This is a genomic window from Anaerospora sp. (assembly GCF_032013335.1).
In the GTDB taxonomy this organism is placed as follows: Bacteria; Bacillota; Negativicutes; order Sporomusales; family DSM-15969; genus Anaerospora.
In genome coordinates, this window is record NZ_DALZUO010000028.1 from 1 (window position 1) to 57,671 (window position 57,671).

53 protein-coding genes (1 of these 53 running past the window's edge) are annotated in these 57,671 nt (G+C 43.5%); 12 read left to right on the plus strand and 41 right to left on the minus strand.

The features are described 5' to 3' along the window. Positions 1–187, plus strand: a 187-nt coding sequence (locus RTR76_RS17435; protein WP_312523148.1) for a hypothetical protein, incomplete at its 5' end; no start/stop codon positions are given. Positions 188–191: 4 nt separating this feature from the next. On the opposite strand, the gene recQ is transcribed toward RTR76_RS17435, so the two are convergent. Continuing rightward, a complete protein-coding gene (gene recQ / locus RTR76_RS17440) occupies positions 192–1,961 on the minus strand; it encodes a DNA helicase RecQ (RefSeq protein ID WP_312523150.1) in 1,770 nt (589 codons plus the stop codon). A gap of 320 nt (positions 1,962–2,281) precedes the next feature. Between recQ and RTR76_RS17445 the strand changes: the two genes are divergently transcribed. The 4 genes from RTR76_RS17445 to RTR76_RS17460 are packed head-to-tail and all read left to right on the plus strand — an operon-like array spanning position 2,282 to position 5,174. Beyond that, complete coding sequence (locus RTR76_RS17445) at positions 2,282–3,007, plus strand: amino acid ABC transporter ATP-binding protein (protein ID WP_312523151.1); 726 nt, start codon at positions 2,282–2,284, stop codon at positions 3,005–3,007. 33 nt (positions 3,008–3,040) lie between these two features. After that, positions 3,041–3,856 carry a transporter substrate-binding domain-containing protein gene (locus RTR76_RS17450; RefSeq protein WP_312338211.1) on the plus strand — a complete coding sequence of 272 codons (816 nt, stop codon included), beginning with the start codon at positions 3,041–3,043 and terminating at the stop codon, positions 3,854–3,856. After that, on the plus strand, positions 3,856–4,527 hold the full coding sequence (locus RTR76_RS17455; RefSeq protein WP_312523152.1) for an amino acid ABC transporter permease: 672 nt from the start codon (positions 3,856–3,858) through the stop codon (positions 4,525–4,527). The genes RTR76_RS17450 and RTR76_RS17455 overlap by 1 nt, the downstream gene beginning before the upstream one ends. Then, positions 4,524–5,174: an amino acid ABC transporter permease gene (locus RTR76_RS17460; protein WP_312523154.1), complete on the plus strand. Its 651-nt coding sequence runs from the start codon at positions 4,524–4,526 to the stop codon at positions 5,172–5,174. The genes RTR76_RS17455 and RTR76_RS17460 overlap by 4 nt, the downstream gene beginning before the upstream one ends. Before the next feature lie 49 nt (positions 5,175–5,223). On the opposite strand, the gene RTR76_RS17465 is transcribed toward RTR76_RS17460, so the two are convergent. The 6 genes from RTR76_RS17465 to citD form a co-directional block, all read right to left on the minus strand. Next, entirely contained in the window at positions 5,224–5,976 is a 753-nt protein-coding gene (locus RTR76_RS17465) for an amino acid ABC transporter ATP-binding protein (RefSeq protein ID WP_312523156.1), read from the minus strand. Positions 5,977–5,991: 15 nt separating this feature from the next. Continuing rightward, positions 5,992–6,645, minus strand: coding sequence for an amino acid ABC transporter permease (locus RTR76_RS17470; RefSeq protein WP_312523158.1), 654 nt, complete (start codon positions 6,643–6,645; stop codon positions 5,992–5,994). Positions 6,646–6,685: 40 nt separating this feature from the next. Beyond that, on the minus strand, positions 6,686–7,450 hold the full coding sequence (locus RTR76_RS17475; protein ID WP_312523161.1) for an amino acid ABC transporter substrate-binding protein: 765 nt from the start codon (positions 7,448–7,450) through the stop codon (positions 6,686–6,688). Between the two features lie 303 nt (positions 7,451–7,753). Next, entirely contained in the window at positions 7,754–9,301 is a 1,548-nt protein-coding gene (citF, locus tag RTR76_RS17480; protein ID WP_312523165.1) for a citrate lyase subunit alpha, read from the minus strand. After that, on the minus strand, positions 9,298–10,209 hold the full coding sequence (locus RTR76_RS17485; protein ID WP_312523177.1) for an aldolase/citrate lyase family protein: 912 nt from the start codon (positions 10,207–10,209) through the stop codon (positions 9,298–9,300). Before RTR76_RS17485 ends, citF begins: the two co-directional genes overlap by 4 nt. A 1-nt stretch (position 10,210) precedes the next feature. Then, complete coding sequence (gene citD, locus RTR76_RS17490) at positions 10,211–10,495, minus strand: citrate lyase acyl carrier protein (RefSeq protein ID WP_312523184.1); 285 nt, start codon at positions 10,493–10,495, stop codon at positions 10,211–10,213. 251 nt (positions 10,496–10,746) lie between these two features. On the opposite strand from citD, the gene RTR76_RS17495 reads away from it, so the two are divergent. Continuing rightward, positions 10,747–11,616 (plus strand): LysR family transcriptional regulator, encoded by an 870-nt coding sequence (locus RTR76_RS17495; RefSeq protein WP_312523188.1) that lies wholly within the window; start codon positions 10,747–10,749, stop codon positions 11,614–11,616. A 44-nt stretch (positions 11,617–11,660) separates the two neighbouring features. Here the strand turns inward: RTR76_RS17495 and RTR76_RS17500 are convergent, their stop codons facing one another. Then, positions 11,661–12,128: a hypothetical protein gene (locus RTR76_RS17500; RefSeq protein ID WP_312523189.1), complete on the minus strand. Its 468-nt coding sequence runs from the start codon at positions 12,126–12,128 to the stop codon at positions 11,661–11,663. 195 nt (positions 12,129–12,323) lie between these two features. Between RTR76_RS17500 and RTR76_RS17505 the strand changes: the two genes are divergently transcribed. After that, positions 12,324–13,202, plus strand: coding sequence for a LysR family transcriptional regulator (locus tag RTR76_RS17505; protein WP_312523190.1), 879 nt, complete (start codon positions 12,324–12,326; stop codon positions 13,200–13,202). Between the two features lie 89 nt (positions 13,203–13,291). Here the strand turns inward: RTR76_RS17505 and RTR76_RS17510 are convergent, their stop codons facing one another. The 11 genes from RTR76_RS17510 to RTR76_RS17560 all read right to left on the minus strand — a co-directional run bounded on the left by RTR76_RS17510 (position 13,292) and on the right by RTR76_RS17560 (position 29,945). Beyond that, on the minus strand, positions 13,292–14,164 hold the full coding sequence (locus tag RTR76_RS17510; protein WP_312523192.1) for an HD-GYP domain-containing protein: 873 nt from the start codon (positions 14,162–14,164) through the stop codon (positions 13,292–13,294). 13 nt (positions 14,165–14,177) lie between these two features. Further along, on the minus strand, positions 14,178–15,173 hold the full coding sequence (locus RTR76_RS17515) for an HDOD domain-containing protein (RefSeq protein WP_312523194.1): 996 nt from the start codon (positions 15,171–15,173) through the stop codon (positions 14,178–14,180). Positions 15,174–15,413: 240 nt separating this feature from the next. Beyond that, the gene (locus RTR76_RS17520) at positions 15,414–16,403 is read right to left on the minus strand and encodes a sensor domain-containing diguanylate cyclase (RefSeq protein WP_312523196.1); all 990 of its coding nucleotides are present in this window, start codon (positions 16,401–16,403) and stop codon (positions 15,414–15,416) included. A gap of 207 nt (positions 16,404–16,610) precedes the next feature. Next, a complete protein-coding gene (locus RTR76_RS17525; RefSeq protein WP_312523198.1) occupies positions 16,611–19,409 on the minus strand; it encodes a PAS domain S-box protein in 2,799 nt (932 codons plus the stop codon). Then, positions 19,406–22,225: a PAS domain S-box protein gene (locus RTR76_RS17530; protein WP_312523200.1), complete on the minus strand. Its 2,820-nt coding sequence runs from the start codon at positions 22,223–22,225 to the stop codon at positions 19,406–19,408. Before RTR76_RS17530 ends, RTR76_RS17525 begins: the two co-directional genes overlap by 4 nt. Positions 22,226–22,399: 174 nt before the next feature. Then, the gene (locus tag RTR76_RS17535; protein ID WP_312523202.1) at positions 22,400–23,530 is read right to left on the minus strand and encodes a sensor histidine kinase; all 1,131 of its coding nucleotides are present in this window, start codon (positions 23,528–23,530) and stop codon (positions 22,400–22,402) included. Positions 23,531–23,612: 82 nt separating this feature from the next. Further along, positions 23,613–24,677: a magnesium/cobalt transporter CorA gene (corA, locus tag RTR76_RS17540; RefSeq protein WP_312523204.1), complete on the minus strand. Its 1,065-nt coding sequence runs from the start codon at positions 24,675–24,677 to the stop codon at positions 23,613–23,615. A gap of 127 nt (positions 24,678–24,804) precedes the next feature. Continuing rightward, the gene (gene gnd / locus RTR76_RS17545; RefSeq protein ID WP_312523206.1) at positions 24,805–26,214 is read right to left on the minus strand and encodes a decarboxylating NADP(+)-dependent phosphogluconate dehydrogenase; all 1,410 of its coding nucleotides are present in this window, start codon (positions 26,212–26,214) and stop codon (positions 24,805–24,807) included. A 154-nt stretch (positions 26,215–26,368) separates the two neighbouring features. Further along, positions 26,369–27,541 carry a type III PLP-dependent enzyme gene (locus RTR76_RS17550; RefSeq protein ID WP_312523208.1) on the minus strand — a complete coding sequence of 391 codons (1,173 nt, stop codon included), beginning with the start codon at positions 27,539–27,541 and terminating at the stop codon, positions 26,369–26,371. A gap of 108 nt (positions 27,542–27,649) precedes the next feature. Next, entirely contained in the window at positions 27,650–28,774 is a 1,125-nt protein-coding gene (locus RTR76_RS17555; RefSeq protein ID WP_312523210.1) for an HD-GYP domain-containing protein, read from the minus strand. A 178-nt stretch (positions 28,775–28,952) separates the two neighbouring features. After that, complete coding sequence (locus tag RTR76_RS17560) at positions 28,953–29,945, minus strand: metal ABC transporter substrate-binding protein (protein ID WP_312523211.1); 993 nt, start codon at positions 29,943–29,945, stop codon at positions 28,953–28,955. Positions 29,946–30,117: 172 nt separating this feature from the next. Between RTR76_RS17560 and RTR76_RS17565 the strand changes: the two genes are divergently transcribed. Both RTR76_RS17565 and RTR76_RS17570 read left to right on the plus strand, forming a co-directional pair. Further along, positions 30,118–30,303 carry a hypothetical protein gene (locus RTR76_RS17565; protein ID WP_312523213.1) on the plus strand — a complete coding sequence of 62 codons (186 nt, stop codon included), beginning with the start codon at positions 30,118–30,120 and terminating at the stop codon, positions 30,301–30,303. 2 nt (positions 30,304–30,305) lie between these two features. Then, complete coding sequence (locus RTR76_RS17570; protein WP_312523215.1) at positions 30,306–30,473, plus strand: hypothetical protein; 168 nt, start codon at positions 30,306–30,308, stop codon at positions 30,471–30,473. A gap of 56 nt (positions 30,474–30,529) precedes the next feature. On the opposite strand, the gene queC is transcribed toward RTR76_RS17570, so the two are convergent. The 12 genes from queC to RTR76_RS17630 all read right to left on the minus strand — a co-directional run bounded on the left by queC (position 30,530) and on the right by RTR76_RS17630 (position 45,161). Continuing rightward, positions 30,530–31,186, minus strand: coding sequence for a 7-cyano-7-deazaguanine synthase QueC (queC, locus tag RTR76_RS17575; RefSeq protein ID WP_312523217.1), 657 nt, complete (start codon positions 31,184–31,186; stop codon positions 30,530–30,532). A 97-nt stretch (positions 31,187–31,283) separates the two neighbouring features. Then, positions 31,284–31,577, minus strand: coding sequence for a hypothetical protein (locus RTR76_RS17580; RefSeq protein WP_312523219.1), 294 nt, complete (start codon positions 31,575–31,577; stop codon positions 31,284–31,286). 55 nt (positions 31,578–31,632) lie between these two features. Then, entirely contained in the window at positions 31,633–31,842 is a 210-nt protein-coding gene (locus RTR76_RS17585) for a hypothetical protein (RefSeq protein ID WP_312523220.1), read from the minus strand. A 157-nt stretch (positions 31,843–31,999) separates the two neighbouring features. Further along, entirely contained in the window at positions 32,000–32,662 is a 663-nt protein-coding gene (locus tag RTR76_RS17590) for an MgtC/SapB family protein (RefSeq protein WP_312523222.1), read from the minus strand. Between the two features lie 272 nt (positions 32,663–32,934). Next, a complete protein-coding gene (locus RTR76_RS17595; RefSeq protein ID WP_312523225.1) occupies positions 32,935–34,281 on the minus strand; it encodes an MFS transporter in 1,347 nt (448 codons plus the stop codon). 206 nt (positions 34,282–34,487) lie between these two features. After that, positions 34,488–35,150 carry a response regulator transcription factor gene (locus RTR76_RS17600; protein WP_312523226.1) on the minus strand — a complete coding sequence of 221 codons (663 nt, stop codon included), beginning with the start codon at positions 35,148–35,150 and terminating at the stop codon, positions 34,488–34,490. A gap of 4 nt (positions 35,151–35,154) precedes the next feature. Further along, entirely contained in the window at positions 35,155–36,582 is a 1,428-nt protein-coding gene (locus RTR76_RS17605; RefSeq protein WP_312523229.1) for an ATP-binding protein, read from the minus strand. Then, a complete protein-coding gene (phnD, locus tag RTR76_RS17610) occupies positions 36,579–37,505 on the minus strand; it encodes a phosphate/phosphite/phosphonate ABC transporter substrate-binding protein (RefSeq protein ID WP_312523232.1) in 927 nt (308 codons plus the stop codon). Before phnD ends, RTR76_RS17605 begins: the two co-directional genes overlap by 4 nt. Positions 37,506–37,633: 128 nt before the next feature. After that, the gene (locus RTR76_RS17615; RefSeq protein WP_312523234.1) at positions 37,634–40,240 is read right to left on the minus strand and encodes an EAL domain-containing protein; all 2,607 of its coding nucleotides are present in this window, start codon (positions 40,238–40,240) and stop codon (positions 37,634–37,636) included. A gap of 197 nt (positions 40,241–40,437) precedes the next feature. Beyond that, positions 40,438–42,126 carry a methyl-accepting chemotaxis protein gene (locus RTR76_RS17620; protein ID WP_312523236.1) on the minus strand — a complete coding sequence of 563 codons (1,689 nt, stop codon included), beginning with the start codon at positions 42,124–42,126 and terminating at the stop codon, positions 40,438–40,440. 576 nt (positions 42,127–42,702) lie between these two features. Beyond that, positions 42,703–43,980 carry a serine--tRNA ligase gene (gene serS / locus RTR76_RS17625; RefSeq protein WP_312523237.1) on the minus strand — a complete coding sequence of 426 codons (1,278 nt, stop codon included), beginning with the start codon at positions 43,978–43,980 and terminating at the stop codon, positions 42,703–42,705. Between the two features lie 197 nt (positions 43,981–44,177). Next, a complete protein-coding gene (locus tag RTR76_RS17630; RefSeq protein WP_312523238.1) occupies positions 44,178–45,161 on the minus strand; it encodes an HD domain-containing phosphohydrolase in 984 nt (327 codons plus the stop codon). A 389-nt stretch (positions 45,162–45,550) separates the two neighbouring features. Here RTR76_RS17630 and RTR76_RS17635 point away from each other — a divergent pair, with 389 nt between their 5' ends. After that, a complete protein-coding gene (locus RTR76_RS17635) occupies positions 45,551–46,609 on the plus strand; it encodes a hypothetical protein (protein WP_312523240.1) in 1,059 nt (352 codons plus the stop codon). Here RTR76_RS17635 and RTR76_RS17640 read toward each other — a convergent pair. Then, a complete protein-coding gene (locus RTR76_RS17640) occupies positions 46,566–47,447 on the minus strand; it encodes an NAD(P)/FAD-dependent oxidoreductase (protein WP_312523242.1) in 882 nt (293 codons plus the stop codon). The genes RTR76_RS17635 and RTR76_RS17640 overlap by 44 nt on opposite strands. 34 nt (positions 47,448–47,481) lie before the next feature. Between RTR76_RS17640 and RTR76_RS17645 the strand changes: the two genes are divergently transcribed. Then, positions 47,482–47,781, plus strand: coding sequence for a hypothetical protein (locus RTR76_RS17645; protein WP_312523244.1), 300 nt, complete (start codon positions 47,482–47,484; stop codon positions 47,779–47,781). A 122-nt stretch (positions 47,782–47,903) separates the two neighbouring features. On the opposite strand, the gene serC is transcribed toward RTR76_RS17645, so the two are convergent. Beyond that, positions 47,904–48,998 carry a 3-phosphoserine/phosphohydroxythreonine transaminase gene (gene serC / locus RTR76_RS17650; protein WP_312523246.1) on the minus strand — a complete coding sequence of 365 codons (1,095 nt, stop codon included), beginning with the start codon at positions 48,996–48,998 and terminating at the stop codon, positions 47,904–47,906. Positions 48,999–49,469: 471 nt separating this feature from the next. Between serC and RTR76_RS17655 the strand changes: the two genes are divergently transcribed. Beyond that, the gene (locus tag RTR76_RS17655) at positions 49,470–50,177 is read left to right on the plus strand and encodes an SIMPL domain-containing protein (protein ID WP_312523250.1); all 708 of its coding nucleotides are present in this window, start codon (positions 49,470–49,472) and stop codon (positions 50,175–50,177) included. 48 nt (positions 50,178–50,225) lie between these two features. On the opposite strand, the gene RTR76_RS17660 is transcribed toward RTR76_RS17655, so the two are convergent. The 8 genes from RTR76_RS17660 to RTR76_RS17695 all read right to left on the minus strand — a co-directional run. Beyond that, positions 50,226–50,948, minus strand: a complete 723-nt coding sequence (locus tag RTR76_RS17660) for a demethylmenaquinone methyltransferase (protein ID WP_312523252.1) — start codon at positions 50,946–50,948, stop codon at positions 50,226–50,228. A 152-nt stretch (positions 50,949–51,100) separates the two neighbouring features. Beyond that, the gene (ilvC, locus tag RTR76_RS17665; RefSeq protein WP_312523254.1) at positions 51,101–52,093 is read right to left on the minus strand and encodes a ketol-acid reductoisomerase; all 993 of its coding nucleotides are present in this window, start codon (positions 52,091–52,093) and stop codon (positions 51,101–51,103) included. A 35-nt stretch (positions 52,094–52,128) separates the two neighbouring features. Continuing rightward, the gene (locus RTR76_RS17670) at positions 52,129–53,388 is read right to left on the minus strand and encodes an ATP-binding protein (protein WP_312523256.1); all 1,260 of its coding nucleotides are present in this window, start codon (positions 53,386–53,388) and stop codon (positions 52,129–52,131) included. Between the two features lie 159 nt (positions 53,389–53,547). After that, entirely contained in the window at positions 53,548–54,306 is a 759-nt protein-coding gene (gene kduD, locus RTR76_RS17675) for a 2-dehydro-3-deoxy-D-gluconate 5-dehydrogenase KduD (RefSeq protein ID WP_396145421.1), read from the minus strand. Positions 54,307–54,369: 63 nt separating this feature from the next. Continuing rightward, entirely contained in the window at positions 54,370–55,197 is an 828-nt protein-coding gene (gene kduI, locus RTR76_RS17680) for a 5-dehydro-4-deoxy-D-glucuronate isomerase (RefSeq protein ID WP_312523258.1), read from the minus strand. A gap of 100 nt (positions 55,198–55,297) precedes the next feature. Beyond that, positions 55,298–56,071 carry an IclR family transcriptional regulator gene (locus tag RTR76_RS17685; protein ID WP_312523259.1) on the minus strand — a complete coding sequence of 258 codons (774 nt, stop codon included), beginning with the start codon at positions 56,069–56,071 and terminating at the stop codon, positions 55,298–55,300. Positions 56,072–56,283: 212 nt separating this feature from the next. Continuing rightward, the gene (locus tag RTR76_RS17690; RefSeq protein ID WP_312523261.1) at positions 56,284–57,291 is read right to left on the minus strand and encodes a LacI family DNA-binding transcriptional regulator; all 1,008 of its coding nucleotides are present in this window, start codon (positions 57,289–57,291) and stop codon (positions 56,284–56,286) included. A gap of 14 nt (positions 57,292–57,305) precedes the next feature. Continuing rightward, positions 57,306–57,671: the 3' end of a fumarylacetoacetate hydrolase family protein gene (locus tag RTR76_RS17695; protein ID WP_312523262.1), read on the minus strand. It continues 387 nt past the right edge of the window; the window shows 366 of its 753 coding nt (coding positions 388–753); its start codon lies beyond the right edge, outside the window; it ends in the stop codon at positions 57,306–57,308.

The window sequence follows — 57,671 nt, forward strand, 5'->3', positions numbered from 1 at the left end:
CCGCAGCTCATTGTTCGCGATTCCTGTAGTTTTACGGGTAAATATTAGAAAAGACCTGGCTTGCACCAAGTCCTTTAGGACACAGGTGGAAGCCTATGTCGTTCTTATGCACGCCAATCAGAAAGTCAACCTTTCTGATAAGATTAAAAGCGCGGAGTTCCATCTCATTATGGAACTCCGCGCTTGACCTTTTATCCAATTTGATGCTGACGAATAACTGCCAAAAACTCAGCACCGTATTTTTTAAGCTTTACTTCCCCAATGCCCTTGATAAGCCGCAGCTGCGGCTCGTCAACAGGACACTGCTCGCTCAGTTCTTTAAGCGTACTATCTGCGAACACTACATAAGGAGGCACATTATCCCGCTCGGCAATCTGGCGCCTTAATTGCCGCAGCAGCTCAAACAGATTGTTGTCTGCCTGCCGCTGTTTCTGAACAACAACTTTTTGCCAGACTTTAGACTGATTCTTAAGAACGGCAATAGCAGGAGGAGCTAATTTTACTACCGGGTATTCACTTTCTGTCAGAGTAAGATAATCGGTGGCAACCAGGCGTTGAATGAGTGTTTTAATGTCCTGCAATGTCCTTTCGGCAAACAAGCCATAGGTAGGCAGCTGGTCAAAGCCAAACTGAAGCACTTTTTTATTTTTAGAGCCCTTTAATACCTCAGCTACAAGCGCAATGCCAAAGCGCTCCCGCATTCGATAAATACAGGAAAACACCTTCTGAGCATCTATCGTAATATCCACACGTTCACTGTCATCATTACAATTGCCACAGTTTCCGCAATCCTCATCCGTCACCCGTTCGCCAAAATAACGCAGAATATAATATCTGAGACATTCAGGAGTATGACAGTAGTCTACCATTTCCTGCAGTTTACCCAGTTCATGCTGCTTACGCTGCGGTGCTTCCACCGATTTATCAATCAGGAACTTCTGCAGCATAACGTCCTGGGCACCATACAGTAAAATACACTCTCCCGGCAATCCATCCCGGCCGCTGCGGCCTGCTTCCTGGTAATAGGATTCCATGTTGCGGGGCATGTTGTAATGCAGGACGTACCGCACATTGGACTTATCGATTCCCATGCCAAAAGCATTGGTAGCAACCATTACCTGCACATCATCATAAATGAATTTTTCCTGCTCATTCTTACGTTCCGTATCGCTCAAACCGGCATGATATCTTCCTGCTGCAAAGCCCTTTTTACGGAGCACTTCATAAATACTGTCCACTTCACGGCGGGTAGCGGCATAAATGATACCGGTTTGCTTACTATTAGACTTGACATAATTAATTACAAAATCCTGTTTGTTTTCACCTCGAAGTACACTAAAGGACAAATTTTCCCGGTCAAAACCGGTAACATGCACATCAGGCTGCTCCAGAGACAGTAATTGACAAATATCGGCCTTTACTTCCGGCGTAGCCGTAGCTGTAAAGGCACCGATGACAGGTCTGACAGGCAGCCCGGCAATAAACGTGCTTACCGAACGGTAACTGGGCCTGAAATCATGTCCCCATTGGGATACACAATGCGCTTCATCTACTGCGACCATACTGATGGGCAGTTCCTGAAGAGCCGATTGAAAGAATTCCGTTTCAAGCCGTTCCGGCGCAACATAAACAAGTTTATACCGGCCTGCCCTCATATTATATAACCGGCGGTTGACTTCCGACAGGGACAGCGAGCTATTTATAAAAGTCGCCGCAATCTCCTGATTATTAAGACCATCAACCTGGTCCTTCATCAGCGAGATAAGCGGTGATATGACAACAGTAACCCCTGGCAGCAACAAGGCCGGCAGCTGGAAACACAGGGACTTACCTGCTCCGGTTGGCATTATCGCTACCGTATCTCTCTGATCAAGCAAGCTGGCAATAACGTTAGCCTGACCTGGCCGAAACTGATCATAACCATAAAATTGCCTTAATAATTGTAATGCTTTCTCCATCATACGCTTGCTCTGCCTACTTTCTCTTCTTACCTACTTATACTTCCTTTAGTATTCGGTTTTAGTTAGGCCAAATCCTGCCGCAAAATGTCCACAGACACTGACTTTCTCATTTGACAAAATACGGTATTTTTACATAATCGGTGTACAATTTAACTTTTTTTCGTTTTTTGTTACATTTAGTCCTTGCCAAAAGCATTATTTTTCTTTACAATGTACATACAAGTTAAAATTCTTTAAATGAGCAATGCCGCTCAAATACACTGTCCAGGACAGTGCGTTTGAGCGGCATTGTGCTATTTATACGGAAAGGAGATGATCTATTGATTCATCTGGAAGGCGTAAACAAGCATTTTGGTCAACTGCATGTATTAAAGGATATTGATCTAACAGTAAAATCAGGTGAAAAATTAGTCATCATCGGTCCCAGCGGCTCCGGCAAAAGCACAATGATTCGCTGCATGAATTTACTGGAACGTCCCACCAGCGGCAAAGTTATTGTCGATGGCACAGACATTATGGCTCCCAATGCAGCTGTTAACGACATTCGTCAGTCTGCAGCCATGGTTTTCCAGCAATTCAACCTTTACCCTCACAAAACTGTGTTGGAAAACCTGACACTCGCCCCCGTATTGGTTAAAGGAGTTGCTAAAAAGACAGCGGAAGAAACAGGTATGGCCTTTTTAGAGCGGGTTGGTTTAAAAGAAAAAGCCAATGCCTATCCATCGCAGCTATCCGGCGGTCAGCAGCAGCGTGTCGCTATCGCCCGCGCGCTAAATATGCACCCGAAAATCATGCTGTTTGATGAACCGACCTCGGCGCTTGACCCTGAGATGATTAACGAAGTACTGGATGTCATGGTTGATCTGGCTAATGAAGGCATCACAATGGTGGTAGTTACGCATGAAATGGGCTTTGCCCGCCGTGTAGCCGATCGCGTTATTTTTATGGATGGCGGCCAAATCATCGAGCAAGGTACACCTGAACATTTCTTTGTAAACGCAGAGCATGAGCGAACTAAGTTGTTTTTGAGCCGTATATTGCATTAACAATAAAGGACCTACAAAAGAGGAGGAAATTTCATGAAAAAGACTGGTTTATTGGCACTTATTGTGATAATGGCATTTACCTTGATCGTCGCAGGGTGCGGTGGTACCACACAAAAAGCAGAAGCTCCCAAGGATGCAGCAGCGGCCGATATAAAGGCCATTAAGGATCGGGGCGTACTAAAGGCAGGCGTAAAAGTAGACGTTCCCAAATTCGGTTACAAAGATCCGCAAAGCGGCAAGGTAGAAGGCTTTGAGATTGATCTGACTAAAGCAATTGCAAAAAAAATTCTTGGCGATGAAACAAAAATCGACGTACAGGGTGTAACAGCTAAAACCCGTGGTCCTTTGCTGGATAATGGTGAAGTCGATATGGTAATTGCTACTTTCACCATTACAGAGGAACGCAAACAAACCTATAACTTCTCTGACCCCTATTTCATTGACGGTGTAGGTCTTCTTGTTAAGAAAGCTTCCGGCATCAGCAACCTGAAAGGATTAGATGGCAAGAAAATTGGCGTAGCGCAAAGCGCAACAAGTAAAAAGGCTGTTCAAGAAGAAGCCGATAAAGTTGGCGCAAAAGTTACTTTTCTTGAATTCGGTACCTATCCCGAAATTAAAGCTGCTCTTGATTCAGGCCGCGTAGATGCCTTCAGTGTTGATACTGCCATTCTCTTCGGCTATTTGGATGACTCCACGACCATCCTGTCCGAACGCTTCAGCCCTCAGCAATACGGAGTTGCAACCAAAAAGTCCAATACCGCTTTAGCGAAGCTGGTAAATGACACACTCAGCGATATGAAGAAATCCGGCGAACTTGACAAACTGATTCAGAAGTGGGGTCTTAAATAGTGTCCGGTCCTTTTGCCGGCTTTAAGTGGCTGGCGTTAGCCCAAGACTGGTCGGTATTCGCTGAGGGATTTCTCACCACTATTATTGTATCAATCCTCGGGCTGGCCTTAGCGCTGGCCCTGGGGGTTATATTCGGAGTCATCGGTTCCTCGCCCTCGAAAATATGCCAACTGGTTAACCGGTGCTATGTCGAATTTATTCAAAACACTCCGTTGGTTATTCAAGTCTTCTTCTTATATCACGGCTTACCTCATTTAGGCATTATGTTACCGGTTTTTTCGGTTGGTGTTTTAGGAGTGGGCTTCTACCACGGCGCCTACATTGCCGAGATTATCAGGGCAGGCATACAAGCAGTCCCCAGAGGACAGATGGATGCCGCTCAATCACAGGGCTTTACTTTTTGGAGCTCTATGCGGTACGTTATTGTGCCACAAGCCAAACGGGTTGTATTTCCGCCTATGACCAACCAGGCAGTAAGTCTCATCAAAAATACTTCTGTTATGGCCATGGTTGCCGGTGGGGATCTGATGTATCACGCTGATTCATGGGCAAGCACCAATTTGCATTATGGTCCGGCATATGTTGTTACCGGACTGCTGTACCTTGCCATATGTTATCCGCTGGCAGCTTATGCTAGGCGTTTGGAGCGCCGCATGGAGGTGTCGCTATGATCCAGGAACTCTTGAAGCCGGAGCTAGCCTTGTTTTTGTTTGATGGCTTATTGGTAACGTTAGAAATTGCCTTCTTTTCCATCATTCTAAGCATTTTCTTCGGTACTATACTGGGCGTAGCCCGGTTTTCCAATCACGCTGTATTCAGTAAAGCAGCAGCGCTGTATATTGAAGTAGTCCGGAATATACCAACCCTGTTATTTATACTGGCTGCACGCTTTATGACCAACCTTCAGCCTTCTAACGCCGGGATACTGGCAATGACGGTATTCACCTCTGCTATAGTCGCGGAAATTGTCCGCGGAGGCTTGAATTCGGTTAATAAGGGACAATGGGAAGCCGCTCGCTCTCAAGGACTAACCTATATACAAACACTGCTTTACGTTATCTTGCCTCAGGCTTTTCGCAATATGATTCCGCCCTTAATGTCCCAAACAACAACTGTTATAAAAGATACGTCTTTTGTCTGGGCTGTCGGTATTGAAGAACTTACCGGCAAAGGGATGATTATTATGGGTAAATATGGCACTACCGCACAGGTATTTGCTATATTCGGTACCATTGCCGCCACTTATTTTATTATTAATTATGTATTATCTGTTTTTGCCCGCGCACAACAGCGCCGCTTAGCTGCAAGAAGTTATTAAACAGAAAAACGGTATTCCCAGGTTCAGCCTGAGAATACCGTTTCTTTTTTTATAGAGCACTATTTAAGAATGCCTGTGTTCTCGGATGCTGGGGAGAGTTAAATAACAATTGGGGCGTTCCTTCCTCAACAATCTCACCTTTATCCATAAAGATAACACGATGTGCCACTTCGCGGGCAAAAGCCATCTCATGGGTAACTACTACCATCGTCATATGTTCCTCAGCCAATTGCCGCATGGCTTTTAATACTTCGCCCGTTAGTTCGGGATCAAGCGCTGAAGTCGGTTCATCAAACAGCATGATATCCGGTTTCATTGCCAATGCCCGCGCGATGGCTACCCGTTGCTTCTGCCCCCCCGACAGGCGAGAAGGATAAGCATCCTTCTTTTCCAGCAGGCCTACTTTATTAAGTAATAATTCTGCTTCCGGAATGATAGCTTCACGGCTTATCCCTTGCACCACTTGGGGCGCTTCAATTACATTCTCCAGTACAGTAAGATGGGGAAACAAGTTAAAGTGTTGAAATACCATGCCCATTTTACGGCATATGCGTCGCGCTTCAGTTTCAGCTGCATATCGGCTTTTACCACCTGGAACATCAGCTGCCAGTATTTCTTCCCCGACCTTAATACTCCCCCGGTCAATTACCTCAAGACGGCTTAAGCAGCGGAGCAGCGTGCTTTTTCCTGAACCGGAAGGGCCAATTACAGCAACAACTTCCCCTTTTTCTACGGCTAGAGACACATTGCTTAATACTGTCAGTTGAGCAAAATTCTTATATATATTCTCCATCTGTATCATAGTCGTTATATTCTCCTATTCATCATACACGGCATAACGCTTCTCGAGTTTTTGAAATATCCAGGTAAGGACAAACGTCATTGCCAGATAGAAAACAGCGGCTACCAGGAAAGGGGCCGTATCAAAGTCGCGCTGTACAATAGACCGGGTAGTACGCAGCAAATCATTCATTGCCAAAACATAAATAAGTGACGTATCTTTTACGAGCGTAATTGTTTCGTTGCTGATCGGCGGCAATACCCGCTTAATTACCTGGGGCAAAATAATGCGCTTCATCGTTTGAACATAGGACATACCAAGTACCTTGGCGCCTTCATACTGGCCCCGTTCAATTGATTGAATGCCTGCCCGGAATATTTCAGCGAAATAAGCAGCGTAATTTAAGGTGAAAGCGACTAACGCTGCCGGAAAATCCGGCAGCTTAATACCGATGTAGGGAATAAAAGGCAAACCATAATACACAAACAACAACTGCAGCATGAGCGGCGTGCCGCGCATAAGCCATATATAGATACCTACAATACTTCTTATTGCCTTGATTGGCGAAATGCGGGCCAAGGCCAGTAATAAGCCTAGCGGCAGAGAAAGTGCTATTGTAATAAAGAACATTTGCAGGGTGACTGCTGTGCCCTCCAGCATCGGTCCGATAATTGAAAGTATATAATCCATCGTTCTCTCCCTAAAAACACGCCCTAACTGAGGTCAGGTTTTATTTTACGATATCGGCATCAAACCACTTCTTGGAAATACCTGCCGAAGTCCCATCTTTCTTCATTTCATCCAATGCCTTCTGCAATTTAGTCTGCAGGTCTTTATCTTCTTTTCTGAGGCCTACGCCATATTCTTCCGAACCAAAGTGATCGGCCAGTATTGCATATTCACCAGCCTTCTTACTTATATAGTAGCGACCAACAATTTCATCAACAACTACTGCATCTAACCGTCCTGTTTTTAAGTCCATCAGAGCAGCTACGTTATCAGGGAATTTTTTAAATTCTTTAAATGACTGTAATACGGCAGCATTCTTTTCCACTGCTTCTACGCTGCTGCTGCCATCCTGAGCTCCAACAATTTTACCGGCAAGATCAGCTTTGTCTTTAATAGAGGAACCAGCTGCCACAATAATGATCTGGCGATTTTCCATATAGGGATTACTGAATAAAATATTCTGTTTCCGTTTTTCGGTAATAGTCAGTCCGTTCCAGAGCATATCAATCCGTTTGCTGCTCAACTCAGCCTCTTTACTATTCCAGTCAATCGGCTTAAATTCAACTTCCATACCAAGCCTTTTTGCCGCTTCTTTCGCCATGTCCACATCAAAACCGACTATCGTATTTTTATCGTCGCGAAAGCCCATTGGCGGAAAATTATCATCCAGTCCAACAACAAGTTTCTTTTTATCCGGGCCCCCGCAACCTGCCAGTAAAGTCATTGCTAACAGACCAATCAATATAAACGACATAACTTTTCTCATGTCTTTATCACTCCTACCACAAAAATATAATCTCATTGTCTATTTTACTTTAATATGTTAAAGCAGAGAACCTTTAAAACGGCAGATTATTAAAAAGCAGGCTTCATTTGGATTGGTTTTCGCTTATTTGCACGCCTATTCGCAGTATTTTAGTTTTCGTTAATAGGAATGAGACTGCAACTCAAAAAAGCTGTCTTAAATAGTTTTTAAAGCTATTAGAGACAGCCCTTCAGCATTGCAGGAGGCTTCAGTTCGATATTGTGTTATCATCGTTTTCAGCATTATGAAGATCTAAAGAGATAATTATAGCAATGGTCGTTTTATTACATCCAGTACTGATCCATCACGATATTCTACCACTGCAACAATTTCATCGCTTATTTTTAGCGGTGCCGGTTTACCGCCAAGCTCATAAGCCATATTACGAAGCTGCTCGATTGTCATAAGCGGCAATCCCGATCCTTTTAGATTCTCAATTAAATCAGCACGTTTCGGATTAACCGCAACACCGCGATCTGTAACAATCACGTCTACCGTCTCGCCTGGTGTTGAAATAGTTTGTACGGCATCAGTGACCATTGGCAACCGCCCTCTGAGCAAAGGAGCAACGATAATCGTACATTTAGCTCCCGCTGAAGCATCCGGATGACCGCCAAGAGCCCCCATCATAATGCCGTTGGAATCGGTCATTACATTTACGTTGAAGTTTACGTCTACTTCAGTAGCACCAAGAACTACATAGTCCAGTTTATTGACCATTGGCCCCTTATTCCACGGATTAGCATAAAAGGTGCAATCATATTCCTGATGCCTAGGGTTATCACGAATGGATTGGATTGTGCGGGTATCAAAGCTCTGCACATCAAATAGCGTTCGAATTAATCCTTCATCCAGTAAGTCGCAGAACGGTCCAACTATCCCCCCGATAGCAAAGCTTGCTGCTACCTTATCACGGATCATAACATCTCTCAGATATTTACCGGTAGCCACAGAAGCTGCCCCTGCGCCCAATTGCATACCAAACCCTTCTTTGAAATATCCGCCACGCTCAATTACTTTCGCAGCCAATTTTGCGATTTGCAGATCACGCGGGTTGGATGTCAAACGCAGCGCACCAGTCGAAATACCTTTAGGATCACCAATGCAATCAACTTTAACAATAAAATCAACCTGATGCTGAGGAATACTTACCGGGCAAATCGGATGATCCACTAGATTATCCGTAATAGCAACAACTGTATCAGCCATGCGTGCGTCCACCATTGCATATCCCATGGAGCCGCAGGCAGCAGGTCCGTCAACACCGTTGATATTTCCGTAGGTATCGCAAGCCGGAGCCGCAATAAAGGCAACATCAATCTTCAGTTCACCGCTTTCAATAGCTCGAACCCTGCCGCCATGAGTACGCAGAATTGTCGGTGTACCGATTTTATTTGTTGTAAGGAACTGTCCCAGTTTGTTTCTAAGGCCACTCGTTTGCGCACCAACCAGTACTCCCTGCTGGAAGTAGGGTATGAGCGCATCATTTGTGTCCAGGAAGGAGCTGGGCGCCAGCGTCAGTCCTTTAATCCCTTTTTGGGCAATTGCTTTAATAACGGCATTCATCACATAGTCGCCGTTGCGCAAGGCATGATGGAAGGAAATCGTCATACCATCCCTAAGTCCTGATGCTTCGATCGCTTCCTCAATTGACTGCAGCAGTTTGTTCGTGCCTGGATAAATTGCTTTCAATTTGGGGCCAGCTTTGCGTGCATCCGCTGACGGCTGAGTTGCAAATGGACCCGCATAGGGTACTATGTTTTTATAACCTTGAATACTAGTCGGGATTTCCCTGCCTGCTGCATTAATCATATATTTTCCTCCTTCTGGTAGACACCGGCGGCACTGGCAATCGCCAATACGCGCTCTGCTCGAATAACCATAGGCATATCAATCATTTTTCCATCTAGCGCGATTACACCGGAATTATTGGCCAGTGCTTCCTTAAAGACATTAAGAACTCGATGTGCATAATCAATTTCTTTATCAGAGGGAGTGAAAACCTGGTGAATAAGATCAATTTGGCGAGGATTTACACAGGATTTACCATCAAAACCCAATTCCTTAACTAACGCAACTTCATTGATTAGTGTTTCTTCATCACGCATATCGGAGAATACCGAGTCTATAGCCTGAATTCCTGCCTCTCTGGCAGCAAATACGATCATACTGCGCGCCACATAAAGCTCTCTGCCGCCTGTTATGGTATTGCCCCTGGTCTTTTCTGTCTTCAGCGATGCGGCGAAATCTTCACCGCCAATAGCAATAGCGATCATCCTGGGGCTTGCTGAAGCAATCTCATAGGCGTTACGCAAACCTTTCGGACTTTCAATTGAAACCATAATTTTTATGCTTCCCGGCTCAAACCCGCACTCTTCTTCCGCTTTTGTAATAATTTTATCTATATCGCGAATTTCATCGCCGCTTTCTCCTTTAGGCAGCCGAATATAATCCGGTTTAGCAGGCAATAAATACGCTAAGTCTCTATAGCCCCAAGGAGTACTGATATGGTTGATCCGCACCCCTATTTCACAGGGAAATCTGAGAGATTTCAGCGCATGATAGACAAGCTGACGGGCGCTGTCCTTCTCTGCAACCGATACAGAGTCTTCCACATCGAATATAACGCTGTCAGCTCCATAAATAGCTGCATTTTGTATTAGTCCGGGATTGTTTCCGGCTGCATACATAACTGTTCTGCGAAGCCTTTCCTTATTCATATTAAAATCCCCTCTCACCCAGGGCTCGCTGAATAGCCGTCTTTACCCGAGCCTCTATTGTATAATCAAGAGCACCTTTTTCGTTTGCGTGTATGATTGCGTCTTGTATCCCCTGGGAAGTTGCTGTTTTCACAATCAGATTCTTGATATGTTCACCATACTGCTGAAGAGTAGGGCTGACTAGCTCCACCTGTATTCCCGTCCCAGCCTCTGCCGGAGCAAGCATGATGAGAATATCTGATGATTCAACTGTGCCTGCCTGAGCAGCTGTGAGTAATTTGGCCATGAATAATCCCCCTTTGCACAAATACGATTTTGTTAATCATGGACACCTAAATTAAGCATCCGCTTTGTCCCTGGCATCATTATAACTAACAACTCTATCTGTGAAAAATTCAGATTTACAATAGCAATCGATCAGAAATTTGTATGGATCTCAAGAAATTAGCTGATAACAGGAAATAATAACCTAATCTCGAATCCCTTTTATAGTCGGCATGTAATCATTTCATATGGACACAAAGTGAGGAATATATAGTGGATGAACGAGACTGGCTTATTTTTCATATTCTCTATGAAAAAAAGAATATAACAAAAACCGGACAAGCTTTATTTATTTCTCAGCCTGCTCTTACAGCCCGCCTGCGCCAGATCGAGGAAAACTTAGGCACGAAGCTAATCTACCGCTCCGGGAAGGGTATTCATTTTACTCCCCAGGGTGAATATCTCGCCAAATGCTCTAAAGAAATGCTAAGCCGAATGAGAGAAATTAAAGATCATCTTATGAATATGCATGAAGAAGTCCAGGGAACGCTGCGAATCGCAGCTTCTCATTACATGACAAAATACAAATTGCCTCGCCTTTTAAAGCTCTTTAAAATGGATTACCCTCACATTGAATTCAAAGTAACTACCACTTGGAGCAAAGAGGTATTAAATTTAGTTAATCATCAAGATGCCCATATCGGGTTCATACGCGGCGATTATCCCTGGCCAAATGAAAAAAAACTACTTTTTGATGAACCTATGTGTATTGCCTCAACAGATCCGGTCCAAATTGCTGATCTTCCCCGCCTGCCCATGATTAGTTACCGTTCAGATGAATTTGCCCAACTATTAATCGATAATTGGTGGAGAGAGAATTTTACTGTGCCTCCTCTAATAAGTATGGAGGTTGACCGGGTTGACACCTGCAAGGATATGGTCCTTAACGGCCATGGCTTTGCAATTATGCCCAGCCTGATATTAAATAAGGCTGATGATCTCCACAAAATGATTATTACCAATAAAAATAATGCCCCTATTCTTCGTAATACCTGGCTAATTTATCAAAAAGAATTATTGGACATCAATGCAGTTTGTGCTTTTGTTCACTTCTTGGAACACATCGATTTTCATACACTGTAACTAATTTAAAACCACGCAATAAGCACCTCTGCTTATTGCGTGGTTTATTTTGCTGCAACCACCCTGTATTTATTTATCGGACGCCCCACTTCTCCATGTTGATTCCCTTTGCGTAGTATGCCATTTAGCACTAAGAATTCCAGATATCGGCGAGCTGTGACTCTTGATATTCCGCTTAAAGAAGCAAATTCACTGGAACTGAAGTCACGTTCCGGAGGAATTTCTCTAATTGTATTTCGTACCTTCATTAGTGTGGTTTCATTTACACCTTTTTGCGTCCCCTGTTGGAGTAAAAAGGCCCCAGGATTATGCTTATGCCCCGGGCGTAAGCATAAATCTATTTCATCAAATGCCACGTATCCTTTACTTTCAAGAACTTTAACAATAGGAAGCAGCTCTGTATTCGTTACATTCATCAGTTGAGCCAATTCACTTAAAGCCATTACTTTGGGTTCTAATAAAAAAATCTCCAAACACTCAATCACTTTTCTCATCGCACAAAGCTTATTCATACGGTTCTCTCCATTCTGGTTTTATGAAAACATTTAGGAGTAGACTGCTGGGAAACACTTCTCCGTTGTTTGACACTAGGCCAATATTCTTCTAAAATTATTTTATAGCAAATTGTCAAATATAAAAAATAATGGCTTTGAATGTTCAGCCATAAAGAAATAGAATAACACTAAAAAGGCAGGCCGATTGTTTATATGGAAACGCAGGACTGGCTCATTTTAAAAACCCTATTCCAAACCAAAAATATTACAAAAGCGGCTCAGACTCTATTCCTTTCTCAACCTGCGATTACCCATCGTTTGCGGCATATGGAAGAAGAATTTGGGGTTACCATCGTCCAACGAGCTAGTAAAGGCATCCACTTTACACCGCAGGGAGAGCATTTAGCAAAAGCTGCCGATACTATGCTGATACAGTTTCGCCAATTAAAAGATGAACTATTAAATATGGAACACGAGGTTACAGGCACACTTCGCCTGGGATCAGCGCACGTTTTTACAAAACATCGGCTTCCCGGTCTATTAAAGACATTTAAAAATGAGTATCCCAATGTTGAATTTAAAGTAACCACATCAAGAAGCAAAGATATTTTCGGCTTACTTTATAAACAGGATATTCAAGTTGGTTTTATTCGTGGTGCCTCCAGTTGGAATGATGAAAAGCATTTGCTATTCGAGGAGGCAATCTGTATTGCTTCTAAAGAGCCATTTGCTATTCAGGATCTTCCTCATCTGCCTCGTATTGACTATCAAACTGATCCTGCTATCCAGGCATTGATTGATAACTGGTGGCGCGAAACATTTCCATTACCGCCATTAATCAGTATGGATGTTGATCGGGTTGATATCTGTAAGGAAATGATTGTCAACGGTCTTGGTTATGCCTTCCTCCCTGATATCCTCGTCGATGACGACGACAACTTGCACAGATATATAATAACTAATAAGTCCGGCAAACCGATTCTTCGTCAAACCTGGATGATTTATCAAAAAGCGGCTTTAGAAACGAATGTTGTCCATGCTTTTGTCAATTGTGTAAAAGCAATTGATTTTAAAACATTTTTTATCAAATAATTAGCTATCCTATTAGCCTTGATATATAACAAGTCCGCCTCACTGCTCAGGTGAAGCGGACTTTCTTTAGATTCAGCTTGAGTGTTGACTCAAGTACAGTATACCTCTACAATATGAAGTTTTTGGTTTTTGGCCAAATCAATACATTCGCCTTGCGAAGTCTTAATAAGAGGTTTGGTTCCTCTTGGAAAATCAATATGAATAATAATTGCCTCCGTACCATTACTCAACCTTACCGAGTTACCAATTAATGATTCATTAAGCTTATCTAAGAATGTGGTGCAGATTAAAGGATCAAGCTTACCAAACATTTCTTTAAACAGCTCCTCAATCACACCAAAGGGAGTTGCTGCATTCCGGTAAACGCGATTAGAAGTCATAGCATCATAGATATCTGCAACAGCAATAATTTGCGCATGATAGCTAACCTGGCTGCCTTCCCGGGCATACGGATAGCCACTTCCGTCCAGTCGCTCATGGTGCTGAAGAATCCATAGTTTAACTAATTGAGAAATTTCTTCATATGTTTGGAACAGCTGGTAGCCCAGCAAAGGATGTTTTTTCATTTCACTCATTTCAGAAATGCTAAGATCACCTGGCTTGTTTAGGATTGACAATGGAATCTGTGTCTTACCGATGTCATGCAATAGTCCAGCCAGGATTAATTCCCGCAAAATATCGTCTGTAAGACCAAGCCATTTCCCGGTCAACCCTGCTACAATCGCTACATTAATCGAGTGGCGAAAGGTATAGTCCTCTTTATTGATAACGATTTTTTTTATTTGGTTTAATACACCTATCGTACAAATTAATTCTTCAACCCCGCCGACTAAGCTCTCCACCGCTTGCAATGGCACTTGCCCGGAATATCTCGTTTTTTGAAAAACACTCTGGAGTACGATGACCAGATCCCGATGCTTCTCTTGAAATTGTCTTGAACTTAATAAGGATTTACCCGCCACCGGACTCACCGCCTTATCCTGCATCACCATTTGAATTGATCATTACAACAATCTCTTCCGCCCACTGCAGTGATTGCAAATAGACGCTAGGTACTTCCATTTCATTAATATTGCATTTTGCTGCATAATAGGAAAATTGACTCCACCTTCCCTTTTCATACGAGATAACAAGGTAGAGTATTGCACCGAGATTATTGTCTTTCCCCAATACAACACTCTTCTCTTCTGATGATACCGGCAAATTTGCAATAAAATTTTCTATCGGAAGATTTACCATACATTCTATTAGGTAGAACAGCCCCATAAAGAAAATCTCTGAACTTAGGCTTTGAAGGCCCATTTGGAGGGCCATTATCTCGCCAAATCGTGCCCTCGCTATTGCCAAGATCAATATTTCCTCGGAAATAGGTCTGCTAATTTCCCAAATAATCAAGATTGATAGCCATTTTTCGACCTCTTTTTTCCCGAGGAGTATTAATGCATGCCTAACTGAATCAATTGGGGTACGAAAATCAAAAGTCTTGCCATTAACATATTTTAACAACTGCTTAGAAAAAGCGGCGTTGCTCTTAATCGTTTCTTCCATCCTTCTATAAGTAAACCCGGGTAGGTTTATTTCCTGCAGCATCTCGAGATATGCCCTTTTGGCTGTTGAACTATCTGCTGAAATAATCTTTGGTTTACTAAAAAAGCTGCCTTCAAAATAAGTATATCCCCAAGCAGCGGCCTGTTCAAAATCGGCTCTTGTTTCAACTCTTTCCGCCATGAGCCGAATGCGCCGACTGCCTATCTCCTTTGCAATCCATTGCTGCCTGTCGGTTGGAATTGCTAAAAAATCTACTTTAACAATATCTACTATTGCGATCAATTCCGGCAGCTTGCTGAAAAATTCACCTTCAGTCAGGGCAATTGTATATCCCTGACGCTTTAAGTTTTTGCATACTTCTACGATCTCACAGCTTGGCTCAACTATCCCTGCAACTTCAATAATTACCGCTTGCCTAGGCAAATATGTAATAAAATCTTCCCGTTGCAGCAGGCTGCAGGAAAATGCAACAAAGATTTGCTTCGTTCCGGCCATAATGCGGATTGCAGTTTCTTCGGCCTCTGTAGCATCATAAGCCACCCTGGGTTCTGATCGAAAGAGTAGTTTATAAGCAACAACCTTCTCATTTCTGTTAAAAACAGGCTGCCTTGCTGCGAAAGCTTTCATCAGTTACACCACACATATACAAATACTATTTTACAACTACAACTTGGAAGATCTATTTGTTTTTTTACAGTTGTACAATTCATCATCTGCCAGTTTGATAAGCTCATCTACATGCCTGCTGTGCTCTAACGTGCCAGTAGCCATGCCGAAACTGACAGTGCAATGAATTTCCCGATCCCTGTCCATAAATTTCCATGAAGAAATATCTTTTTGAATTGTACGGGCTGCCAAGGACAACTCTTCTCTGGAACGATCAGGCAGAATAATAAGAAATTCATCCCCGCCAAAGCGGATTACTTTATCCCCCGGGTAAATAAGACTATTTATGATATAACCAACTTCAATTAACACTAAATCGCCAGCCTGGTGCCCATAGCAATCGTTAATTTGCTTAAACTCATCAATATCTAACAGCAGCAAACCGATATTCTGTTTACCAATGCGTTTCAAATAGACATCAAACAGATAGTGGCGGTTATAGGTGCCTGTTAGATAATCACGATAAGCACGGTAACTTAATTTATATAGTAACTTTTTGAGTTGAATTTTCTTTTCTTGCTGACGTGTTATATCTGCCACATACGTCAAAATATAGCGTCTTTTATTAATAAAAATGATTTTGGAAATTACTTTTACGGCAAATAAATTGCCCTTCTTATGGATGTGCATTGCCTTCGAATAATAGTCCTGGGGGTACGTCCTCATCACTTTGGTAAAATACGTTGTAACCATATCTTCATCTGCTGCAAAAAATGAGGTAATAGGCATCCCTAGTAATTGATCTTGCGTATAACCATACATTTTTTCACATGCAGCATTTACGTAAACGACTCTTTTCGTATTTACGTCAACCACAATGAGTGCATGATGTGTGTTAAAAAGTATTTCATAGAAAAAAGCCTCTGATTCCTTTAAAAGGAGCGGCGTTGTTAAAACCTTGGTTTTATTGACAATCTTAGTAAAAATAGGTCTTCTCTCCTTTTCTGCTATTTGCTTGTCCATAATACCGCTTACTTTTAATAACAAATTATAACAATATCTCCTATCCTTAACCATTATCCAAATGGATAAAGCTATCCAACCAAATAAGGTCCCTAGTTATCCATATGGATATACACGTTCTGGAAAGCCTTGCTGCTACAGCCTTTTGCAGCCGCCGTTGCCGCAGTCTCATTCCAAGAAAAAAACAAAAAGGACTTGGCTTTTTAGCCAAGTCCCTATTTACCGTATAGATTACCATTTCCGCGCTGCGAGCATTTTTTTAATTTGAAATGCCGCTCCAAGCCTCATTCTGTCATCAAAGGATTCCAAAGAAACCAGCAATATTTTTTCGATACGCTGCCTGCGGGAAGAGATCGTTTTCTGATGAATAAACATTTGTTCGGATAAGTCTTTTAAACTACTGCCTGATAAGATTTTCTCCAAAGTATCAACAAGTTCTGTATTATTATTCAAATCATATTCAATAAGCGGGCCCAGCGTCTTGTCTACAAAAGCAACTGCCTCTTTCGTCTCAGCAAAACTATCAAAAACCTCGTAAATGCCGCAGTCGCGATAGTACTGGATAGAACTAGAACCATTTTTTTGTCTGCCAATACGCGCTGCAGAACAAGCATGACGAAATTGTCTGGAGAAATGGGCCAGGCAATGGCTAGGTTCGGCAACACCAATAGTGAAGTTCACTCCTGGATGAGCAGCTTCCAGAGTTTGCAAGCAAACCTCAGCTGCCTCTGCTTCACTTTGCGGGCTTTCAGAGTGATGCCGCAAATTATATACGATGCCGACTCCGTCAACTGCATTCCATGCCACAAATCCGTCCTGCCAGTTAAGCATATCCGTAATCTCATCTTTCATCCGTTCTTGCTTATCCGATTCTGCAACAAGGTTGTAATCAGTATGAATAAGACAAAACCAGAGTGAAAACTCTTGTGGCAGATTGACGCGCACTTGTCTGGCCTGAGCATATATTTCTTGCTCAGTGGATAATACTTTTTCGACAACGGCAGTAAAAAATTGATTACGTCTTTTCCGCTCATACGAATAGGCAAGCAATCTTTCCGTTCGCTTCCGGGATGTAATATCACGGCTGATCCCAATAAGACCTAATAATTGGCCATCTTCTCCATGGGCAATCCGAATAGATGACTCCAACCACATCCTTCTTCCGCCTTTATCGTATATTTCTTCTTCTAGCAACACTGGTAACTGATCCTCTTTTCCCTGGTAGTAAGCCTCAATGACCTCGTCAATAGCAGCTTGCAGGCTTGGAGTAATCTGTTCATCAAAAGGCCTTTTTAAATACTCAGCCAATGTAAATCCGGTGAGCCTTTTCAGTGACGGACTGACATACAATAACTGTTTATCAAAATCGACCAGCCAAATGATCCCCTCAATATTTTCTGCCAGCAAGCGGTACTTCTGCTCTCCGTTCCTGAGTATCTCCTCTGCTATCAGCCTGCGGGAAATATCCCGGTAGATGATATACACACCTACTTGGGTAGTTTGGGTAATAAACGGATACGCCGTCAGAGAAACAGGAATAAGGGAACCGTTTTTATGCCGCCTCACAACATCCTCATGATCACGCTTTTTCCGTCCTAAACGCTCAAAAAGATGTTCAGCAGCCGGTTCTTCGCTAGTGATGCCCAGTAATTGGCTGACCGGGCAGCCCTTTGCCTCCTCAAGAGAATACCCAAACAAACCCTCAAAAGCCGGATTACAACTGATAATCCTATACTGCAAATCCAACATAACAATTGCATCTGGTGAATTGTCAAAAAGCTGCTCTAGACAAGCATTCTGAATAGATAGTTCATTTGTACGGGCTTGTATCATACTCTCCAGGTTCCGGTTAAATTCTTTTAGCTCCTCTGAATATTCGCGCAGCTGGCGGTGTACCCTCACATTGCGTAAAATCAGAATCGCCGCTAATCCGCTGACTTCGCTGAGTTGACCAATCCACCCCAGCATTGTAGGCATAAAAATCAAGCGAAGCGCACTCAAGTTATCTAGAAGCGCTACAGCCAGGTAAACAGTCATACCCGCCGCATAAAGCTGAGCCTCTCGGTTAAAGCGCAGCTGATTGCGGCAAAAATAGAGTACGATTATAAAAAAAACCGCTACATAAAAGATATTGCTTGCAAAAATTGAGTAAGCCCATCCGGGATTAAGCAATGCTGCCGCTATCTGAACACAAGTAATGACGCTGGTAACTCCAAGCAGCCAGAGTGCTGCAATGCGGTATTCATCATCGACTATATGCACAAAAAACTGCAGCCAAAATACTTTCCAGCATAAATTGGAAACCAAAAGCCAATTATTCCAAAACTCCGGATTAGGGTAAAACAAAAATGAGCTGAAGGTAGTACCCACAACAGTAGCGGCTGCTCCCAGAGCATTGCCGGCAAAAGCCAGATAGACTTTCTCTCTGAGATAACAAAAATAAACCAGGATAGCCAGCAGACCCGCTGCCAGCATTAAAAAAAGCGCACTGACTTTCAGTAAATCCATTATGATCTTGTGTTTGAATAACCCCTGCATAGTACCATATTCAGCAATACCTGCAATACCGATACCCGTAGACGTTGAAGAAACATGAATATAGACCCGGTTGCCTGCAGCTTGATCCGGCAAGGTAATAATATGCCACGGCAGCCAGTTAAGTTTTTCTTTCTGCTGTACCGCCAGCGTACCATATTGATATACTGCTTCGCCTTCTATGAAAACGGTAAAGCTTTGCGTAATATTCTTTAGAAATAATACCGGATTATGTGCAGGCTCCTGTGGCAATAGGATACGGAGCCATAATTCAGTTCTCCCATTCCGCCCTTCCGGACTTTCAAGGAATGGCAGCGCATTCCACTGCCCTTCTTTTCCAGACAGCTGCTGCTTATCAGTTTCCCAAGAATACTGCCAGCCTTCTTTCAAAAAACGATGATCCATCTGTTCTTCAAGTCCATAATAGCAAAACGCCAAAAGACCCACTACAAAAGACAAATAAATAATAATAGGCACCACATATTTTTTTCTCATATTTCATTTCCTCTGCGTGCCTGCAGCATTTTATCAATTTGTAAAGCAGCTCCCACCATCATCCGGTCCTCAGCGGAATCCAGCGAAATATTCAACACCTTCTCAATTCTTTGTTTGCGTGAAGCAAGTGTCTTATAATGAACAGACAGGCTTTCCGCCATCTCTTTTAAGTTGCTGCCTGATAAAAGTCTCTCCAGCGTATATACCAATTCAGTATGATTGACCCGATCATACTCAAGCAGGGGATTAAGTGTTCGCGACACAAATAGTTCAGCTTCTTCCAAACCGGAAAAATAATCAAAAATTTCATAGATCCCACAATCATCATAGCGCTGAACAGCACTACCGGCAAATCGCTGACTGCCAATTCTGGCTGCAGTGCGGGCATGCTGCAGCCGGCAGGGGAATGCTTGAATTTCATCTGCATACTCAGCAATACCAATAACAAAACGTTTCGACTCAAATGCAGCCACTAACAATTGCAAACAAGCTTCAATACTCTGTAATGCTGACTCTTGTCCTATAGAAAGGAGTTCCAAATTGCACAATATACCTACACCATCGGCTGCACTCCAGGCCTCTAATGCATATTGCTGATTAATAATATTCGTTACTTCATCAAGCAGAATATCCTGCCGTGCTCCACTTCCGCTGCTCTCAGAATCGTAAACCAGGCAAAAGCACAATGCGAATTGAGGCGGCAAATTAATACGCAGCTGTCGTGCCCGGGCGTAAATCGCCGCTTCTGCAGTCAGGACCCCTTCTGATATATCATAAAAAAATTGGCTTCGCCTATTGCGTTCATAGGAATAGGCAAGTAATCTTTCCGTCTGCTTACGGATTGTAATATTTCGGGTTATTCCCAATAGCCCAAGCGCGTCTTCTTTATCACCATAGGCAATGGTAATTGATGTTTCAACCCAGATAGCATTGCCTTTAGCATCACCTATTTCTTCCTCCAGCAAAACAGGTACCTGCCGGCGCTCCCCCCGGTAATAGCCGCCTACTACTTCCTTAAGGGCTGCATCCAACTGGGGATCGATCAGTTGGTGCCGCAGTTTCTTCAGGTATCCTTCCAAAGCGGCCCCCATTATTTTTTTCAGCGATGGACTTACATAGAGAAGATGCCTGTCAAAGTTCAGCAGCCAAATACCCTCTTCCATATTCTCTGCCAGCAGCCGATAACGTCTCTCACTGTCTCTGAGAATGCGTTCTGATAACACTCGTTTAGAAATATCCCGGTAAACAGCATACACGCCGACTTGATTATTTTCCGTAATAAAAGGATAAGCCGTTAAAGCAACCGTAATGGGATTGCCCGTTTTATGAAACCGTACCGTTTCCAAATGCACCTCCTGTGCCATTCGGGTGGTATCAAAAATATGCTCTTCCACCACACCGGCACCTGAAATCTGCAGTAAAGTACGCAATTCCCTGCCAAGGACCTCCTCGTCTCCATAACCGAATAACAGCTCAAAGGATGAGTTCACCTTAGTAACCTGATAATTTAGATTCAACATAACCATAGCATCCGGCGAGTTATCAAAAAGCTGCTCTAAGCAGGCATTCTGAATAGACAAGTCCAGCGTTCTTTCATTTACGATACTTTCCAAATCTTTATTAAACTCTTCAAGATCCTGAGAGTATTCATTGATTCTGTTCTGTATAGCAGCGTAACGCAGCAATAGTATACTGGCCAAACCAGAAACCTCGGCAAACTGTCCAATCCAGGAAACGAAAGCAGGCGTATAAATTATACCTAAAACACTTAACGTATCAAGCGTATTCGTAATTAACCAGATAACTGTACCAATAGCGTAAAATTGAACGTCCTGTCCATATTTGAATTGATTACGACAGAAATAGAGAATGAGCAAAAAACAACCTACGCTAATAATGGTATGTGTTAGAAAAATGGGTTCAATCAAACGAGGCACAGCGAACGCAGCCAGGATAAATAAGCAAAACAGCGTCGTTAGTGTCCACGAAATCCTTTGTACTGCGCGATTGTACCGGTCTTCAACAATATAAACTAAAAATTGAAACCAAAATGTTTTCCAACCCAATACGCCGATAAAAATAAAGTAATTCCAGAAATCAGCGTGAGGATAAATGAGAAAACTATTATACGTGCTGCCGATGACTACACAGGCACTCAAAATGGCATTGCCTGAAAAAGTAAAATATATCGCTTCGCGCCGATAAAACAAATAAAAAATAAGCGAAAAAATGCCAGTAAAAAGCATCAGCGCTGCTGAGCTTATTTTTAATAGATCCATCATATTTTTATAACGGAATAACCCAAGCATCGGTCCATACTCAACTACTCCCTTAATTCCAATCACGGGAGCATCTGAAGAGATGCGAAAATAAATCATTTTCCCTGGAGCATCATCAGCAAGCGAAATAAAATGCAAAGGCAGCCAGGGGCGCAGCTTTTCTCCTGCCGGAGTGGGAAGTGTGCCATAGCTGTATTGCAGCGTTCCATCTACATATACTTCAAAGGTTTGCTGTACAAATTTAGTAAGTAAAACAGGATTCTTCACCTTATTCTCGGGCAAAAGAACCCGCAGCCATAAATAATTTTGTCCATTGCGCCCATCAGGCTCATGAAAAGCCTTTACCGGACGCCACTGCGAGGCCCTGCTGGCTGTTTCCGGACTGCGATCTCCCCAGGAGTATTCCCAGCCTTTATCCAAAAACCAGTAATCTTGCTCTGATCCTATTCCACCTAGGGTAAGCGCAACAAGTCCGCCTATCAGTATTAAAAAAGCAATTATCTGTAAAAAATATTTGTTTTTTAACTTATTCGTCATTTAGGACTGCTCCTTAAAGAACCTTACAATAACCCCTAAAATTAACAAAATTCGCCATTTTTCTGTAATTCCCTGCTACTGGCCATTCTGCTGCAGTGTTATACAGGCAGAAATAAAAAACCTGGCTTAAAGCCAAGTCTTGTTAATCGATCTATAATGGCCGTAACATGAAAACTACAATGGAACCTTAACGGCAATTCGCGTTCCTTGCCCCTTCTTGGAAGATAAATTTATTTCACCATTTAGTAAGCTCATCCGCTCCCACATCCCCATTAAACCAAAGCTTTCAGAGCCTACATTCTCCGCAGTATCAAAACCTACTCCATTATCTTCAATAATTGCCGAGGCTGTTTTTGTCATAAACTCAATCCGCACAATAACCGATGAAGCCTTTGCATGCTTCTCAACATTAGTCAAGGCCTCTTGAATAATACGAAAAAAGCTTATTTCCACATGTGAATCCAACCGCTTCTCTTCCCCCATCACACGCAAGTCCACACTAATTCCCGTACGATCTCGTAATGTATCCAGCGTACGGCGAATCGTAGGAACTAGTCCTAAGTCATCAAGGGTCATTGGCCGGAGATCAAAAATAATTTTGCGAACCTCTTTTATACAAAACCGTACTTGTTCACGCAAGTCCTTCAACTCTGCCTTAGAGCGAGTCAAATCCGTTTCAATCAGTCGTTCACAGACTTCGGCTCTAAACACAATATTAGCCATTGTTTGCGCCGGTCCGTCATGAATTTCACGAGCAACTCTGCGGCGTTCTTCTTCTTGCGCCTTAATAATTTTCGCACCAAATAGTTGACGTTGCTGCATGGATTCAACCTGAACGAGAACATTCTCCATTTGTGTGCCCATTGCCGCAAGGGCTGAACCGACTAAGGTAGCAAGGCTCTCAGCTTTGGCTACTGTCTCCTTCAGCACTTTTAAACGATGTTCCAGATCGTTGCGCTGGCGCCGCATATTTTGTTCCTGCTCACGGGCCACCGCAAGATCAACCTGCAGCTGGCTAGCTTCTTCGTACGCCGTCTTAACATCCTGTTCACAATAAATATGAAAGTTGCGGCTTACTTCCATTAAGCGGAGTCGTGAGCGGCGTACCTTGCGCTCCAACTCATCTACTTTACATATAATTGCAGCTGCTTGCTGTTTCATTGCATACACGTCTTTGGCAATGTTGTCCATCTCACCCCGGGCAGCCTCATAAATTTCAAAGATTTGCGACTTTCCCCGCTCGACGGCAGCGACAGTTTGCTTAATAATTTTATCAAGTGCTTTTGTATCAATTGTTTTATTCACAACGCTGCTCCTTGCTCTTGCAAATCGATCCTATTATCATGTTGTAATGCTCATTCGCCGCTTAGCGGCTGTTTACCTGCAGCTAAATCCAGTCCTTGCCGCTAAAGTACCGGTACATAGTTATTCCTATTATTGTCATCAAAACCAGCACTGCCGGATAACCATATTGCCATTCTAATTCAGGCATGTATTTAAAATTCATACCATAAAGCCCAGCTAAGAAAGTAAGAGGCATAAATATCGTTGAAATAACAGTTAGCATTTTCACTACTTCATTCATCCGGTTGCTGATACTGGATAAATAAATTTCCAACATGCTTGAAGTCATATCCCGATATGTTTCCACTGTCTCAATCACCTGAACGGTGTGATCATAAATATCCCGAATATACAAAAGCGTACTGTCTTTAAAGAGCGCCGAATCTCCCCGTTCAAGCTGTGCAATAACCTCTCTAAGGGGCCATACGGAACGACGAAGATAGAGCATTTCTGTTTTCAGATTGTGAATAGCAGGCAACAGCTTAGCATCAGGCTTTGTCACCAGTTCTTCTTCCAGTGTCTCTACCTGCTCTCCCAGCTGCTCCAGCAGCACGAAATAATAATCTACTACCGTATCAACTAAAGCATAAGCAAGATAATCAGCACCATGTTTACGAAAGCGGCTTTGGCCATTTTTAATTCTTTCACGCACTGGCTTAAAAATCGGCTGATTTGATTCTTGAAATGATATGACAAAATTGGCACCAACTAGTATATTAATATGCTCGGCTGCTATAAGCTGCTTTTCCTCATCATAGCCGAGCATTTTCAGCGCTATATAAATATAATCCCCATAGTCTTCCAGCTTTGGCCGTTGATTGGTATTTAAAATATCTTCGAGTGTCAGCGGATGGATAGCAAACAACTGCCCAATGTGTTCTACTATTTCTACATGGCTAAGCCCATTAACATGAATCCAGATTACACCACTCTGACTAGCAGCTGATAGTTCATTAAGAGAGATCCCTTCTTGCTCTCTTATGACACTTTGCTCATCATAGCACAAAAATGTGATTACAGGCCGTTCTGACCGTTTACTGCCTATATGCAGTAAAGTTCCTGGCGGCATTCCTACCTTTTTCGCTAATAGCCGATGCTGTTTTCTCATGATCTTAACCTCAATTTCCCTTGCTGACCGGATGAATTCTCTATTCGCTATGACCAGTAAAAATTCCTAGATGCTTTTGCTATAATAAAAAAGCGACAGTCGTATGACTGTCGCAACTAGCAGTATCTTATTTACCCCACTCTGTGTGAAATGTGCCTGGTTTATCAACACGCTCATACGTATGAGCGCCAAAGTAGTCACGTTGGGCTTGAATTAAATTCGCCGGTAAAACAGCTCTCCGGTAGCTGTCATAATAATCTAAGGAAGCACTAAAAGCCGGTGTTGGAATCCCGAGTTCCTTGCAAGTCTTAACTACCAGGCGCCAATTGTTTTGTACCCCGGCTAAAGTAGAGCTGAAATAGGGATCAATCAACAGATTTGCTAAATCCTTATTAGCAGTAAATGCTTCTTTAATACGATCCAGGAAACGTGCGCGGATAATACACCCGCCGCGCCACAACAATGCCATATCACCATAATTTAAATTCCAGCCGTATTCTTCACTGGCAGCCTTTAACAGTGCAAAGCCCTGGGCATAAGAACAAATTTTAGACGCATACAATGCATCGCGAATAGCCTCAATAAAAGCCTGTTTATCGCCTGTAAAAGTTGCATCAGGTCCTGCTAAAATAGCCGAAGCTGCAACGCGCTCAGTTTTGTAAGCCGACATGCAGCGGGCAAATACAGCCTCAGTAATTGTAGGAGTAGCTACGCCTAGATCCAAAGCACTTTGGGAAGTCCATTTGCCTGTGCCTTTCTGACCGGCTTTATCAAGTATAAGTTCAACAAGCGGCTGGCCTGTCACTTCATCAACCTGTGTAAAAATATCCCGGGTAATTTCAATTAAATACGAATCTAATTCCCCTTTATTCCATTCACTAAACACTTCATGCAATTCATCTGCAGTAAGCTGCAAGGCTGTTTTCATAATATAGTAAGCTTCACTAATGAGCTGCATGTCACCGTATTCAATACCATTATGTACCATTTTCACATAGTGACCGGCACCGTCAGGACCAACGTAAGCACAACAAGGACCATCCGCTACCTGGGCGGCAATGCGGGTGAAAATAGGCGCCGTTTCTTCATAAGCCGACCGGTCGCTCCCCGGCATTAGACTAGGCCCCTTTAACGCACCCTCTTCTCCACCTGAAACTCCCATGCCAATAAACCGGATTCCTTTTGCTGTTAACTCCTGATTACGGCGGCGGGTATCCTCAAAAAATGAATTCCCACCATCGATTAAAATATCCCCTTGTTCCAGAAACGGCAACAGCTCAGCAATCATATCATCAACAGGTTTGCCTGCCTTAACCATAAGAACAATCTTGCGGGGAGCAGCCAGCATACTAACCAATTCCTGCGGTGAATGAGCGCCTTTGACAGGCATACCCTGCCCTTTGGCTGCAACAAATTCATCCACTTTGCTTACCGTACGATTATAAACAGCCACAGAAAAACCTTTTCCAGCCATGTTAAGAACTAAATTCTCTCCCATGACGGCTAAGCCGATCAAACCAATATCACACAGTTGCATGTTATATCCTCCTCTTTGTATTGCAGAAAATTATTTTCACATCTGTATTAATTTATAGAAAATAAATTAAATATTTACATTCGCGTCAAAGATAGTATTTCCTTTTTCTACAGGAAAAAAAGGTGCGTTTGCACGCACCCTTTTAAAAGATTAATTAAACTGCACTAGGCAATACAGTTGCCGCCGTTTCGTCTATTTCAGCTGCTACATCTTCCCACACTATGCGCGGTGCTTTCGCAAAACCATTAAATACGGTTGCTGAAGCCGATGTATAGGCTCCGCAGATTGGTACCAGGATAAGGTCATCCACCTCAAGGGGAGGTGTCATTTTATCGCGAAACATAATATCCAGGGAGTCGCAGCTGGGGCCTGCAAAAGTAGCAGGTATTTTTTTGCCTGCTTTAAAGGTTTCTAATTCAAAATCCCAGTGATCAAAAATAACCCCTGAAAACGTTCCATATAATCCCTCGTCCAGAAAGTACCACTGTTGACTATTGCGTTGCTGCGTACCAATGACGCGGGTAATCAGATTTACTGTTGTACCACAAATAAATCGTCCTGGTTCACACCAAATCTCGGTGTTTGGAAAATATTCTTTCAGTGCAGTACTAATTTCGTACAACATTGCTTCAGAATCGAAATCATCATCAATTTCAGGTATCGGGAAGCCACCGCCAATATCAAGAACTCTGAGTTTTAGACCGGCTTGAGCAGCTTGATCAAACAACATTCTGCATCCAGCTATTGCCTCCAGGTAGGGTGCTGCGCTCTTAGACTGACTGCCGACATGGAAGCATAGGCCTGCAACATCCAGCCCCTGTTCACGTGCCAGAAACAATAACCGCAGCGCATCATCGATGGAGCAGCCGAATTTTTTATTCAGGTCTACATGTGCTTTAGGATTGTCCACCCGCACCCGCAAAAGCACTGATCCGCCGGGAACGGCTTTTGCCATTTTGTAAATTTCGCTCTCACTGTCATAAGTAAATTTATGAACACCGACTTGATTAGCCACTTGAAATCCATTGGCTGTTTTAATCGGATTGGCATACACCATACGGTCGCCAGCAATTCCCTTAGCAGCTAAAGCCAACATTTCACCGTCGGAAGCAACATCAAAAAAACATCCCAGCTGCGCCAGTTCATCAATCAGGCGCTCATCAGGATTGGCCTTTACGGCATAATAAACATTTACGCCGGGCAGGTGTTCGGTGAGAAACTGGTAATTTTGGCGAACTTGCTCTGTTGACAGAACAAGCAAAGGAGTTCCATATTTTTGAGCTAAATAATGAACTGCTGCTTCGGATAATTTGAAGTGGTTTTGCAAGCCCTTCACCCGCCTTAACTAAAGTTGCCCCGAAAAGGCACGTTACGATTGTATCATAACTAGGGGAAAGTGCAATAGGAAAATGAAGAAAATCGTACTTATTCCATGCTAAGTTACTTTAATCATTGCAATGGCTATGTCAGATCGGCTTGACAAATCCAGTATTATTCCATCTTCAAGCGTTACTACAGGCTGTAAATTGGGAAAGGGCTCAAAAAAAGTTATTTTTCCTGTAGCGCCATTTGTTAATTCCACTGATGCACCGACCAGCTGCTGCCGCATTCGATCGATAAAGGTACCTAGTACATGGGAGTCAAAATATCCACTCATTTCATACATCATCGTATAAACTGCGTCAATCGGTGAAATCCCCTGCCGGTAGTAACGGTCGCTTACTAAAGCATCGTATACATCAGCAATAGCTAAAATGCGGGCAAAGGGAGAAATTTTATTTCCATCCAGCCCCAAAGGATATCCTAAGCCATCGATTCTCTCATGGTGCTGTAAAATACCATCAAGTATCGCTTTTTCCATCATTTCATTGCCTAGTAACAATTGTAAACTATGCCGCACGTGTTTTTTTGACAGTTCCATTTCATCCAATGTTAATGGTCCCGACTTCGAAATGATTTCAAACGCCACTTTTGCTTTGCCAATATCAAGCACCAAGCCTGCATACACCAGGTTACGCACCTCAGCCTCTGAATACCCAAGCCAGCGGCCTATAAACCCCACAAGCAGCGCCACATCAATCGCATGGCGGTATAGATATGCATCAGCACGTCCAGAGGCATGGATGTAAATAAATGCTCCTTTCCTATCCAGCAGCGGGTAGAGCTTCTCTTTGGCCAGCTGCTCAAGCTCCCTGAGTGGAATAGGCCTTCCACACCGTGCCATTAAATAAATTCTCCTGAGCTGGCTCTCTACATACTGACAGCAATTCTGCAATTCTTCATATACCGATTGATTACTTTTTACTACAGATCTACTCTTGTCAGGAGCCGCAAGCTCAAATACCTGTTGTAGAAGCACGTCCAGCTCTTGCGCACCCGCGCCGGTATGCCTGTTTTGACAAGCAATGCGTACACTGCTCCGGCCCCACTCTTTAAATTTGCTAATCCACGCTTCCGTCAATATTGCACCCTGGCCTAAGCTTATTTTTTCATCGGGGCTGCTGATTTGCTGCGCTAGCTCCATGCCCGGCTTTAAAGCTCCAATTGCTATTTCCTGCACAATTTACCTCCCCAGCTTACTGCTGGATATCTGTAATCGCCTATAATATTCCGAATATTTGACTTTCATTGTATTCGACATGATAGGTCATTCTCCTATTACTTATGTAGGAAATTATGTATATTTTTTACAATTCGCAGCAGTAAAAAACGCAACCCGAAAGTTGCGTTTTTGCTTACTACTGACTGAGTGCCTGTTTTAAGTTTGCTAAGTTCTGTCGCATCATCGACAGATAGTTTCTTCCTTGCTTTAAATCCTCTTCAGTTAAACCGTCAATCGGATTTAGTACCAAGAGCTTAGCTCCGGTCTCTTTTGCAATTGTTTCAGCAAGTTTAGGACTAACCAAAGCTTCAAAGAATATTGTAGTAACTTGCTTTTCCCGGCAGAATTTCACTACTGATGCCATTTTATCCGGAGTAGGCTCAGCATCCGGCGCAAGCCCCATAATAGGTGTCTGCTGCAAATTATACCGTTTTGCTAAGTATTGAAAAGCAGCATGGGTTGTAACAATATCTTTTTTAACCACAGCAGCCAGACCGCTTTGGAATTCTTCATGAAGCTTAGTCAGCTCTGCATTATACCTGTCGGCATTAGCACGGAAATATGCACTGTTTGCAGGATCAGCCTCACTCAAAGCGCGAGCAATATTATTTACTTCCACGATTGCATACTCTGGATCAAGCCAAACGTGGGGATCAACCTGATGTACATGATTCCCGTCTTTTTTGTCATGATCATGGCCTTCATGCCCATGACCTTCGTGTCCGTGCTCTTCCTGCTCACTTTCTTCAATCCCGCTAAGAAGCGGGATTCCTTGAGAAACCTCTACTGCAGATGCCGCACCCAGAACATCCTTGTGAAGCAATTTATCTACAGGCTCAAACCCGGCTCCGTTATACAAGAAAACTTTTGCACTTTTAACTGCAATCAGGTCTTTTGCCGTAGGTTCCCACTCATGTGGTTCTGCCCCGGGAGGAATAAGCATAGCAAGATCAATTTTGTCGCCACCTACTTGCTTAGTAAACTCATAAATGGGATAAATTGTCGCTACTACCTTTAATTTATCACCCGCAGTCGAAGTGGGAGCGGGCTTAGTCTTGCCACCGCAGCCAGCGACCACTAACATAGCAATGATCAATAGAGACACCAAAAACCAAATTTTACGGAACATTATTATCCTCCTTGAGAATGTAACTAAATAGGAATATTACTATTAGTTTAGGAAAAATTTCTGTAAATGTCAACTTTTTTTACTATTTTTAAAAACGCCCTGTAATTACCATCCTGGTGATTGTATGGCAAAAGCGATTATTTGGAGAAACTATCCCAAGGAGGTGGATAACATGCAAAAAGGTGCGCATCCGAAAAAGCCGGAACTGAATACCGAAGCGATTAAAGCAAACGAAGAAGTCGGCTACAATTCTAATAATCCGGAGCCATCACAGATGAAAGATTCTGTTGTATCTGACTCTGAAGGATTGCATTCAGCTCTAGAATATATCAATCATAGCGCCGGACAGGAGGACTAATCATGAGCAGTCACGATGAGGAAGTTTTTGTTGCCGGCACGGAAGACGGCATAACAGCAGAATTAGAAAGCACTGGTGTTATATCGTCATTCTCCAGTTACGCTCATACTGAAAAAATTTCTCATAAAAACCAGTCCGCTAATGATAAACAAATGGAAGAAATAAGCTAATAAAAAAGACATAAGCTATGAGCAGTTTTCACGCTTTGCTCATGCTTATGTCTTTTTTATTTGCCCTGTTTATACTGAATCAATCCGTTATTACGCAATTTGCAGGCGGGGCACTGCCCACAACCTTCCCCCATGACGCCTTCGTAACAGGTTAAAGTCTTCATCCTGATATAATCGAGCTTACCCATATCATCAGCTAATTTCCATGTCTGCGCTTTATTCAGCCACATCAATGGCGTATGAATAACAAATTGATATTCCATTGCTAAGTTTACCGTCACATTCAGTGACTTAATAAATACATCTCTACAGTCAGGATAGCCGCTGAAATCAGTTTCGCACACACCTGTCACGATATGCTGCATTCCTTTCTGCTTAGCCAGCACCGCTGCAAAGGACATGAACAATAAGTTTCTGCCATCTACAAAAGTAGATGGTAAATCGCCCTTTCCACCTGAGGAAATCTCCATTTCCGGGCGGGTTAATGCATTGGCTGTCAGTTGATGCAATAGGGACATATCCAAGACCGTATGCACGATGCCAAGCTCGCTGGCAATGGCCTTTGCACAGTCAATTTCCTGCTTATGACGCTGATTATAATTAAAAGTGACTGCTTCTACCTTATTAAACCGTTCCAACGCCCAGAAGAGACACGTAGTACTGTCCTGTCCTCCACTGAAAACCACCAGAGCACTGCTGTTATGTACAGCCATTCTTTTCACCTCATCGTTGTCGCCTAATCTACATCGCTTAGCTAGCACTAGTTTATCACAAAGAACAAAAGAGGGCTACCTGGCGGTATGCCCTCTTTTATGGAACTTCCGGACCTTCCTGTACATCTTCCATGGATTCCATACCTTCAGATGCTTCGATTGATTCTGGTGCTTCGATTGATTCTGGTGCTTCAGGTACTTCTGCTTCTTCCGTACGCTTGGGTTTGTGAAACCGCAATTTGCTTGCAGCAAGATTCGCTTGCTGCTGCCGGTGTTTTGCGAGTTTTCCGCTGTCCACCGGTTGAAGCTTATCACCAAAATCTGCTAGTAACAGTGCTTCAATTTGCTCGGGTAGGAGCGTATACGATTTTAATTCCAGCCCATTTTTCACTATCTATCTCGCCCCTTTCGCGAAGGTAGTATTAGCAGTTATAGGCAAAATTATGCTATCTATGACCACGCTTATTGCGAATTATTACAAAGATTCCTAGCAAAGCCGAACCAAGAACTGCGCTAACAACTTCTTCCCATATCAGACCAGGATTTGAGAATCCGACTCGCATAACAAACTGAGCATAGCTGCCAAGGATTAATACCATAAAGAGCCCAATAACAAGCAATTTTATTTTTTCAATATTTCGCAGGTTTGCAAACATATTCTCACATCCCGTCTCTTGAATAATTATTATCTTTGCATATATAGTACCATAATATGGATAGAATTTTCAAGTTATTATAAAATATATTATATTTTTAAATAATAATTATCATTTAAAAATACAAAAAAAGAGACGTATTGAACGTCTCTTTTCTCTAACTTACTCCAAGTACACCTTCAATTTGTGTCAATGCTGTTAAAATCTGCTCCAGTTGCTGTGCTTCCGACAGTTGAATCGTCAACGGAATCATAATCATTCCTTTTTCGCATTCTTCAATTTGAATTTGCAAGATATCCACGCCCAGTGTTCGAAGACATGATCCAATGCGTCCAATCTGTCCGGGAAAGTCAAGCGATTTAACGGATAATTGCACCAATGAAGGCACACGACAGGCATTACGCCGGTCAATAATCGGAAAAACCTCTAGCACGATTGCAATAAGGATAGTAGTTGCAACCGCGCTGGTCAGTGCACCTACTCCTGTCGCCAGGCCAACAGTAGCAACTACCCACAAGCTGGCAGCTGTAGTAAGGCCTTTTATAGTAGCCCCTTCTTTCATAATTGCGCCTGCTCCCAGAAAACCAATACCGCTTATTACCTGCGCACCCAGCCTGGCTGGATCAGCATTGGTTAATCCTTGTACGGCAGCATACATATTCACTGACAGCACTGCCGTCAAACAGGAGCCTAAACATACAAGAATGTGCGTTCTTAAGCCTGCAGTTTTCCCTCTATGCTGTCTTTCAAATCCGATAATACCGCCAAGAATCACAGCAGTTATCAGCCTGATAAGCATTGTCGCATCATCAATCATCATATCGTTTCTCTCCCGCCTGCTGCCCGTTCCTTACCGGCGCAAAAGTAAAGGCCGTAAGTAAGACAGTACCTATCTAAAGCAGTTGTTGAGCCAGGCGAGTGAGGTTAGCACTGCAGATGCCACAGAGGCCTCCATAAGCAGCATGGACACATCTCCTGCTGTAATTGGCACCATGTTAACCACCTCCTCACCTGATTGAACACCAAGATTCTACACTTACAGCAACGGGGAGTGAAGATTATTCTGGTGAGCATTCTCTATCTATTCTATGCTTACAACTTTATATTGCACACCTTCTGCGGTTCACTGTAATGGTCCTTTTCACCACGATACAGAATAGGAAAAAGCAAAGCACCGAGCATAGCTACGACACCGGCAGTAACAACACCCGCAGTATAGTGACCTGTTGCCTGTACGATATATCCCATGAAAATAGGTGCAATAATACCGGGAATATGACTAATGATTTGGACAAGTGCGCAAGCATAGCCAGCGGCCTTTTTACCGCCTACATCAGGCGGAATTGCCCACTGGGGCCCCAGAATAAACATGATCAAGGAATAACCAATAGACAGTAAAAAAACGCCTGTCATGGGGTCTTCAGCTAATGCTGCCGGAATCATCATTACTCCGCCGGCAAATAGACCGGACATAATAGGCAAGTTTTTAGCAAGCTTCAAATTGCCAGTTCTCTTGTACAGCCAGTCTGATACAATCCCGCCACAAGGAATTGTGATCATGGAGAAGAGAAAGGGAAGCATGGCAATAAACCCGGTTTTGGCAATGGTAAAACCACGCTCATGTTGTAAATACAGAGGCAGCCAGCTGGTATAAGTGTATAAAGTCCAAACAAGTGCTCCATTCGATAAACAGGCTGCATATAGGGAAGGTTTTTTAATTACCACTTTAATTGCTTCCATAAACGATAAAGGCTGTTCATTGGCAGCATCTTCCGCACTAATGACTTGTCCGTCGGCGATATGTTTTAACTCAGCATTATTAATATTCGGATGTTTGTCCGGACGGTCGTTCATGGTGTATATCCAGAAAATCAACCAAATTAGTGACAATCCCGCGGAAACTAAGAATGCGCCTCGCCAGCCATATTGCATCATGAAGTATGTAACAAAAGGCGGCGCAATGGCCAGGCCAACTACCATGCCATTAGCTTGTAGAGACATCGCGCGTGACCGTTCTGATTTAGGAAACCAGGTAGCCCCTACTGTTGAGGCCACCGGCCAGCACATGCCCTCAAAAAAGCCAAAAACAACTCGAAAAATAACAAAGGATGTTACGCTTGTTGCCAGACTGGTTGCCGCCAAAAGCGCCGACCAGCAGACGATTGCAATAACATACATTCTTTTGGCACCAAAAACCGAGGAAAGTGCGCCACCTGGTAATTGACCTAAAACATTCCCCCAGGTAAAGGCACTAAAGATAACTCCCAGTTGTACGGGTGAAAAGCCAAACTCCTTTTGAATAAGTGGGGCGGCAATGGAGATATTGACTCTGTCCAAATAATTAAGCGTAAGGATAACAAAAACGAGAAACATGATCCGCCATCGGATATTCGTCATTTTAACCAGGGCGGTACTTGGGGTTACAGGCAAGGTTGTCAATTGTATTCCTCCTTAGAATATAAATAAGATTGTAAAAATCCAGACCTCCTTTTCAGCAAAAATGCGGGCCTAAGATAATTATCAAAGCTCCCGCCTTTATTTATCAGAATTATCCCACGTTCTTTCGCCTGGCGATAGCGGGGAAAAGCACGATTGATCTGTAAGAAAAATCCGTAAAAAATAATAAAAACACGTAGGGATTTTTCCTACGTGTTCGTGGTGGGAAGCAAGCAATATTTAACGGCGTATTCAATAAGCTCACTTTTTTTCGTGAATTCCAACTTCTGCATTAAACGCGATTTATATGTTTCGACTGTCTTGACGCTAATAGCTAGGCTATCGCCAATCTCGCCCAGTGAATATCCCCGGACAATCAGCTTTAAAACCTCTCTTTCACGTGAACTTAAAATAACATAGGGATTTCTCTCTTCCGTTTTATGCGGTTGAGCAAGCAGTGCAGCCAATAATATCTGGGATTTCTCCGGATTAAGATAAATTTGTCCTGCAGCAGCAGATTTAACTGCGGCAATCAGCTCCGTATCAACTGCTTGCTTTTCCACATAGGCACTTGCCCCCGCCTGCATAGCTTCCTTTACGTAGCGTTCATCACTATGCATAGTAAAAACAACTATTTTAATTTTGCAGTTTCTGCTTTTAAGCTCACGAATGCACTCTATTCCGGACATATGGGGCAAGGATAAATCTAGAATAAGGACATCCGCTTCAAGCTGCTCAATCAATTTCAAAGCCTGTTCTCCATCAGTTGCCTCACCCACCACTTCACAGGACGCATCGTTTTCCAGCAGAAACTTGACGCCAGCCCTGAGCGCCGGGTGATCATCAACCAGTATAATGCGATGTTTTTCCATAATCTCACTCCATTAGCACCGGAAATCGGGCCATAAGGATTGTACCGCCTGATTCGCCGGGTTGAATAACAAACGTACCGCCTAGCAGCTCTGCCCGTTCTCGCATGCCATACAGGCCAAGCTGCTTATTTTCGTAGCTCATCTCCAAGATCTGTGGTGCTATACCGATCCCATCATCAGCTACCGTTAGAATGACGGCATTTAAATCCACCTTTACAGTAACACTTACCGATCGAGCAGCTGCATGTTTTGCAATGTTGTTTAAGCTTTCCTGCAAAATGCGATATAAAGCCAGCGACACATCATTAGTGACTATCAGTTTATCAACAGATGCTGAAAAGCGGATAAGAATACCGTATTGTAAAGAAAAATTGCGGCTATGGCGTTCCATCGCAGCAACAATTCCATGGTCATCTAATACAGGAGGTCTGAGCTCGAGTGCCATATTTTTCATTTCTCCCAATAGGCCAATAGCAAGCTCTCGCATTTTCTCCAACACTTGGTGCTGTTTATGGTCGTCAGACCGGGACGCCAGCACTTTAAGATAAGCAAGGAGCGAAGTCAGTGACTGACCTGCTTCATCATGAAGTTCCCGGGCAATCCGTTTCCGTTCTTCTTCCTGAATAGTAAACAGCTTACTAATCAGTTCGGCCCTCATGGCTTCTTTCAGGCGCAGTTCTTCAAGCAAATGTGCGTTTTCTTTCTGTTTCTGCTTAAGACCATCCACCATTTCATTGAAGGCTCCTGTTAACAGGCCGACTTCATCGTTTCCTTTTGCTGCAACATGCTCAGGCAAATTGCCTTTGCGAATTTCAGCCACAGCTGCCGCCAGCCTCCGTATTGGCCGGATGATAACCGAAGTGAGGCCGGTAGCAGCAAAGGCAGCTGCCAGAGCCATAACAAGAATACCAACAAAGATCTCCGTATTTTTACGATTCAAAAATTGCTGCATGTGCTTATCTGACATTCCGACGCGTACATAACCAATATCACCGTTTTCAATCGGCACAATAGCCTCATGAATGGCACCTTCATTACTTTCGTACCGGTTAATACGATAAGCTTCTCCTGGGGTAAGCGCCGCTGCCGCAAGATCATTCAATTTCTTCGGCAGACCGTCGGTAAAGGTATGGACTATAATATTCCCCGCCGAATCGGTAATGAGAATATACCTGACATCTTCTGTATTACTGCGGGTATTACTGATCCGTTCATACAACGCATAATTATTATCAAGTACAATATCATTGGCACTTAATATAGCAATATATTTTCCAATATCCACGCCCCGCTTTTCCATTTGGTGTCCCAGAAAATCAACAGTAGAATGTTGAACTAAAAGCCAGATCAACAAGCCTAAGAGCAGTAAAAGGCCTACAATTAAGCCATTTACCTGAGAATAAATTCCAAAATGCGATAAGCGTTTAATCATAGCTCATCCACCCGGTTGTAAAGATTCCGCAGCGGCTCATATAAATTAGGCTGGGGCATCACAAAACGGTCAATAAGTAATCCTTGCATTCCTTTGCGGGCTTCAGGTGACTTTTCCATATTTAAAAAGATCTCCCGCAGCTGCTCCTTCATTTCGGAACTCAGATTTTTACGCATAATAATCGGCCCTGTCGGCGCCGAGCCGATAGACGCAATAATACGAATCTGGTCAATCAATTCAGGCGTTTTTTCCTGTGCGTAATCATAGATCATACTGTCTATACTTGCACCGTCAGCTAAATTATTAGCAACTGCCCAAATGGATTTATCATGATTGTATGTATAGAAAAAACGGCTGAAATACCGTTCAGGCAATTCTTTATTTTGCTTTAGATGCTGCATAACCGATAAATGACCGGAATAACTTAGCGGATCAGTAAATGCAAAACTCTTGCCGCGAAGGCCTTCCATAGTTTCGATAGTACTGCTTTTATTAACAATCACATAAGTAGTATACAAGGAATTGCCCTGATATTGCTGCATAGCCAGCAGCTCCACATCCGTCAGTCCTCTATATGCCCCATATGCTCCCGTAGAAGAAAATGCAATATCAACCGCTCCATTAGCCATAAGCTGATTAACTTCTTCATAAGTATTGCGCTGAACTAAAATGACCGGTACATCAAGCTGGCTGGCAACATAATCCGCAATTTTACGGTAATATCCGATCGTATCTTTCGCAGATACCACAGACGCCAAGGCTATGCGAATCGGCTTATGTATACTTTCCGTTGTCCGGCGGATTTCCGCCTGCGCCTCCTTATCGGTAAAATCAATATATATTGCTTGATTTTTTGTCGTCTGGCAGCTAACCAGAAGTAAGCAAAGCACAACCAGCACGCTGCTCATTGCTGCTCTCAACATTTAATCACCTGCGTTCCAAGGTAATCTATCGTTATTATAGCACAGCACTATAGACTTCCCAATGAATTATAACGGACAAAAAAAGGAGACAGCGGGCTCATCCTTACCAAGGGCCGCTGCCTCCTGCTTCATATATTTTGCATTTTCCAATTGCTGTACCATTCGACGAAATGGTGGGCAGGCAAGGGCTTAGAAAAATAATACCCCTGAACTTCTTCGCAGCCGCAGCGCTTCAACTGCTCCAGCTCTGCCTTACTTTCAACACCTTCCGCTAAGACACGCAGTTTCAATTGTCTCGCCAACGTAATAATTGTTTCAATAATAGCCAGTTGAGTTGTATCCGCATTCATTTCACGGACAAAGGACTGATCAATTTTCAATTTATCAATCGGAAACTGGCAGAGATATCGCAAACTGGAATACCCCGTCCCAAAATCATCAATGGATAAATTTAATCCTAGCTTTTTTAGTGCATGCATTTCTTCAATAGCACCATCATCATTGCCCATTACAATTCCTTCGGTTAATTCTATCTCCAAATACGAAGGATCAACGTTATATTTTTTTATAATTTCCTCTATTACCAGCGGAAACTGCTTCTGCCGAAACTGGATAGCCGAGAGATTAAGAGCGATTTGTATCTTAGGCAGGCCACTCTCCAACCAACTATTATGCTGCCGGCAAACTTCGTGAATCACCCATTCTCCTATGGGAATAATCATGCCCGTTTCTTCTGCCACCGGAATAAATTTAGCAGGTGATATCATTCCTTTTTGGGGATGATTCCAGCGAATAAGCGCCTCAACACCAATTAAAGCATTCGTACGAATATCGATCTGAGGCTGATAATAAAGCAAAAACTCATTGCGTTCCAATGCCAGTCTAAGGCTGCTTTCAATCGACAGCCGCTCTGCTATTCCCTCATTCAAAGATTCAGTAAAAAACTGATGATTGTTTCTGCCCAATTCTTTTGCGTAATACATGGCTAATTCGGAATTGCGGATCAACACTTCCGGCGAATGTCCATTATCCGGAAAAAAGCTGGCACCAATGCTGGAAGTAAGCCTTAGTTCCGTTTCTTTCCCCATTAACGGAGAAGCTAGGGCCATATGAAACTGGGCAATCATTTGTGACATATCGGATAATTTGGGAATATCCGTCAGCAGAATAATAAATTTATCGCCACCTTGATGACAAATTGTGTCATCATCGCGAACGCACATTTGCAGTCGCTCTGCAACTTTCTTCAGAAGTTCATCCCCAGTTTCATGCCCTAATGAATCATTTATGGTTTTAAAGCGATCCAAGTCTAGGTAAAGAACTGCCAACTTCTCACCATTTCTTCTGGCATGGGCCAGCGCTATACTCAGCCGGTCTTCAAAAAGACGTTTATTAGGGAGTCCGGTAAGGGCATCGTAGTTAGCAAGACGATATATCTGCTCTGTTGCTGCCCGCCGGTCGGAAATATCGCGCACTACTGCCAGTATATAGCTTTTATTGGTTATATTCACTTGCTTCAAATTGACTTCAACATCTAAATACTGCCCCTGGCAATTCTTAAGTTTCCATTCAAACAACGGACTCTCGCCGGCAATAGCCTTTTGAAACCAAATTTTTATTTGCGAAACATCATAAGGAAATTCGCCACTGCCTAAGCATTCACCGCTCATTTTTAATACTTCATCTTTTGTAAGCCCAAAGAATTCGCAGACCTTATTATTAGCTTCAAGAACCTGCAGAGTTGTAATATCATATAGCACAATCCCATCATTGACTAAGCCAAATATAGCCTGATAATTGGCCTGCGCCTGCATCCGATCAGTAACATCTCGCGAAGCAAAAACCGCACCAATGACAACGCCGTTTTCAAAAATTCGTTCACCGACGCTTTCCAGCCATACTTCACCGCCGGCTGCCGACAAGTGCCTATGGCAATAAACACTTGGCTCGCCACTTGCCAAGAACGAAAAAAACGTCTCACGGATTTTGTCCAGATCTTCCGGGTAAACATACTCTAGAAAGCAGGTTCCGCACAAAATACCCGGTTCATACCCGATCAGTTTTTTAGATGAACCGGTTATATATTCTACAATTCCCTCTGTATTCACTTTACAAATAATATCATGCATATTCTCGGTAATATGCAGCAAATGAGTCTGCGTCTTCTCTCGCTCTTGTATTTCATGCTTTGCCATTGAATACAGCATTGCATTATCGATCGCAATAGAAGCGATAATAGAAAATTGTTCAAAAAGAGCAATATCATAGCTGGTAAAGGTTTGACCGGCCTCTGTAAAGGATAAGCCCAGTACACCGACAACAATAGAATCAATTTTTATCGGAATCTGCATCTCTGAATGGATCGTATCAAAAAAAGGATCTTCTAATCGCTCCGCCCATGCGCTATAATTACCGATCACTGCGACCTGTCCTGTTTGAATCGTTTGTTTGATAAGCCCTTGATTCACGCTCATTGTCCGGCCAATATCCGTTTGATAGATACCTACGCCAGCTTTTCTGGTCATCAAACCACGATCAAGATCAACTGTGTTGTAGTATCCATTAGGAGCTCCAACTAAATTGGCAGCTCTTTTAACAATCAGTTCCAGGAGAATGTTCATCTCTAAACGATTAAGCAAACCAAGAGCAGCCTGATACAATACTGCAGCATTGGCTTTTCGAGGAATACATTTCAATAGCGGTTTACAGCGATACCGCTTATCTAGCTTTTTCATATCAAGCCTCACAAGTACATATCAAATTAGCATTAACGTACTTGTTTATGTTCGACAAACTATTAATTCTTCCTTTGCAATAGCTAAGATAAATCAGAAAGGAATAATAATCCAATTGTCTGTCGGCATAATGCCTGTACTTTCAGTATAGAAAAAGCTTCACTGCTATGTGAGCAGTGAAGCTTTTATCTTAACTATTATATTTTAAACCTGCGAACAACCATCTGCAGTTCATCAGCCAGGCTTGACAAAGCTTGACTGGAAGCTGCGATCTCTTCCATTGAAGCCGATTGTTCCTCTGCCGCAGCAGATATTGTCTGTGTATTGGCTGCCGTCTCACCGGCCAAATGTTTTACCGAATCTACCGATTTAACCACTTCTTCACTTGATGCTGATAGTTGTTCAGACGCCGCGCTGATTTCCTGTATTTCTGAGTTTAGGTGTTCAACCAAATTCACAATAGCAGTGAAGCGCTCACCAGTTGAAATGATGACATCACTGCCACGAGCGACGTCAACCGTCCCTTGCTGCATAACAGTAACAACACTGGTCGTTTCTGTCTGTATCTCACGCACAATATGCGCAATCTTTTGCGCTGCTTCATGGGATTGTTCCGCTAGCTTTCGTACTTCATCAGCAACAACGGCAAACCCTCGACCCTGTTCACCAGCCCGCGCAGCCTCAATAGCAGCATTAAGAGCCAACAAATTAGTCTGCCCGGCAATTCCGCTGATGACATCTACAATTTCACCGATCTGTTTTGAGCTTTCCCCAAGTTTGCTTACTACTTCAGCCGACTGGCTGACCGAGCGGTTAATCGCCTGCATCTGATCGGTGGCCTGCTGCATAGCCTGGCTGCCAATTGTTGCAGCCCTGCTGGTTTCCGCAGATCTGGCTGATACGTTGCTTGAATTCTCAGCAATGTGCCCGATTGCCCTTGCCATTTCCTGTACAATATCGGAGGTATGCTCCACTGTTGTCCCTTGCGTATAAGCTCCAGCTGCTACTGAGGTTATTGTTTCTGCCACTTGCCCTGCTGCAAGTGCTGATTGATCCGCACTTGCAGTCAATTGTTCACTGGCTGCCGCCACTTGCTCGGCAGAACGTGAGACCTGAGTGACAATGTCCTGCAAATTCTTGGCCATATGGGTAAAAGCCTTTAGCAAGTCAGCAATTTCGTCATTTCCTCTATAGGCTATTTGCTTAACCTGCAGATCTCCATCAGCTATATCATGGGCCGCCGCAACAACATCTGCCAGTGGACGGGATATGCGCCGCATCAGCCAGGTTGAGCCAGCAATCGCACACACCAGAATAATAGCATCTAGAATGATGATAACCCGCTCGATACTATCGGCTAGGGCTTTATTCTGCTCTGTTCTCAAATCCATTCGCTCAGTGAGAAACACAACTGTATCAACCATCAGCTTTTCTGCTATTTCATTCTTCTCTTTGGCGGTATTCATCACTAGCGCAGACGCTTCCAAACCCTTCTCTGCACGGGTAACAATGGTTTGATCCGCAACCCTGTGGTATTCGGCCAGCGCATTACGCAATGCGGTTACTTTTTCCTTGCCTTCCGGTGTAATCAGTTTTGTCTCAAGGCTGTCCATAGTCGTCTTAATCAGCTTACTAGATTGTTCATAATCAGCAACGTACCTTTTATCACCACTGATGATATATCCCCGGACAGCAGCTGCTTGACTCTTTACTTCTACATTAAGATTTTTTACTTCCACTACTAAAGGAACGCTGCGTTGAATCACTCCGTCATAACCTTGCTCAATTACTTGCAATTGGTAATATGTATACAAATTAAGACCAGTAAAGGCCAATACAACTAACAGAGAAGCTGTAAGAATTTGTTTCCCAATTGTAAAGCGCATAAAATAATTCCTCCTTTTACTTTTCCTGCTTAGATTAGCTTCCGCTTTAAGCTTCGCTGAATTTTAGACAAAGTCCTTTAAAAAACAACATAAAATAAATTTCCATTATAATCCTATAATAGAATTTTATGATGTCGATTTTCCAGAAAATACTTAATAAAATAAGAATTCAAATATTGACACAGATCCCTTCCTTTAGTACAATGAAATCAATCTCATACGTAGGCAATGACGCCTTCACATCCATTGATGTGGAGGCTTCTTTGTTTAAAACCTGCAAAGGAGGAGTAACGATGACTTCAGTTGCATTAGACGATTTAGACGTGCTCTACGGATACTGGTTCTTCTACGCTACCTTCTCACCTGACTACATGATTGACTAATGGTAAAGATACATGCAGATCCCCTCTTAAGCCAGTTTACACTGGCTTACTCTTTGCACATTTACAAATCTATAAATCCTAGATATCGACATATAGTATTATTCAATATATTCTAAAATTTTCCTGCCTTTCGGCAAAAAAACTCATAAAAGCAGGCATCAGCTATTGATGCCTGCTTTTATCGTCATTACTGTTATTTATAGCCCTTTATAACATCCGTTCCCATATAGCGTCTCAATACTTCAGGGATGACGACTGATCCGTCCGGCTGCTGGTAATTTTCCAGTATCGCAGCAACAGTTCGCCCTATTGCTACACCGGAGCCATTCAAAGTATGCACAAATTCCGGCTTTGCTTTAGGCTCGCGGCGGAATTTAATGTCTGCCCTGCGTGCCTGGTAGTCTTCAAAATTCGAGCACGACGATATTTCACGGTATTTATTAAAGCTCGGCAGCCAGACTTCCAAATCATAGGTTTTAGCAGAGGCAAATCCCATATCACCACTGCACAACAACATTACCCGATAAGGCAGCCCCAAGAGCTGCAATACGCGTTCGGCATTAGCCGTTAGCTTCTCAAGCTCATTATAGGATTCTTCAGGTGCGCTGAATTTAACCATTTCTACCTTATTAAATTGGTGCTGACGGATGAGTCCACGGGTATCCCGCCCGGCTGCTCCAGCTTCCGCACGAAAACAGGCGCTGTAAGCAGTATAGCAAAGCGGCAAATCCCTGGCATCTAAAATTTCCTGACGATGATAATTAGTGATCGGCACTTCCGCAGTAGGAATAAGATAGTAGTCCAACCCTTCAAGCTTGAACATATCCTGACTGAATTTTGGCAGTTGCCCTGTCCCCATCATACTATCGCGGTTCACGATGAACGGCGGGAAAAATTCAGTATAGCCATGTTCACCGGTATGTAAATCCAGCATGAAACTGATGAGAGACCGTTCCAGCCTTGAACCCAAACCACGGTAAAAGGTAAACCGAGCTCCGGTCACCTTACCGCCTCGTTCAAAATCAAGAATCCCCAGTTTTTCACCAATTTCCCAGTGTGGCAGCGGCTCAAAGTCAAAAGAGACAGGCGTTCCCCATTGGCGTACTTCTTTATTAGCGTTTTCATCTCTGCCAACAGGCACCGATTCATGAGGCACATTGGGAATCGTCATCACAATATCGGCTAAAGCCGTCTCTACATCACGTATTTTGCCGTCCAGCTGGCCGATAGAATCACCAACACCGCGCATTTCAACAATCATTGCGTCTGCGTTCTGTCCACTTTTTTTCATTTGGCTAATTTCTTGGGATACTGCGTTGCGCTTGCTTTTTAGCAATTCCACCTGCTGCAGCAGCTCACGGCGCTCTTTTTCCAGACGAAGAAACTCCTCCAAACCAACGGCTGCACCGCGGTTAGCAAGAGCTTGCTCAACTTTATCAGTATTGTCGCGGATAAAACGAATATCAAGCATGATTGAACCTCCTACCTGCATTAGCAAGACAAAGCTTATTTATCTTTTGAAAAGAAAGCGATTAAACAAAAAAACTCCCGTCTGAGCACGCCTGACGAGAGCGACTTCCCGTTCCGGTACGGCTTGCAACCGTCCACTATAGTTTCACCTTAATATTTTACAGTATACAGATATGCTTGTAAAGTATTGGCAGTAAACTAATCAACTGCCGTAAGCGATAAATCGCTGTTCAAAAAACGTAGAAAACAGGCAGCAATAACCGGATCAAATTGGCTTGAGCTGCATTTCTCAATTTCAGCCATTGCCTGTGCCTTTGTTACCGGCTGGCGGTAGCAGCGGGCTGACACCATAGCATCATAACTGTCACAAACAGCCAGCATCCGGCTTAAAAGCGGAATGCTCTCACCGGCAATTTGCTGGGGATATCCTTTACCATCATAACGTTCATGGTGGTGAAGCACAATGGAAGCTATATCGGCAAAGCCATCAATCTGCCGTAAGATATCAGAACCAATGGTCGGATGCTGCTTCATTAATATAAACTCTTCCTCTGTTAATCGGCCCGGTTTGTTCAGCACGTTCTCCGGCACACCAATCTTGCCAACATCATGAACTATCCCTGCCAGATATGCCAATGTTACTTCATGCTTTGACAGCAGCATCGCTTCAGCTAAACCAAACATCAAAGCCGCCACCTTTTCACTATGCTGCATGGTATATACATCACGAGCCCCAATTGCCTTCGAAAAAGCTTTAATTACTTTCAAATTAATGCTGTTTAGCTGCTGCTCAATAGCCTTAAACCTTTCAATAACACTATAGCTGGCAACACCAAATTCAACTTTTTCTTTGTTGTCACGGATAAGGAACGTATCTACTAATTGCCAAATGCATTCGTCACTGAAAAATTTAGGCAAGCGGGCTTCAACATTCTGCATCTCTATGCCTGTTGCCATCGTCTCAATTAAAGGCCCAAAATATCTTCCCTGGCTGTTCTGTTTTTCTCCGTCGTACCATTGAAGCAGCGATTTTCCCAGCAAATTCTCACGAGTACACTGCCACATACGGCAAAAACTTTCATTGACATATACTACTTCATACTCGGCATTAATGATAATCCACCCCTGAGAGGAGCGGGTTTCAATTGATTGCATAATACAATTAAAATGGGCTTCGCACATAGAATTTCTGCCTCCAAACTTGCCGTAAAACGATTTGTTGTGCAGCGCTGCTAAAATAATTATTAAAGAGCTGCCACGCAAGCTTATCAGGCCTACAGCATGGCGATAACAGTCAGGATTATAATGGGTTACATCACAGCATTCAATGAAATGGTGATGATAAGACTTAACAAATAATGTAAAAATTCCCAATCTGTTCTATTTATTCGCCAAACTCCAGAGAAATCCTTGTCGAAAAAACACGAATTTTTAAATAATTTTTGTTATTATGTCAAAATATCTTCTTTAATTTGCAATCTCCTTCCACTTTTTCTGGAATAAAAATCCACGTCAGAATTACTTCATCCCTTCATACATATGTAATACGAAGTAGGAAAGGATGTGTCATCATGGGCCGCCTGTTAGATATCGCCCGCGTGGCTGCGACCTATGCGGGCACCGTCATCGGCGCCGGCTTTGCCTCCGGCCAGGAATTACTACAGTTTTTTGTTTCTTACGGAGCTGTCGGCATCATAGCCATGCTATTTTCAGGATTTTTATTCGCCTTGCTGGGTGCCCGTATTTTGGAACTGGGCTATAGACTGAGGGCGACCAACTACCATCAGGTTCTATACTACATCTGCGGCCCCCGCCTCGGATTGATTTTAGACTCCGTTTCAGCACTTTTTCTTTTTGGCGGTTTATGTATCATGTTGTCAGGGACTGGAACCGTCAGCCGGGATTATTTTGCAATAAGCTATAATACCGGCTCCATAGCTATGGTTCTCGCTGTAGCCATTACTGTCTTATTTGGCGTAAAAGGTATTTCCCTCGTCAATCTTTTGGTGATTCCGCTTTTAATTGCCTCAACTTTGACAGTAGGTATCAGCTCCCTTACCCATCATTGCGCAGAACTTTCCGGGTCATTGTTATCTTTACCCGCTCAGCCGCACCTTTCACCTGCTCCCCACTGGCTATTAGCCTGCCTGCTTTATGTTTCCTATAACCTAATCCTTGGCGCTACCGTGTTAGCACCACTTGGGCGAGAAATTAAAGATCGTTCCGTGCGCCTGTGGGGCGGTATACTGGGAGGGATACTGCTTACTTTACTGGGGTTGATCATTATCTTGGTTATTATGCTTCATTATCCTGATATACTCAGCTTCGAGGTACCCATGCTTTATGTATCCAATTCCCAGCATAACTTTAATCATCTCAGCTATGCTGCCATGCTTATCAAGGCCATGTTCAGCACGGCAATGGCAAGCCTTTACGGTTGTACCGTGAAGCTTCAGTCGGTGACCGGAATGCCGTTCTGGCTTTGTCTGCTTAATGCAGCAATCGTGGCTCTTTTGTTCAGCCAGGTTGGTTTCGCCAATCTGGTATCCACACTTTATCCTCTGTTTGGCTATATTGCATTACTCTTTACTTTTGCTCTACTCTGGCAGCTTTATCGAGATAAGAGATAGCACTTAACACGGCAACTAAGCCTTCGCCTGTAGCTTTGGCAATCTGCCACGGCTTACCTGTACAATCTCCGGCAGCAAATACTCCTGGCAGATTTGTCGACATATCCCGGTTAACTTTAATAACCTCGCCATCAAGCTCCAAACCGGGCAGTAAATTCTCGACCGGATCAGATTGCCTCATGATGAATACACCATTAACCTTGAGTTCTTCTTTATTAGTAACTAATTTTTCCACAGTCGTATCTCCGGCAATGCTCTTTGGCTGGACTCCTTCTAACACTTTTATGTTAGACCTCATCATTGGTAATTCTGCTTTGTATTGAGGAATGTAGTATACATTCCGGCACAATTCACCCAAATACTGTGTTTCATGCTCGCCTTCGGGAGTATAAGAAATGACTGCGACATCCTTATCTTGATAAAACATCCCATCACAAGTGGCACAGTAGCTAACTCCCCGTCCTAAAAAATCTTTTTCCCCGCCAAATAAAGATGTAGCCACTACCCCCGAAGCAATAATAACGGTTTTTGCCTCGTAAACATCGCCTGGCGTAACTAGGGTAAAAGGATTTCCCGGGAAAATATTAACAACCTTTTCTTTGACAACTACCGGCTCATGAGCTAAGCAGTGTGATGCAAAGCTTTGCATCATCCCTTTGCCGGTAATTTGCGGCATACCAAGATAATTATCGACTACATGGGCTTTTTGTAATTTAGGACTAAAGTCAGAGCGCTCAAACAATACAATGTCCTTTTTACGTATCCTTCCGGTAAGTGCGGCCGACAAGCCTGCGGGGCCGCCGCCAACAATAGCAATGTCATACACGTGTTTAGCCATAAATTCATCCTCCTATTAATAAGGGGTGAGCCGTATGTATAATCAGGAAATTATCCGCATTTCGCCTTGGACTGTCTTTCGGGTATTTTTTCTTTCGGGAACTGCATTTTTCGGTCTTGGGGGGCTTATTATCGGCATAGTGGAAAAAGATATTTTGGGTATGCTGGGAGGTGCCTTCATCGGACTGGTACTCGCCCTATGTTCAGCAATCGGAGCATCCGCTTACTGCGCCATATTTAATTTGCTGGCTCCAGCTACAGGCGGTATTGCTGTCCAGATTAAGCCGTTAGAACAGCAAGCGCTTGACCAGGATGAAGCCGGTCCGTCCTCATAGCCCATTGGACCACCCTTACGCTTATCCAAGAATCATGCTATACAGTTAGTGTTCTACCAATAGGGATATTCTAATTCATTTTCTGTGGCGATTTAAGCAAATCCTGCGAAAAACAGTCGTGCTTACCTGTTTTCTTTTTGAAACGTTTCCATCAGTTCTTTTAATGCCAGGCAGGCTTCAAAGGGAACTGCATTATAGGCTGATGCCCTGCATCCACCTACGAGACGATGCCCTGCCAAACCTACAAAGTTGGCTTGTTTGGCAGCTAAGAGAAACTTCTTTTCCAAATCTGCATTAGCAAGGCGGAATGTAATATTCATCAAGGAACGGCTGTTCTTATCTGCATGACCGATATAAAAACCATCGCTGTTGTCAATTGCCTCATATATGACTGCCGCCTTGCGTTGATTCTCCCGGTGAATCGCTTTCAGACCACCCTGCCGCTTAATCCAGTTCAATACTAAATTAACCATATAGATACTAAAGGTAGGCGGCGTATTATAGAGAGAATTATCTTTTGCATATGTATTGTAACGAAGCATGGTCGGAACATTCTTATTGGCCTTTTCTAGTAAATCCTTGCGGATAACGACAATAGTCACTCCGGCCGGTCCCAGATTTTTTTGGGCTCCTGCATAAATCAAGCTGAATTTGCTTGCATCAAAAGGCTGCGATAAAATATCACTCGACATATCAGCAATTAACGGCACTTGTCCCGTTTCAGGAAACGCATGCCACTGGGTACCGTAAATCGTATTATTGGAAGTTATATGTAAATACGCACTTTCTTTGTCATAGGAAAGATCCTGAATAGAAGGAATGCTGCTAAATCTATTGTCCTTAGCAGTGCCAGCCATCACTACCTCACCTAGTTTAGCTGCTTCGTCGTAAGCTTTCTCTGCCCAAACACCTGTCATTACATAAGCAGCTTTTTTACCTGCAGGTAAAAAGTTCATCGGTATCATGGCAAATTGCAGGCTTGCTCCTCCTTGTAAAAACAGAACTTCATATTCCTCCGGCAATGCCAGCAGTTCTTTTAATAGCGTCTTAGCCTCATTATGTACTACTTCATATTCCTGGCTGCGATGGCTCATCTCCAGGATGGACATGCCTGCTCCGCGAAAATTGATTATCTCTGTTTGAACTTGCTCCAAGACTTCCAAGGGAAGCGCTGCCGGCCCGGCATTAAAGTTATGTACCCGTTCCTTATTTGCCACAAAAAATCACTCCTATTTTAAAAATGAACAGTCTCTCCCCAGCAATTGGGGCGAGACTGTTCCCGCGGTGCCACCCATTTTAGCCCGGCAGTCCGGTAAAAACACAAAAACCTCACATCCCACCAGGGACGAGAGGTTATTCCCGCGTTGCCACCCAAATTGCCTTACGGCCAACTCTATCCGCTTTACCGGGCGGACCCGTCCTGATTCATCATCAGCCGCTCAAGAGCGGAACTGCCTGCCTGCTCACCGGCTCACACCACCCGCCGGCTCTCTGAAAAACACAGCATTTAGCTTCTCTGTCATTGCGTTTAGTTGTAAACTTATTATCGATTATAACAGCTTAGTTTGTAAAGTCAAGTATCTCCCGGCAGTAAAAAATCTAATTTATTATTATCGTACCCGTTACCTTTATGATTTATCCTCGTTTATAGTAGTAAGAAAGTACATAAATAAAGGAGAGCTCTTAAAATGAAAAAATTAATCGCTGGTTTATTCGCTATCACCTTATTGTTTACTACTCAACTTCAGGCCTCTGCCGAACAAGTTGAACGCCCCTCAGTTACTGTCACAGGTCATGCTGAAATGGCCGTTGTCCCCGATACAGCTTATATTTCTTTAGGAATTGTCACAACGGCATCTGATGTAGCCAAAGCAAAAGCAGAAAATGATGCCACCATGAACCGGATTTATACCGCTGTTGAACTGCTCGGAATTAACAAAGAGCAAATTCAAACTTCCGGTTTCTCTATTCAACCCCAGTATAAGCAGAATACTAAAAACGATGACGCTACCGTCATCTCCGGTTATCGCGTACAAAATACCGTAACTGTCAAAGTGACTGACTTTGCTCAGATCTCCCAAGTCATTGATGCTTCTTCGCAAGCTGGTGCCAATCAGATTAACGGTTTACGCTTTGCTGTCAATGATGAAAGCAGTCTAAAGGATCAATTGCTGGCAAAAGCCATACTGGACGGTAAGCACAAAGCTGCACTGATTGCCGAAACCTTAGGCGGCTCCTTGGGACAAGCCACTTCAGTCAACCTCAACGGCTATTCTTCTCCCATGAGTGAAAACGTCCGTTTGTACAAAGCGGATATGGCTTCTTCTACACCGATTAGTGCCGGAACATTATCGATAAGTGCCGATGTAAATATGGCATTTCAATTAAATAATTAGCACAAGCAGCAGGCCATCCGTTCAAATCGGATGGCCTGCTTTTTTATTTTATTTAACTCCCACATGAACAGCTACAATTCCGCCGGTCAGTTCATGATAACGGGCTTGCTTTAATCCAACTTCCGTAAAGTACTCGCAAATGGCTGACTGGTGGGGAAAGCATTTTAATGATTCGGGAAGCCATCGATAGGGACCTTCAATACCTACTCCCAGCTTGCCTAGCAGCGGCAAAACTTGTTCAAAGTACAAATAATACAACTGCTTAAAGACAGGAGCACTCGGTTTGGCAAGTTCCAGTGACACAACCCTCCCGCCCGGTTTAACGACTCGCCGCATTTCAGCTATAGTCTGCTTAATATCGGGCACGTTGCGCAAAGCAAAACCAATTGTGGCACAGTCAAATGTGTTATCGGCAAAAGGAAGTGCCATTGCATTGCCCTGTACTAGCTGAATCTTTTCGCCGTGCTCTGACCCGGCTATATTTTTTCTTCCTATAGTCAGCATCTCCTCACAGAAATCCAACCCCGTTATTGTTGCGTTCTCTGCTCTCCGGGCCAGCTCAAGAGAAAGCATCGCTGTACCGCAGCACACATCCAGCGCTTTACCACCTGCCGGCAATGCCGCCTGCCCAACGGCAAAGCGCCGCCAATATTTGTCTTGATTAAAGCTGAGTGTTGTATTAAGTACGTCATAACGGTGAGCAATAGCGGCAAATACCGAATGTACATATTTTTCTTTATCAGCACTTTGTTGAAAGCGTTCTATCGTCAAGGAAAACTCCCCCTGTTACCGATCATTCCTCTCAAATAATTATACCACTTTAACCATTCTTTTAGATACAAAAGAGTTACGAAAGAAAAAAATGACAGTACTGAGGCTTATCAATGCCTCAGTACTGTCATCTCATTTAATTCGACTAGCAACTATTTCTTCAGCCAAGGCATCATTGCCCGCAGCTCTTTTCCCACTTTTTCAATAGCATGGTCTGCTTCACGGCGGCGAACGGCGTTAAAAGCAGGCCGGTTTGCCTGGTTTTCAAGAATCCACTGTTTGGCGAATTCGCCTGTTTGGATTTCATTTAATACTTTTTTCATCTCAGCCCGTGTTGCATCAGTAATGATTCGCTTGCCGATCTGGTAGTCGCCGAACTCGGCAGTATCGCTGATAGAATAGCGCATATTTGCCAACCCGCCTTCATATAGCAAGTCAACGATAAGCTTCATTTCATGCATACACTCAAAATATGCTGATTCAGGCTGATAGCCGGCTTCTACCAATGTTTCAAAGCCCGCTTTGATCAACTCGGTAACCCCGCCGCACAGGACGGCTTGTTCACCAAACAAATCCGTTTCTGTTTCTTCTTTGAAGGTTGTCGGCAGTACACCAGCCCGGGTTCCACCAATACCACGCGCATAGGCCAGCGCAAGTTCCTGGGCATTACCGGTATAGTTTTGATGTACAGCCATGAGGCAAGGTACGCCTTTACCATTTTGATATTCGCGGCGCACCAGATGTCCCGGACCTTTAGGAGCAACCATAAAAACGTCTACATTTGCAGGGGGAACAATTTGATTAAAATGAATGCTGAAACCATGAGCAAAAACCAGCGCAGCACCGGCTTTAAGATTTGGTTCAATATAATCACGGTAAACCTGGCCTTGTTTTTCATCGGGGATAAGGATCATGACAACATCGGCACCGGCAACAGCATCACTTACCACTGCTACTTTCAAACCTTCACTTTGGGCCTTCTCCCAGGACTTGCTGCCTTTATACAAACCTACAGTTACATCTAAACCATAATCATGCATGTTAAGCGCATGAGCATGACCCTGGCTCCCATAACCAATAACAGCGATTTTTTTGTCCTGAATTACATCCCAATTCGCATCCAAATCATAATACAACTTCGCCATAGTAAATATCCCCTTTCAAAATAAACCCTTTATAGTTAACTTAAGTTACTACCAATAATATGTTTGACAAACTGTTGCGCAACTCTGCCTGATCTGCCCGAATGGGACAGTTCCCAGCGGAGGGCCTGCTTTTTGAGCTCTGCAGCCGGCAGAGTAATAGCATGCTGCCTGGCCAGCGTTTCTACAATGTGAAGATAATCCTTTTGGTCCGGCGCCTGGTAGGTCAGCGTGATACCAAAACGATCAGACAGCGAGATCTTTTCATGCACCGAATCGGCCGAATGAACATCTTCGGCGTCAGCCCGGTCGGACCAGCTCTCGCGAATAAGATGGCGCCGGTTAGAGGTGGCATATAATAAAACATTATCTGGCCGTGACTCCAGACTGCCTTCAATAACCGATTTCAAAAACTTATATTCCGTCTCTGATTCTTCAAAAGAAAGATCGTCAAGAAACACAATAAACCGCTGGCTCCGGCCCCGAAGTTCATTGATAATCTTATGCAAGGACTGAAACTGATGACGCTGTACCTCTACCAGCCTAAGCCCTTCTTTACCGTAATAATTAACCAGTGCTTTTACCGATGAAGATTTGCCGGTCCCTCTGGCTCCGACCAACAGCACATTATTAGCAGGTTTATTAGCAAGAAATGCTTCTGTATTTTTCATCAGCACCTGCTTTTGCTTCTCGTACCCAACAAGATCATCAAGATTAATCCGGTCGCGATCTTTAATTCCTACAAGCCCTACTGCTTCATCCCAGCGGAAGGCGGCATAACCCGCTACCTTCCCGCAGCCATGCTGCAGATAATAGGCGATTAGTTTATCAACTGTCCGCTCCAGCGAATGCTCGGAGGTATCTTGAAGAGTAAGCAGCTCAAGCAGCTCATCCCCATCCTGCCCCTCCTGCGCTTCTGTAGGGTTAAATTCACGAATGAGGACACTATCCCGTAATACAGCACTGTCAAACTGCAAGAACTGACGTAAAAGCATTAGATCATGGATAACCGCCCGCCTCAAGCCAGTACCTATCTGACCCCGAGTTTTTTCCACAGTAGTACTAAAACTATTTTCATCTCGGGAAATCAAGTACACTATATAACTTTGCCAGAGATTTCCCCGCAAGCCATGTTTCTCAGCTTCCTCAATAAGACCGGCGTACACCTCATAAAGCAGCCTTTCTTCCCCATTTGTGTTTAGCACAAGTTGCATGCTGCCAACTAGCTTATTAGTAAGCAAATTACGATATACAAGAAGGTTTTGTATTTCACTAGAACTACAATTGTCTTGCATCATTCAACCTCCCCTAAACAAAAAGTGTACATTTTGGCCGTTTGTTACAAAAAATCCATATCCACATTATAGTTCGCTACAAAACTCTTTGTCAACCAACATAATATAAATACAAAAGAGCCTTTCCCTTTTGGGAAAGACTCTTCACTCTTAAATTTACTTTTACCGACCCATCCAGCCGCCGTCAACGGCAATTACCTGGCCTTGCAGATAGTTAGCTGCATCTGATGCCAGAAAAATTGCTGTCCCCTGCATATCTTCCGGAGTTCCCCAGCGCCCCTGCGGAATACGTGCCAAAATGGATGTCGCCCGGTCTGAATCTTTTTGCAGAGCATCTGTCATCTCTGTATCCATGTATCCAGGAGCAATAGCATTAACATTAATTCCGTACTGGGCCCATTCATTTGCCAGAGCTTTGGTAAGTCCTGCAACGCCTGACTTCGCTGCTGTGTAGGAAGGAACGAGTATCCCGCCCTGAAAGGACAGCAGCGAGGCAATGTTGATAATCTTACCTTTATTTTGCTTCATCATTTCTCTAGCTGCTGCCTGACAAAGGAAAAATAATGACTTGAGGTTGACATTCATAACATCATCCCAGTCTTTTTCAGTGAACTCCGCCGCAGGTGCCCGGCGAATAATACCGGCACAATTTATCAAAATGTCCAGCTTGCCGAAATTTTCTAAGGCAGTATTGATAATATGGGGAATTGGTTCCGTACTCCCCAGGTCCGCTTGAATAGCTACCGACTTACGTCCTAAATCATGAATCTTAGCAGCCGTTTCGTGTACCTTATCCGAACTTGCCACAACGATAACATCCGCACCAGCCCGGGCAAGCCCAAGAGCCATGCCTTCGCCCAGACCGCGGCTGGCACCGGTTACAATGGCCGTACGGCCAGCTAATGAAAATTGTTCTAGTATGATAATTCAAGCCCCCTATTGCGTTACAGACCAATTGTCTAACTTACAGTTAGTCACAACGCCTTATTTAATGTATGTCATTGCTACTCCGTCCATATCATTGAATGTCTGGTTTTCGCCAGCCATTCCCCATATAAAGCGGTAGCAGGAAGTACCTACGCCGGAATGAATGGACCAACTGGGAGATATAACTGCTTCTTCATTACGCATGACGATATGCCGTGTTTCATCCGGTTTTCCCATATAGTGAAAAACGACTGCATCCTCCGGCAATTCGAAGTATAAATATACCTCCATCCGCCGTTCATGAGTGTGACACGCCATAGTATTCCACATATTACCTGGTTCAAGTACCGTCATTCCCATTACCAGCTGACAGCTTTGCACGCCTTGGGGATGAAAATACTTATATATTGTACGGTCATTCGACTGAGCCTGTGTCCCCAGTCGGGTAGGCTGTACTTCATTAATACCTACTTTAATGGTTGGATACGCCTTGTGAGCGGCAGCACTATTAAAATAGAACTTAGCAGGATTAGCTGGATCAGTGCTGGTAAAAACAACTTCACGGGAGCCCATGCCGACATACAGTCCGTCATATTTTCCCATGTCGTAAACTTTACCATCAACTGTTACTGCTCCGGGACCGCCAATATTGATAACTCCTAATTCCCTGCGCTCCAGGAAAAATTCAGATCCCATCTCTTTACCGCCCTCAAGAGTAATAGGCTGGGTAGGAACAGCAGCGCCCGTAATCATACGGTCTACGTGGCTATATACAATATTGATTTTTCCGGGAACAAAAAGCTCCTGAATGAGAAACTCCTCACGCAGCCGGCTTGTGTCATACTTCTTAGCATCTTCGGGATGAGCACCATATCTAGTATCCATATTTATCTCCTCCTATTATTTCCAGCACTCTTCGCTGGCTATTTGAACGTATCAGGCGATTTCCAGTAGTATCTATCACCTCCTTACAATACATACCAGGTTATTCCGCTATCAGACCCAAGAACTGCGAAATCTGCCTGGTAGCCTGCAACAACCTCGGAGCTATAGTATCATGAACCATAGGCAGCAGAAACCGGGATACAGGGCCGGAGATGCTGATAGCTCCCACTACCTTTCCCTGATGGTCATAAATCGGTGCGCCAATGCACCGGCAATCAGCAGCACTTTCCTGGTCGTCTAAGGCATATCCAAGCTTTCGAACCTCTGCCATTTCATCAAGAAAGGTTCTCCTATCGGTAATGGTATACAAAGTACGCTTTTCCATGACCTGAAGATCAAGTATTTTTGTAATTGCTCTATCATCCCTGTTGATGAGCAGTGCTTTACCCAGTGATGTACAATGTATGGAATTAGTAGCTCCTATTCTAGCGACTAATCGCACCGGGTGATTGCTTTCTACCGAATCCATATACATGACACGATTATTCTCCAGCACACCAAGATGCACCGTCTCACCGCTGAAATCTCTAAGCTGATGGAGAATGGGACGCGCTACGTGCTTAAGCTGAAACTTTTGTTCTACCCGCTGGCTCATCATCAGCAATTTTAAACCTAGTTCATAAAAACCGCCGCTGGTACAGCGCACATAATCCCTGCTTTCCAGATTCCCAAGCAGCCGGTATACGGTCGTTTTGGGAAGTCCGGTTTTTTCCGCTATGTCCCTCAGCGCTATCCCCTTGCTGCTATTGCCGATTGTTTCTAAAATATCGAATGCCCGCTGTAAAGACTGTACATCTGTGCTTCGTTTTTCCATTTTTTCCTCACACTTTAATTCCACGATGCGGAACAATATTCCATCAATGTAAGCTTATATTACCACATATACAGCTAAAATCCTGCGAATTTTTCTTATACCAGTCACTTATTTCACCATGCGGAATGCCACCTTCCTGACAAGGTTAACTTTGCCGCAAGCAAATGAAAAATGCCTACTGCAGATTGCTGTAGGCATTTTTATCATACTCCTTATTCACCACAAGACTTGCGGATTACCAATTCGGGATCGAATAAAATAACTGCCGGCTTACGGCTGTTTCTTTTACTCTTGAGCCGCTTGATAAGCAAAGTCGCCGCTTCCTGTCCCATGGCATAAGTTGGCTGACTGACAACCGTAACCGGAGGATCAATGAGCTCTGCCCAGTCCCAGTCATCAAAACCGACAACAGCAATATCTCGGGGAATAGAGATATTTAATTTTTTAAGCGCCTTTACTACTGCCATTGTCATGAGATTATTCGCTCCAAAAATGGCAGCAGGAGGTTCTGGCGAAGCAAGCACCGTTTCGACTGCACGAATTACAGCTGCTTCATCCAAAACGGTTTCAACAAGCAAGTGAGGTTTACAAGCAATACCATGGCTCGCCAAAGCCTGCCTGTAACCCAATACGCGTTCGGTCCGCGGACTCACTTCGTGATAAGGCATGGTAAAAAAAGCGATTTCACTGCGTCCCAGTTTAATGAGGTGATCAATCATCAACTGAACACCTTTCCTGCTGTCTGAGGTAACAGTGTCGGTATTAATTTCCGGAACTTTACGGTCAATCAGCACTACCGGTAAATGAAGATTTAAGTTTTTTATTAAATCATTATTATACCCGGTAGTATTGATAATGAGCCCATCTACTTGTTTATCAGCGAGCACTTCCAGGTATTCCCGTTCTTTTACCGGATCTTCGTCGGCATTACACAAAATCAGGCTGAAACCATGCTGATTGCAGTAATCCTCTACCCCGCGAATGATGCTGGTGGAGAACGGATTTAATATATTGGCTACAATAGCACCGATAGTGTGCGTCTTTTTTTGTTTCAGGCTGCGGGCCAGTGCATTAGGCCGGTAACCAAGTTCTTCAACAACCTGAGCAATATTTTCTCTTGTTTCCTTACTCATACTGTCATAGCGGCCATTTAGGTAGTGAGACACAGTGGTCTTAGACACTCCTGCCCGGGCTGCAACATCATTTATCGTAACGGGCATAGGAACACTCCGTTCTAGCGTACAGGATTAGTTAACTCGCCGAGCTCAGGGCTGCTTAATGTGAATACATCTCCGCCAGCAAAGTCGCCACCACCCAGCGGTGTGCCGGTAATAATAAGATCTCCTGCTTCCAGCGTCATAATCTGAGATATAAATGCGATTAGCTGGCGAACGTTAAAAACCATATCAGCCGTACTGCTTAGCTGTTTTTGTTCGCCATTCAAAAGTAATGCAATTTCTGTAGTTTCCGGATTGATTCCCGTAACAATATAAGGACCTACCGGAGTAAATGTATCAAAGGATTTGCCCTTAGCCCACGGCTGTCCTTTAACCATGTGATCTTTTGCCGTTATATCATTGGCTAACGTATAACCCAGACA

What these genes read in the sequence shown, in the direction of transcription:
- recQ (WP_312523150.1), bottom strand. Translation starts at nt 1,961, where the DNA reads ATGATGGAGAAAGCATTACAATTATTAAGGCAATTTTATGGTTATGAT.
- RTR76_RS17450 (WP_312338211.1), top strand. Translation starts at nt 3,041, where the DNA reads ATGAAAAAGACTGGTTTATTGGCACTTATTGTGATAATGGCATTTACC.
- RTR76_RS17460 (WP_312523154.1), top strand. Translation starts at nt 4,524, where the DNA reads ATGATCCAGGAACTCTTGAAGCCGGAGCTAGCCTTGTTTTTGTTTGAT.
- RTR76_RS17465 (WP_312523156.1), bottom strand. Translation starts at nt 5,976, where the DNA reads ATGATACAGATGGAGAATATATATAAGAATTTTGCTCAACTGACAGTA.
- RTR76_RS17470 (WP_312523158.1), bottom strand. Translation starts at nt 6,645, where the DNA reads ATGGATTATATACTTTCAATTATCGGACCGATGCTGGAGGGCACAGCA.
- RTR76_RS17475 (WP_312523161.1), bottom strand. Translation starts at nt 7,450, where the DNA reads ATGAGAAAAGTTATGTCGTTTATATTGATTGGTCTGTTAGCAATGACT.
- citF (WP_312523165.1), bottom strand. Translation starts at nt 9,301, where the DNA reads ATGATTAATGCAGCAGGCAGGGAAATCCCGACTAGTATTCAAGGTTAT.
- RTR76_RS17485 (WP_312523177.1), bottom strand. Translation starts at nt 10,209, where the DNA reads ATGAATAAGGAAAGGCTTCGCAGAACAGTTATGTATGCAGCCGGAAAC.
- citD (WP_312523184.1), bottom strand. Translation starts at nt 10,495, where the DNA reads ATGGCCAAATTACTCACAGCTGCTCAGGCAGGCACAGTTGAATCATCA.
- RTR76_RS17500 (WP_312523189.1), bottom strand. Translation starts at nt 12,128, where the DNA reads ATGAATAAGCTTTGTGCGATGAGAAAAGTGATTGAGTGTTTGGAGATT.
- RTR76_RS17505 (WP_312523190.1), top strand. Translation starts at nt 12,324, where the DNA reads ATGGAAACGCAGGACTGGCTCATTTTAAAAACCCTATTCCAAACCAAA.
- RTR76_RS17525 (WP_312523198.1), bottom strand. Translation starts at nt 19,409, where the DNA reads ATGAGAAAAAAATATGTGGTGCCTATTATTATTTATTTGTCTTTTGTA.
- RTR76_RS17530 (WP_312523200.1), bottom strand. Translation starts at nt 22,225, where the DNA reads ATGACGAATAAGTTAAAAAACAAATATTTTTTACAGATAATTGCTTTT.
- corA (WP_312523204.1), bottom strand. Translation starts at nt 24,677, where the DNA reads ATGAGAAAACAGCATCGGCTATTAGCGAAAAAGGTAGGAATGCCGCCA.
- gnd (WP_312523206.1), bottom strand. Translation starts at nt 26,214, where the DNA reads ATGCAACTGTGTGATATTGGTTTGATCGGCTTAGCCGTCATGGGAGAG.
- RTR76_RS17560 (WP_312523211.1), bottom strand. Translation starts at nt 29,945, where the DNA reads ATGTTCCGTAAAATTTGGTTTTTGGTGTCTCTATTGATCATTGCTATG.
- RTR76_RS17565 (WP_312523213.1), top strand. Translation starts at nt 30,118, where the DNA reads ATGCAAAAAGGTGCGCATCCGAAAAAGCCGGAACTGAATACCGAAGCG.
- RTR76_RS17570 (WP_312523215.1), top strand. Translation starts at nt 30,306, where the DNA reads ATGAGCAGTCACGATGAGGAAGTTTTTGTTGCCGGCACGGAAGACGGC.
- queC (WP_312523217.1), bottom strand. Translation starts at nt 31,186, where the DNA reads ATGGCTGTACATAACAGCAGTGCTCTGGTGGTTTTCAGTGGAGGACAG.
- RTR76_RS17585 (WP_312523220.1), bottom strand. Translation starts at nt 31,842, where the DNA reads ATGTTTGCAAACCTGCGAAATATTGAAAAAATAAAATTGCTTGTTATT.
- RTR76_RS17590 (WP_312523222.1), bottom strand. Translation starts at nt 32,662, where the DNA reads ATGATGATTGATGATGCGACAATGCTTATCAGGCTGATAACTGCTGTG.
- RTR76_RS17600 (WP_312523226.1), bottom strand. Translation starts at nt 35,150, where the DNA reads ATGGAAAAACATCGCATTATACTGGTTGATGATCACCCGGCGCTCAGG.
- RTR76_RS17605 (WP_312523229.1), bottom strand. Translation starts at nt 36,582, where the DNA reads ATGATTAAACGCTTATCGCATTTTGGAATTTATTCTCAGGTAAATGGC.
- phnD (WP_312523232.1), bottom strand. Translation starts at nt 37,505, where the DNA reads ATGTTGAGAGCAGCAATGAGCAGCGTGCTGGTTGTGCTTTGCTTACTT.
- RTR76_RS17615 (WP_312523234.1), bottom strand. Translation starts at nt 40,240, where the DNA reads ATGAAAAAGCTAGATAAGCGGTATCGCTGTAAACCGCTATTGAAATGT.
- RTR76_RS17620 (WP_312523236.1), bottom strand. Translation starts at nt 42,126, where the DNA reads ATGCGCTTTACAATTGGGAAACAAATTCTTACAGCTTCTCTGTTAGTT.
- serS (WP_312523237.1), bottom strand. Translation starts at nt 43,980, where the DNA reads ATGCTTGATATTCGTTTTATCCGCGACAATACTGATAAAGTTGAGCAA.
- RTR76_RS17630 (WP_312523238.1), bottom strand. Translation starts at nt 45,161, where the DNA reads ATGTGCGAAGCCCATTTTAATTGTATTATGCAATCAATTGAAACCCGC.
- RTR76_RS17635 (WP_312523240.1), top strand. Translation starts at nt 45,551, where the DNA reads ATGGGCCGCCTGTTAGATATCGCCCGCGTGGCTGCGACCTATGCGGGC.
- RTR76_RS17640 (WP_312523242.1), bottom strand. Translation starts at nt 47,447, where the DNA reads ATGGCTAAACACGTGTATGACATTGCTATTGTTGGCGGCGGCCCCGCA.
- RTR76_RS17645 (WP_312523244.1), top strand. Translation starts at nt 47,482, where the DNA reads ATGTATAATCAGGAAATTATCCGCATTTCGCCTTGGACTGTCTTTCGG.
- RTR76_RS17655 (WP_312523250.1), top strand. Translation starts at nt 49,470, where the DNA reads ATGAAAAAATTAATCGCTGGTTTATTCGCTATCACCTTATTGTTTACT.
- ilvC (WP_312523254.1), bottom strand. Translation starts at nt 52,093, where the DNA reads ATGGCGAAGTTGTATTATGATTTGGATGCGAATTGGGATGTAATTCAG.
- RTR76_RS17670 (WP_312523256.1), bottom strand. Translation starts at nt 53,388, where the DNA reads ATGATGCAAGACAATTGTAGTTCTAGTGAAATACAAAACCTTCTTGTA.
- kduI (WP_312523258.1), bottom strand. Translation starts at nt 55,197, where the DNA reads ATGGATACTAGATATGGTGCTCATCCCGAAGATGCTAAGAAGTATGAC.
- RTR76_RS17685 (WP_312523259.1), bottom strand. Translation starts at nt 56,071, where the DNA reads ATGGAAAAACGAAGCACAGATGTACAGTCTTTACAGCGGGCATTCGAT.
- RTR76_RS17690 (WP_312523261.1), bottom strand. Translation starts at nt 57,291, where the DNA reads ATGCCCGTTACGATAAATGATGTTGCAGCCCGGGCAGGAGTGTCTAAG.